The sequence below is a fragment of the Pauljensenia hongkongensis genome (assembly GCF_001746855.1).
GTDB lineage: Bacteria > Actinomycetota > Actinomycetes > Actinomycetales > Actinomycetaceae > Pauljensenia > Pauljensenia hongkongensis.
In genome coordinates, this window is record NZ_CP017298.1 from 1,069,142 (window position 1) to 1,119,703 (window position 50,562).

At 67.3% G+C, this 50,562-nt stretch carries 50 protein-coding genes, 2 tRNA genes and 2 pseudogenes; 4 read left to right on the forward strand and 50 right to left on the reverse strand.

Features of this window, described 5'->3' with window-relative positions:
• The 40 genes and pseudogenes from BH719_RS10045 to BH719_RS04605 form a co-directional block, all read right to left on the reverse strand.
• A pseudogene (locus tag BH719_RS10045) lies at window positions 1-282 on the reverse strand (hypothetical protein); the annotation flags it as partial.
• Window positions 279-1,028, reverse strand: coding sequence for an ROK family protein (locus BH719_RS04415; protein ID WP_009743563.1), 750 nt, complete (start codon window positions 1,026-1,028; stop codon window positions 279-281). The pseudogene BH719_RS10045 and the gene BH719_RS04415, both read right to left, overlap by 4 nt.
• Before the next feature lie 93 nt (window positions 1,029-1,121).
• Window positions 1,122-1,715: a 50S ribosomal protein L17 gene (gene rplQ / locus BH719_RS04420; RefSeq protein WP_009743564.1), complete on the reverse strand. Its 594-nt coding sequence runs from the start codon at window positions 1,713-1,715 to the stop codon at window positions 1,122-1,124.
• A gap of 38 nt (window positions 1,716-1,753) precedes the next feature.
• Window positions 1,754-2,749 carry a DNA-directed RNA polymerase subunit alpha gene (locus BH719_RS04425; protein WP_009743565.1) on the reverse strand — a complete coding sequence of 332 codons (996 nt, stop codon included), beginning with the start codon at window positions 2,747-2,749 and terminating at the stop codon, window positions 1,754-1,756.
• A 133-nt stretch (window positions 2,750-2,882) separates the two neighbouring features.
• Window positions 2,883-3,290, reverse strand: coding sequence for a 30S ribosomal protein S11 (gene rpsK / locus BH719_RS04430; RefSeq protein WP_009743566.1), 408 nt, complete (start codon window positions 3,288-3,290; stop codon window positions 2,883-2,885).
• 53 nt (window positions 3,291-3,343) lie between these two features.
• Window positions 3,344-3,718, reverse strand: a complete 375-nt coding sequence (gene rpsM, locus BH719_RS04435) for a 30S ribosomal protein S13 (RefSeq protein ID WP_005872704.1) — start codon at window positions 3,716-3,718, stop codon at window positions 3,344-3,346.
• 148 nt (window positions 3,719-3,866) lie between these two features.
• Window positions 3,867-3,980 carry a 50S ribosomal protein L36 gene (rpmJ, locus tag BH719_RS04440; protein WP_003790577.1) on the reverse strand — a complete coding sequence of 38 codons (114 nt, stop codon included), beginning with the start codon at window positions 3,978-3,980 and terminating at the stop codon, window positions 3,867-3,869.
• Between the two features lie 39 nt (window positions 3,981-4,019).
• The gene (gene infA, locus BH719_RS04445) at window positions 4,020-4,241 is read right to left on the reverse strand and encodes a translation initiation factor IF-1 (protein WP_003790580.1); all 222 of its coding nucleotides are present in this window, start codon (window positions 4,239-4,241) and stop codon (window positions 4,020-4,022) included.
• A 190-nt stretch (window positions 4,242-4,431) separates the two neighbouring features.
• Window positions 4,432-5,352: a type I methionyl aminopeptidase gene (locus tag BH719_RS04450; protein WP_009743567.1), complete on the reverse strand. Its 921-nt coding sequence runs from the start codon at window positions 5,350-5,352 to the stop codon at window positions 4,432-4,434.
• A complete protein-coding gene (locus BH719_RS04455; protein ID WP_009743568.1) occupies window positions 5,352-5,930 on the reverse strand; it encodes an adenylate kinase in 579 nt (192 codons plus the stop codon). Before BH719_RS04455 ends, BH719_RS04450 begins: the two co-directional genes overlap by 1 nt.
• Window positions 5,927-7,219 (reverse strand): preprotein translocase subunit SecY, encoded by a 1,293-nt coding sequence (gene secY, locus BH719_RS04460; RefSeq protein ID WP_009743569.1) that lies wholly within the window; start codon window positions 7,217-7,219, stop codon window positions 5,927-5,929. Before secY ends, BH719_RS04455 begins: the two co-directional genes overlap by 4 nt.
• A 187-nt stretch (window positions 7,220-7,406) precedes the next feature.
• On the reverse strand, window positions 7,407-7,874 hold the full coding sequence (gene rplO / locus BH719_RS04465) for a 50S ribosomal protein L15 (RefSeq protein WP_009743570.1): 468 nt from the start codon (window positions 7,872-7,874) through the stop codon (window positions 7,407-7,409).
• A gap of 2 nt (window positions 7,875-7,876) precedes the next feature.
• Window positions 7,877-8,062 carry a 50S ribosomal protein L30 gene (gene rpmD / locus BH719_RS04470; protein ID WP_009743571.1) on the reverse strand — a complete coding sequence of 62 codons (186 nt, stop codon included), beginning with the start codon at window positions 8,060-8,062 and terminating at the stop codon, window positions 7,877-7,879.
• On the reverse strand, window positions 8,062-8,742 hold the full coding sequence (gene rpsE, locus BH719_RS04475; protein WP_009743572.1) for a 30S ribosomal protein S5: 681 nt from the start codon (window positions 8,740-8,742) through the stop codon (window positions 8,062-8,064). Before rpsE ends, rpmD begins: the two co-directional genes overlap by 1 nt.
• A gap of 28 nt (window positions 8,743-8,770) precedes the next feature.
• On the reverse strand, window positions 8,771-9,142 hold the full coding sequence (gene rplR / locus BH719_RS04480) for a 50S ribosomal protein L18 (protein WP_034255247.1): 372 nt from the start codon (window positions 9,140-9,142) through the stop codon (window positions 8,771-8,773).
• The gene (gene rplF, locus BH719_RS04485; protein ID WP_009743574.1) at window positions 9,142-9,684 is read right to left on the reverse strand and encodes a 50S ribosomal protein L6; all 543 of its coding nucleotides are present in this window, start codon (window positions 9,682-9,684) and stop codon (window positions 9,142-9,144) included. Before rplF ends, rplR begins: the two co-directional genes overlap by 1 nt.
• Window positions 9,685-9,699: 15 nt before the next feature.
• A complete protein-coding gene (gene rpsH / locus BH719_RS04490; protein WP_009743575.1) occupies window positions 9,700-10,098 on the reverse strand; it encodes a 30S ribosomal protein S8 in 399 nt (132 codons plus the stop codon).
• Window positions 10,099-10,160: 62 nt separating this feature from the next.
• Complete coding sequence (locus BH719_RS04495) at window positions 10,161-10,346, reverse strand: type Z 30S ribosomal protein S14 (protein ID WP_005872735.1); 186 nt, start codon at window positions 10,344-10,346, stop codon at window positions 10,161-10,163.
• Between the two features lie 3 nt (window positions 10,347-10,349).
• On the reverse strand, window positions 10,350-10,895 hold the full coding sequence (gene rplE / locus BH719_RS04500) for a 50S ribosomal protein L5 (protein ID WP_009743576.1): 546 nt from the start codon (window positions 10,893-10,895) through the stop codon (window positions 10,350-10,352).
• A 2-nt stretch (window positions 10,896-10,897) separates the two neighbouring features.
• Window positions 10,898-11,332 (reverse strand): 50S ribosomal protein L24, encoded by a 435-nt coding sequence (gene rplX, locus BH719_RS04505; RefSeq protein WP_009743577.1) that lies wholly within the window; start codon window positions 11,330-11,332, stop codon window positions 10,898-10,900.
• Window positions 11,333-11,335: 3 nt separating this feature from the next.
• Complete coding sequence (rplN, locus tag BH719_RS04510) at window positions 11,336-11,704, reverse strand: 50S ribosomal protein L14 (protein ID WP_005872718.1); 369 nt, start codon at window positions 11,702-11,704, stop codon at window positions 11,336-11,338.
• 88 nt (window positions 11,705-11,792) lie between these two features.
• Window positions 11,793-12,059, reverse strand: coding sequence for a 30S ribosomal protein S17 (gene rpsQ, locus BH719_RS04515; protein ID WP_005872739.1), 267 nt, complete (start codon window positions 12,057-12,059; stop codon window positions 11,793-11,795).
• A gap of 5 nt (window positions 12,060-12,064) precedes the next feature.
• Window positions 12,065-12,298, reverse strand: coding sequence for a 50S ribosomal protein L29 (gene rpmC, locus BH719_RS04520; protein WP_009743578.1), 234 nt, complete (start codon window positions 12,296-12,298; stop codon window positions 12,065-12,067).
• Window positions 12,298-12,717, reverse strand: coding sequence for a 50S ribosomal protein L16 (gene rplP, locus BH719_RS04525; RefSeq protein WP_005872726.1), 420 nt, complete (start codon window positions 12,715-12,717; stop codon window positions 12,298-12,300). Before rplP ends, rpmC begins: the two co-directional genes overlap by 1 nt.
• A 5-nt stretch (window positions 12,718-12,722) precedes the next feature.
• Window positions 12,723-13,535, reverse strand: a complete 813-nt coding sequence (rpsC, locus tag BH719_RS04530; protein WP_005872746.1) for a 30S ribosomal protein S3 — start codon at window positions 13,533-13,535, stop codon at window positions 12,723-12,725.
• Between the two features lies 1 nt (window position 13,536).
• Window positions 13,537-13,908 carry a 50S ribosomal protein L22 gene (rplV, locus tag BH719_RS04535; protein WP_005872716.1) on the reverse strand — a complete coding sequence of 124 codons (372 nt, stop codon included), beginning with the start codon at window positions 13,906-13,908 and terminating at the stop codon, window positions 13,537-13,539.
• A 28-nt stretch (window positions 13,909-13,936) separates the two neighbouring features.
• The gene (gene rpsS, locus BH719_RS04540) at window positions 13,937-14,218 is read right to left on the reverse strand and encodes a 30S ribosomal protein S19 (protein WP_005872744.1); all 282 of its coding nucleotides are present in this window, start codon (window positions 14,216-14,218) and stop codon (window positions 13,937-13,939) included.
• Between the two features lie 16 nt (window positions 14,219-14,234).
• Window positions 14,235-15,071, reverse strand: a complete 837-nt coding sequence (rplB, locus tag BH719_RS04545; RefSeq protein WP_009743579.1) for a 50S ribosomal protein L2 — start codon at window positions 15,069-15,071, stop codon at window positions 14,235-14,237.
• A gap of 23 nt (window positions 15,072-15,094) precedes the next feature.
• Window positions 15,095-15,400: a 50S ribosomal protein L23 gene (gene rplW, locus BH719_RS04550; RefSeq protein ID WP_009743580.1), complete on the reverse strand. Its 306-nt coding sequence runs from the start codon at window positions 15,398-15,400 to the stop codon at window positions 15,095-15,097.
• Window positions 15,397-16,041 (reverse strand): 50S ribosomal protein L4, encoded by a 645-nt coding sequence (rplD, locus tag BH719_RS04555; RefSeq protein WP_034219241.1) that lies wholly within the window; start codon window positions 16,039-16,041, stop codon window positions 15,397-15,399. Before rplD ends, rplW begins: the two co-directional genes overlap by 4 nt.
• Before the next feature lie 2 nt (window positions 16,042-16,043).
• Complete coding sequence (gene rplC, locus BH719_RS04560) at window positions 16,044-16,709, reverse strand: 50S ribosomal protein L3 (protein ID WP_009743582.1); 666 nt, start codon at window positions 16,707-16,709, stop codon at window positions 16,044-16,046.
• An 11-nt stretch (window positions 16,710-16,720) separates the two neighbouring features.
• A complete protein-coding gene (gene rpsJ, locus BH719_RS04565; RefSeq protein WP_005872737.1) occupies window positions 16,721-17,029 on the reverse strand; it encodes a 30S ribosomal protein S10 in 309 nt (102 codons plus the stop codon).
• A 478-nt stretch (window positions 17,030-17,507) separates the two neighbouring features.
• Complete coding sequence (gene tuf, locus BH719_RS04570) at window positions 17,508-18,695, reverse strand: elongation factor Tu (RefSeq protein ID WP_009743583.1); 1,188 nt, start codon at window positions 18,693-18,695, stop codon at window positions 17,508-17,510.
• Window positions 18,696-18,855: 160 nt separating this feature from the next.
• Complete coding sequence (gene fusA / locus BH719_RS04575; protein ID WP_009743584.1) at window positions 18,856-20,979, reverse strand: elongation factor G; 2,124 nt, start codon at window positions 20,977-20,979, stop codon at window positions 18,856-18,858.
• Window positions 20,980-21,065: 86 nt separating this feature from the next.
• On the reverse strand, window positions 21,066-21,536 hold the full coding sequence (rpsG, locus tag BH719_RS04580) for a 30S ribosomal protein S7 (RefSeq protein ID WP_005869073.1): 471 nt from the start codon (window positions 21,534-21,536) through the stop codon (window positions 21,066-21,068).
• Window positions 21,536-21,910 carry a 30S ribosomal protein S12 gene (gene rpsL, locus BH719_RS04585; RefSeq protein WP_009743585.1) on the reverse strand — a complete coding sequence of 125 codons (375 nt, stop codon included), beginning with the start codon at window positions 21,908-21,910 and terminating at the stop codon, window positions 21,536-21,538. Before rpsL ends, rpsG begins: the two co-directional genes overlap by 1 nt.
• Window positions 21,911-22,577: 667 nt before the next feature.
• Entirely contained in the window at window positions 22,578-25,532 is a 2,955-nt protein-coding gene (locus BH719_RS04590; protein WP_009743586.1) for a glycoside hydrolase family 3 N-terminal domain-containing protein, read from the reverse strand.
• A 675-nt stretch (window positions 25,533-26,207) separates the two neighbouring features.
• Window positions 26,208-30,110, reverse strand: coding sequence for a DNA-directed RNA polymerase subunit beta' (locus tag BH719_RS04595; RefSeq protein ID WP_009743588.1), 3,903 nt, complete (start codon window positions 30,108-30,110; stop codon window positions 26,208-26,210).
• Between the two features lie 15 nt (window positions 30,111-30,125).
• Window positions 30,126-33,602, reverse strand: coding sequence for a DNA-directed RNA polymerase subunit beta (gene rpoB / locus BH719_RS04600; RefSeq protein ID WP_009743589.1), 3,477 nt, complete (start codon window positions 33,600-33,602; stop codon window positions 30,126-30,128).
• A 180-nt stretch (window positions 33,603-33,782) separates the two neighbouring features.
• A complete protein-coding gene (locus BH719_RS04605; protein WP_157098184.1) occupies window positions 33,783-34,220 on the reverse strand; it encodes a hypothetical protein in 438 nt (145 codons plus the stop codon).
• A gap of 148 nt (window positions 34,221-34,368) precedes the next feature.
• On the opposite strand from BH719_RS04605, the gene BH719_RS10290 reads away from it, so the two are divergent.
• On the forward strand, window positions 34,369-34,494 hold the full coding sequence (locus BH719_RS10290) for an excalibur calcium-binding domain-containing protein (RefSeq protein ID WP_009743590.1): 126 nt from the start codon (window positions 34,369-34,371) through the stop codon (window positions 34,492-34,494).
• 617 nt (window positions 34,495-35,111) lie between these two features.
• Here BH719_RS10290 and BH719_RS04615 read toward each other — a convergent pair.
• The 3 genes from BH719_RS04615 to BH719_RS04625 form a co-directional block, all read right to left on the reverse strand.
• Window positions 35,112-35,188 (reverse strand) — tRNA-Ile (locus BH719_RS04615).
• A 95-nt stretch (window positions 35,189-35,283) separates the two neighbouring features.
• Window positions 35,284-36,159 carry a fructosamine kinase family protein gene (locus BH719_RS04620; RefSeq protein ID WP_009743591.1) on the reverse strand — a complete coding sequence of 292 codons (876 nt, stop codon included), beginning with the start codon at window positions 36,157-36,159 and terminating at the stop codon, window positions 35,284-35,286.
• 94 nt (window positions 36,160-36,253) lie between these two features.
• On the reverse strand, window positions 36,254-38,272 hold the full coding sequence (locus tag BH719_RS04625; protein WP_009743592.1) for a GmrSD restriction endonuclease domain-containing protein: 2,019 nt from the start codon (window positions 38,270-38,272) through the stop codon (window positions 36,254-36,256).
• 353 nt (window positions 38,273-38,625) lie between these two features.
• On the opposite strand from BH719_RS04625, the gene BH719_RS09070 reads away from it, so the two are divergent.
• Window positions 38,626-39,723, forward strand: coding sequence for a DNA cytosine methyltransferase (locus BH719_RS09070; RefSeq protein WP_009743594.1), 1,098 nt, complete (start codon window positions 38,626-38,628; stop codon window positions 39,721-39,723).
• Here the strand turns inward: BH719_RS09070 and drmB are convergent.
• The 4 genes from drmB to BH719_RS09835 form a co-directional block, all read right to left on the reverse strand.
• Window positions 39,709-41,613, reverse strand: coding sequence for a DUF1998 domain-containing protein (drmB, locus tag BH719_RS04630; protein ID WP_034255254.1), 1,905 nt, complete (start codon window positions 41,611-41,613; stop codon window positions 39,709-39,711). The genes BH719_RS09070 and drmB overlap by 15 nt on opposite strands.
• Window positions 41,610-45,113, reverse strand: a complete 3,504-nt coding sequence (locus tag BH719_RS04635) for a helicase-related protein (RefSeq protein ID WP_009743596.1) — start codon at window positions 45,111-45,113, stop codon at window positions 41,610-41,612. The genes drmB and BH719_RS04635 overlap by 4 nt, the downstream gene beginning before the upstream one ends.
• A 223-nt stretch (window positions 45,114-45,336) precedes the next feature.
• Window positions 45,337-46,863 carry a hypothetical protein gene (locus BH719_RS09075; protein WP_157098185.1) on the reverse strand — a complete coding sequence of 509 codons (1,527 nt, stop codon included), beginning with the start codon at window positions 46,861-46,863 and terminating at the stop codon, window positions 45,337-45,339.
• Entirely contained in the window at window positions 46,860-47,804 is a 945-nt protein-coding gene (locus BH719_RS09835; protein WP_216818686.1) for a hypothetical protein, read from the reverse strand. The genes BH719_RS09075 and BH719_RS09835 overlap by 4 nt, the downstream gene beginning before the upstream one ends.
• Before the next feature lie 337 nt (window positions 47,805-48,141).
• Between BH719_RS09835 and BH719_RS04645 the strand changes: the two genes are divergently transcribed.
• Together BH719_RS04645 and BH719_RS04650 are read left to right on the forward strand one after the other, a co-directional pair.
• Window positions 48,142-48,606 carry a hypothetical protein gene (locus tag BH719_RS04645; RefSeq protein WP_009743599.1) on the forward strand — a complete coding sequence of 155 codons (465 nt, stop codon included), beginning with the start codon at window positions 48,142-48,144 and terminating at the stop codon, window positions 48,604-48,606.
• On the forward strand, window positions 48,599-48,904 hold the full coding sequence (locus tag BH719_RS04650; RefSeq protein ID WP_009743600.1) for a transcriptional regulator: 306 nt from the start codon (window positions 48,599-48,601) through the stop codon (window positions 48,902-48,904). The genes BH719_RS04645 and BH719_RS04650 overlap by 8 nt, the downstream gene beginning before the upstream one ends.
• A gap of 94 nt (window positions 48,905-48,998) precedes the next feature.
• Here the strand turns inward: BH719_RS04650 and BH719_RS04655 are convergent, their stop codons facing one another.
• The 3 genes and pseudogenes from BH719_RS04655 to BH719_RS04665 all read right to left on the reverse strand — a co-directional run.
• Window positions 48,999-49,589 (reverse strand): hypothetical protein, encoded by a 591-nt coding sequence (locus BH719_RS04655; protein ID WP_009743601.1) that lies wholly within the window; start codon window positions 49,587-49,589, stop codon window positions 48,999-49,001.
• Between the two features lie 140 nt (window positions 49,590-49,729).
• Window positions 49,730-49,805: transfer RNA gene (locus tag BH719_RS04660), tRNA-Ala, on the reverse strand.
• A 300-nt stretch (window positions 49,806-50,105) separates the two neighbouring features.
• Window positions 50,106-50,562, reverse strand: a pseudogene (locus tag BH719_RS04665) (hypothetical protein); the annotation flags it as partial.

The following is a 50,562-nucleotide window of genomic DNA, read 5'->3' on the forward strand; positions in this document are numbered from 1 at the left end:
GGGGGCCGACCGGGGGGCGAGGGCGCGCCACGCGGCCCCGGGCAGGTCCACATGGGCGACCTGGTGCCGGGCGTGCACTCCGGCGTCCGTGCGCCCCGCGACCGTGGTCGCCACCGGTTGGCGCACCAGGGTGGACAGCACGGCCTCGAGCTCGCCCTGGACGGTGCGCAGTCCCGGCTGGGCGGCCCAGCCGTGGAAGCGCGTGCCGTCGTAGGCGAGGTCGATGCGGACCCGCACCCGTTCCTCCCCCGCGGCGGCGGGCGCGGGGGGCGGCGGGCTCACAACTCCCACGCGCGGACCCCGCCGATGATGCCCGCGTCATTGGGGACGATGATGATGTCGTCGCCCATCTTCGCGCGGTTCGCGGCGGTGATCCGTTTCGAGTTGCCGCCCCCCATGTAGAGGCGGTCCCACATGTACATGGCGCGCAGGCCGTCCACGACGCGCCGCACCCGCCGTGACCAGTGCGTGTCGCCCAGGCGCAGCCGCTCGTGCTCGCCGATGTAGTCGTCGTAGGTGAGCCCCCAGCGCACGAAGCCCTGGGACACCTCGACGTGGGGCGCCAGCACCCCGCCGTCGAAGACCGCGTTGCCCAGGCCCGTGCCCAGGGTGATGATCATCTCGAGGCCGCGCCCGGTGACCGCCCCCGCCCCCGCGACCTCCGCGTCGTTGAGGACCTTCGTCGGCAGGGACAGGGCGGCCGCGATGGCGCGCCCCATGTCGAAGTGGTCCCACTGCTCGACGAGTTCGGGCAGCACCCTGGACCTGGGCCCGTCCTTGGTGATGTAGTGCGGCGTCGCGACGACGACGCCGTGGCGGATCATGCCGGGCATTCCCATGGTGACCCGGGTGGCGCGGGGCAGGCCCGCTGCCAGGTCGCACACCGTTCGGACGAGGAGTCCGGGGGGCAGCGGGTAGGGCGTGGGGACCCGCCGGGCGGGGGCCACCATGGTCCCCTTCTCATCGACGACGGATCCTTTGATGCCTCCGCCTCCGCAGTCGATCGCCAGAGTCATTTCATGGGACATGCTCCAAGGCTACCGGCCCGGCGCCGATATGCGAAGGCCCGGGCGCCGCGGCGCCCGGGCCCCACGCGGGTCAGCGGCCCGCGCCGGGGGTTCTCACTCCTCCTCGGCGACCTGCTCGGCGGCGTCGGCCGCCGTGCCGGCCTCGACGGCGATGCGCTCGGCCTCCTCGGCCTTCGCCGCGTCGCCCTCCTCGCGCGCTTCTTCGGCGCGCTCGGCGGCGGCACCAGCCGCTTCCCCGGCCTCCTTCGCGACCTCCGCGGCTGCGGCCTTCTCGGCGGCCTTGGCGGCAGTGCGCTCGGCGGAGGAGACGACGGCCTTCTTCTCGACCTTCTCCATGACGAGCTCGATGCGCATCAGGGGGGCGTTGTCGCCCTTGCGGTTGCCGACTCGGACGAGGCGGGTGTAGCCGCCCCGGCGCTCGGGGTCCATCGCGGGCACGATCTCGTCGAAGAGCGTGTAGACGGCGTCCTTGGAGGGGACCTTCTTGAGGACCGTGCGCCGGGCGTGCATGTCCCCGCGCTTGGCCTTGGTGATGAGCTTCTCCATGTAGGGGCGCAGGACCTTGGCCTTGGCCTCGGTGGTGGTCACAGCGCGGTGCTCGATGAGCTGCTTGGCCAGGTTGGACAGGATCAGCTTCTGGTGTGCCGGGCTTCCGCCCAGGCGGGCACCCTTCTTGGGGGTGGGCATGTTGTCTCCTACGGATTGAATGCGTCCAACGGACGCGGTCAGCTGGACTGGTCGTCCGAAAAGATCGACGGCGAATCGCCCTCGCCGAAGCTCGGCATGACCGAGTCCTTCAGCGTCATCCCGAGGGTGGCCAGGGATTCCTTGATCTCCTCGATCGACTTGGTGCCGAAGTTGCGGATGTCGAGCAGGTCGGCCTCGGAGTGGGCGACCAGTTCGCCGACGGTGAGGATGCCGCGACGGCGCAGGGCGTTGTAGGAACGCGACTGCAGGTTGAGGTTCTCAATGGGCAGGGCCAGGTCGGCGGCCAGGGTGGCGTCGGTGGTGGAGGGGCCCACCTCGATGCCCTCGGCCTCCTCGTTGAGCTCGCGCATGAGGCCGAAGAGCTCGACCAGCGTCTTGCCCGCCGAGGCGATGGCGTCGCGCGGGGTGATCGCGGGCTTGGTCTCCACGTCGATGACGAGGCGGTCGAAGTCGGTGCGCTGCTCGACGCGCGTCGCCTCGACCTTGTAGGTCACCTTGACGACCGGCGAGTAGATCGAGTCGATCGGGATGCGCGAGATCTCGGCCTGCGGATCCTTGTTCTGGGCGGCGGAGACGTAGCCGCGGCCGCGCTCGACGGTCAGTTCGATCTCCAGCTTGCCCTTCTCGTTGAGGGTGGCCAGGTGGAGGTCGGGGTTGTGGATCTCGACCCCGGCGGGCGGCGTGATGTCGCCCGCGACGACCGGGCCGGGGCCGGCCTTGCGCAGGTACATCACGACGGGCTCGTCGTTCTCCGAGGAGAGCACGATCTGCTTGATGTTGAGGATGATCTCGGCGACATCCTCCTTCACCCCTTCGATCGTGCGGAACTCGTGGGGAACCCCGTCGATGCGGATGGAGGTGACCGCGGCGCCCGGGATCGAGGACAGCAGGGTACGGCGCAGCGAGTTGCCGAGCGTGTACCCGAAGCCGGGCTCGAGGGGCTCCAGCGTGAAACGGGAGCGCAGGTCGCTGACCTTTTCTTCGGTCAGGATGGGTCGCTCTGCAATGAGCACGTCTTGTTCCTTTCTTACCGGTGCCCGCTATATGACACCGGAACTGGTTTCCCGCAGGCGCGGGACAGGGAGGGTGGATGCGCGCGCATCCAGACGTGGGGACCGCCCCTTGGGGCGTCCCGGCGGGTCGCGCTCAGCCGCGGCGGCGCTTGGGGGGACGGGTGCCGTTGAAGGCCTGGGGCGTGACGTCCTGGATCGAGCCGATCTCGAGGCCGGCCGCCTGCAGGGAGCGGATCGCGGTCTCGCGGCCGGAGCCGGGGCCCTTGACGAAGACGTCGACCTTCTTCATGCCGTGCTCCTGGGCGCGGCGCGCTGCCGCCTCGGCGGCGAGCTGGGCGGCGAAGGGCGTCGACTTGCGGGAGCCCTTGAAGCCGACCTGGCCGGAGGACGCCCAGGCGACGACGGCGCCCGTGGGGTCCGTGAGGGAGACGATGGTGTTGTTGAACGTCGACTTGATGTAGGCGTGGCCGTGGGTGACGTTCTTGGAGATCTTGCGGCGCGGCTTGCGCCCCGCGCCGGAGCGGGCGTTCTTGGTTGCCATTGTGGTTCAGTTCCTTCTAGTCGCGGAATCATCCACCCGGGGGTGGCGGCGCCTTACTTGGCCTTCTTCTTGCCTGCAACGGTGCGCTTGGGGCCCTTGCGGGTGCGCGCGTTGGTCTTGGTGCGCTGGCCGTGGACGGGCAGGCCCCGGCGGTGGCGCAGGCCCTGGTAGGAGCCGATCTCGATCTTGCGACGGATGTCGGCCTGAACCTCGCGGCGGAGGTCGCCCTCAACCTTGAAGTTGGCTTCGATGTAGTCACGGAGCTTGACGAGTTCCTCTTCCGTCGCGTCCTTGACGCGGGTGTCCGGGCTGACGCCGGTGGCGGCGAGGGTCTCGGCGGCGCGGGTGCGGCCGACTCCGTAGATGTAGGTGAGCGCGATCTCGAGCCGCTTCTCGCGGGGGAGGTCGACGCCGGCGATACGTGCCATTGCTGTGGTGCTCCAGTTGTTCCTCGGAGGTCGTCACCGCCCGGTCCGGGCGAGCGGCCCGGCCCCGGCCTCCGAACCGGGGGTCGCCCCGCGCGGGGCGCTTAGAGCGGTGCTGTGGGGCGTGGCGCCCCGCGGGTCGCAGCGGGCCTCAGCCCTGGCGCTGCTTGTGCCTGGGGTTGTCGCAGATGACCATGACGTTGCCGTGGCGACGAATCACCTTGCACTTGTCACAGATCTTCTTGACACTCGGCTTGACCTTCATGGTTGTTACCTCCACTGCCCTCGGGCAGTCAGTGTCGTGTCACTTGTAGCGGTAGACGATACGGCCCCGGGAGAGGTCGTAGGGGCTGAGCTCGACGACGACTCGGTCCTCGGGCAGGATGCGGATGTAGTGCTGGCGCATCTTCCCCGCGATGTGGCCGAGGACCACGTGGCCGTTCTTGAGCTCCACCCGGAACATGGCATTGGGCAGGGCCTCGACGACCGTGCCCTCCATCTCGATGACGCCGTCTTTCTTTGCCATATCCTCCGTCTGTCCTCTACATGTCTCGGATAGGGTGCGGCGGATGCCGCTGGGCGGGCGCGGCGGCACCCGTCGGATGCGACACGCCCAAGCGTCCACCTTACGGCATCGGCGCCGTGATCTGGTAGTCGACCGCCTGTCGACTACCTCACGTTAATTCGCTCACATTCTATCCGGAGCGGGCCCGGCGTCAGTCGAGGCTGATGGGCGCCACGCCGTAGGGGGCCAGCCCCGCCGCTCCGCCGTCGCGGGCGGTGAGCACGCACACGCCCCCTTCGGCGATCGCGATCGTGTGCTCCCAGTGGGCCGCGTCCCCGCCGTCCTCGGTGCGCACCGTCCACCCGTCGTCCTCGGTGCGCGTGGCGATGCCCCCGCTGACCAGCATCGGCTCGACGGCCAGCACCATGCCCTTCTTGAGGCGCGGGCTGCGGCCGCGGGCGTTGAAGTTGAGCACCTCGGGCTCCATGTGCATCTTCGTGCCGATGCCGTGGCCCGTGTACTCCTCGATGATCCCGGCCTCCCAGCCGAGTTCCCGGGCGCGCGCGGCGACGACGTCCTCCACTGCCGCGCCCACCGCGCTCACCCGCCTTCCGGTGGCGAGCGCCGCCAGCGCCGCCCACAGGCACTCCCGGGTCACGGTGTCCAGCTCACGGCGGCGCCGCAGCGCCGCGCTCTCCGGGTCCTGCCCGCCGCCCGCCGGTTCCGCGGCCGCGCGCTCCCCCGCCGCGAAGGCCGCGTCGTCGATCCACGGGTCGGACACGACCACCGAGAACGCCGCGTCCCCGTGCCACTGCCTGCCCCGCCGCGTCAACCAGGCGCCGCAGTCGAAGCTCACGAGGTCGCCCGCGCGCAGCCGGTAGCCGCCGGGGATCCCGTGCACGACGACGTCGTTGACCGAGACGCACACGGTCGCGGGGTAGTCGTAGTAGCCCAGGAAGTTCGAGGCCGCCCCGGCCGCGGCTATCGCGTCGGAGCTGACGGCGTCCAGCTCCGCGGTGGTCACGCCCGGGCGCACCGCCTCGCGCAGCTTCTCGTGGATGCCCGCCACGACGAGGCCGGCCTCGCGCATGAAGCGGAGCTCCTGGGCGGTCTTGAGCTCGATCCGCCCCATCAGCGCCGCGCCACGGAGTCCAGGACTGTGTTGATGCGGGCGGTGACCTCGTCGATGGTGCCCTTGCCGTCGACGGCCTCCAACAGGTCCTGGTCGACGTAGTAGGTGGCCACGGGCTCCGTCTGCTGGCGGTAGACCTCGAGGCGGCGGCGCATCACGGGCTCCGTGTCGTCCGAGCGGTGCTGCTCCTGGGCGCGCTTGAGCATGCGGGCCACGACCTCGTCCTCGTCGACCTGGATCTCGACGACCACGTCGATCTGCTTGCCCAGGTCGAGCAGCATGTCCCGCAGCGTGTGCGCCTGCTCGACGCTGCGCGGGTAGCCGTCCAGCAGGAAGCCGTCGGCGGTGTCGGGGGCGGCCAGGCGCGCCCGGACCATCGTGTTGGTCACCGAGTCCGGCACGAACTCGCCGCGGTCCATGTACGCCTTCGCCTGTTTGCCGATCTCGGTGCCCTCCGCCATGTTCGCGCGGAAGATGTCGCCCGTCGAGATGGCCGGGATGGAGAGGCGCTGCGCGATGCGCGCGGCCTGCGTCCCCTTCCCGGCTCCGGGGGGGCCGAGCAGAATGACAACGGTCATAGGAGGAACCCTTCGTAGTGGTGCTGCTGCAGTTGCGTGTTGATCTCCTTGACGGTCTGCAGGCCGACGCCGATGATGATCAGCAGGGTCGTTCCGCCGAACGGCATGTCGCCGCTGGCCAGGTTGAGCGGGATGATCAGCAACGACGGCAGCAGCGCGATGATCACCAGGTAGACCGCCCCTGCCGAGGTGATGCGGTTGATGACGTAGCGCAGGTACTCCGCGGTCGGGCGGCCCGCCCGGTAGCCCGGGATGAAGCCGCCGTAGCGCTTCATGTTGTCGGCGACCTCGTCGGGGTTGAAGGTGATGGCCGTGTAGAAGAACGCGAAGAACAGCGTCATGAGGGCGTACAGCGCCAGGTAGAAGCCTGAGGACTGCGTGAAGTGGCCGGAGATCCACTGCACCCAGCCGTCCGTCGGCTGGCCGAACTGGGCGACCATCGGCGGCAGCGCCAGGATCGAGGAGGCAAAGATGACGGGGATGACGCCCGACATGTTGATCTTGAGGGGGATGTAGGTGGTCGTGCCGCCGTACTGGCGCCGCCCGACCATCCGTTTGGCGTACTGGACGGGGATGCGGCGCTGGGCCTGCTCGACGTAGACGACCGCGAGTGCGACGACGAGCAGCAGCACGAGGATCACCAGGACCGAGCCCCACTTGCCCGCGCGCCCGATGCCGAGCATCTGCGAGGGGAGCCGGGCGGCGATGGAGGTGAAGATCAGCAGGGACATGCCGTTGCCGATGCCCCTCTCGGTGACGAGCTCGCCGAGCCACATGATGACGCCCGTGCCCGCCATCATGACGACGATCATCATGAGGAAGGTCAGCACCGAGCGGTCCTTGATGACCTCCTGGTTGCAGCCCGCGAAGAGCTGCCCGGAGCGGGCGAGGGAGATCGTGGTCGTGGACTGGAGGACGCCCAGGAAGATCGTGAGGTAGCGGGTGTACTGGGTGAGCTTGGCCTGCCCGGACTGGCCCTCCTTGTGGAGGTCGTCGAAGCGCGGGATCACGACCCGCAGCAACTGGATGATGATCGAAGCGGTGATGTACGGCATGATGCCGAGGGCGAAGACCGACAACTGGAGCAGGGCACCGCCGGAGAAGATGTTCACCAGGTCGAGCAGCGACGCCTCGTTCTGCTGGGCGATGCACGCCTGGATGGCCGTCGAGTTGACTCCGGGCGTCGGGATGAACGATCCCAGGCGGAACACGGCCATGATGAACAGCGTGAACAGCAGTTTCCGACGAAGGTCGGGGGTACGGAACGCCTGTGCGAATGCACTGAGCAAGGCTTCCTCCTACGGTGATGGGCGTGCGGGCGCGATGCCCGAGACTCGGACAGCTTACCCGACAGGGGTCGGGAAGCGCGAGATCCGAGCACGAGAGCTGGTAACAATGTGGTCCGCCCGTGCGCGTTCGCGCTGGTCGGGCAGACGGAACGGGGGCGATCCGGACTCCGGACCGCCCCCGTCGGCTTCAGCGCGCGGAAATGGTCCCGCCCGCTGCTGTGATCTTCGCCTCGGCCGATGACGACCAGGAGTCGGCCTCGACCTCGAGTTTCACGCTCAACTCGCCTCCGCCCAGGACCTTCACGGGCGCGGAGTCCCGGACCGCGTGCTTGGCGATCAGGTCCTCGACCGTCACCTTGCCGCCCTCGGGGAAGAGCTCCCCGAGCTTGCCGACGTTGACGACCTGGTACTCGACCCGGAACGGGTTCTTGAAGCCGCGGAGCTTGGGCAGGCGCATGTGGATCGGCATCTGCCCGCCCTCGAAACCGGCCGCGACCTGGTAGCGGGCCTTCGTGCCCTTGGTGCCGCGGCCTGCGGTCTTGCCCTTGGAGCCCTCGCCGCGGCCCACACGGGTCTTGGCGGTCTTGGCGCCGGGCGCGGGGCGCAGGTGGTGCAGCTTGACGATCTGCGCGTCCTTCTTCGTGGAGTCCGCCATTGTCAGTCGACCTCCTCAGCGGTCACCAGGTGGCGCACGGTGCGGATGGCGCCCAGAACGGCGTCCGACTCCTCGCGCACGACACTCTGGCCGATCTTGCGCAGCCCGAGGGTGCGCAGCGTGTCCTTCATGTTCTGCCTGGAGTGGGCAGACGACTTCACCTGTGTGATTTTGATCTTCTTCGCCATCACTTGGCCTCCCCTGCAACGGCGCTGGCGTTCTCCGCCGCCTCCTTGGCCGCCCGCTTGTCGGCCTCGCCCTCCGCGCGGGCGCGGAGCATCGAGGCGGGCGCGACGCGCTCGAGGGGCAGGCCGCGGCGGGCCGCGACGGCCTCGGGCTGCTCGAGCCGCTTGAGGGCATCAACGGTCGCGTGCACGATGTTGATGGCGTTGGAGGAGCCAAGGGACTTGGTGAGCACGTCGTGGACGCCGGCCGCCTCCAGGACGGCGCGCACCGGGCCGCCGGCGATGACGCCGGTGCCGGGGGCGGCGGGGCGCAGCAGGACGATGCCCGCGGTGTCGCGCCCCTCGACCAGGTGGGTGATGGTCCGCCGGATCATCGGGACGCGGAAGAAGTTCTTCTTCGCCTCCTCGACGCCCTTCGAGATGGCCTGGGGGACCTCCTTGGCCTTCCCGTAGCCGACGCCCACTGTGCCCTCGCCGTCGCCGACCACGACCAGGGCCGTGAAGGAGAAGCGGCGCCCGCCCTTGACGACCTTGGAGACGCGGTTGATCGTGACGACGCGCTCGATGTACTCGTTCTTGTTCTCGTTGTTGCGGCGCCCGTCGCGGTCCGAACGACCCGAGCGGCGCTCACGGCGGTCGCCGTCGCCGGCCTGACCGTTCCTGTCTCGCTGCTGTGCAGCCATCAGATGATCTCTCTTTCTTTCGGCCCGTTCACAGCTCGAGTCCGCCCTCGCGGGCGGCCTCGGCGACGGCCGCGACACGGCCGAAGTACTTGTTGCCACCGCGGTCGAAGACGACGGCGCTGATCCCCGCGGCCTTCGCGCGCTCGGCGACGGCCGCGCCGACCTTGCGGGCCCGCTCGGTCTTGGTGCCACCGGCAGCGGCGATATCGGCCTCGATGTCCGAGGCGGACACCAGGGTGTGGCCGATGGTGTCGTCGATCACCTGCACCACCATATGGCGGTTGGAGCGGGTGACGACCATGCGGGGGCGCTCGGGCGTGCCGTTGATCTTCTTGCGGAGGCGCAGGTGGCGGCGCTTGCGCGCGACGGCCTTGCCCTTGCCCTTGATCGAGTAAGCCATCACTTACCAGCCTTTCCGACCTTGCGACGGATGGTCTCGCCCACGTAGTGGATGCCCTTGCCCTTGTAGGGCTCCGGCTTCTTCAACTTGCGGATGCGGGCGGCGGTCTCGCCGACGAGCTGCTTGTCGATGCCGGACACCGTGAACAGCGTCTGGGACCTCGGCTCGATCGTGAACTCGATGCCGTCGGGCGGGGTGACGGTGATCGTGTGCGAGAAGCCGAGGGAGAACTCGAGGTCCTTGCCCTTGGCCACGACGCGGTAGCCGGTGCCGGTGATCTCCAGCTGCTTCTTGTAGCCCTCGGTGACGCCGATGATCATGTTGGCGATCAGGGTGCGGGACAGCCCGTGCAGCGAGCGCGCGGTGCGCTCGTCGTTGGGACGGGACACGACGACCTGGCCGCCGTCCACCTTCGCGGTGATCGGCTCGGCCACGACGTGGCTGAGGGTGCCCTTGGGCCCCTTGACCGTCACCTTCTGGCCGTCGATCGCGACGTCGACGCCCGCGGGGATTGCGATGGGGTTCTTACCAATTCGCGACATTGTTCAGCCTCCTCCTCACCAGACGTAGGCGAGGACTTCCCCGCCCACGCCCTTCTCGGCCGCCTGGCGGTCGGTGAGCAGGCCGGAGGACGTGGACAGGATCGCCACGCCCAGGCCGCCGCGGACCTTGGGCAGGTTGGTGGACTTGGCGTACACGCGCAGACCGGGCTTGGAAACGCGCTGCAGGCCCTGGATGGCGGCCTCGCGGTGCGAGCCGTACTTCAGGGAGATCGTCAGGGTCTTGCCCACCCGGGCGTCCTCGACGGCGGTCGAGGCGATGTAGCCCTCCTCGACCAGGATGTCCGCGATCGCGTTCTTGAGCTTCGAGTACGGCATGGAGACCGAGTCGTGGTGCGCGCGGTTCGCGTTGCGCAGACGCGTGAGCATGTCTGCGATCGGGTCTGTCATTGTCATGGGGTTGTACTCCCCTTCCTCGTCGCGGTTTCTCCGGCGCACCGGGACCTGCGACGTTCGTATTACCAGCTGCTCTTGGTGACGCCGGGCAGCTCGCCGCGCAGGGCGAGCTCGCGCAGGCACACGCGGCACAGTCCGAACTTGCGGTACACCGAGTGCGGACGACCGCAACGGTTGCACCTGGTGTAGGCGCGCACGCCGAACTTCGGCTTGCGCGCGGCCTTGACCTTGAGGGACGTCTTGGCCATGGGTCAGTCCTCCTTGAACGGGAAGCCGAGGTGGCGGAGCAGAGCGCGCCCCTCCTCGTCGGTGGTGGCCGAGGTGACAACCGTGATATCCATGCCGCGCACCCGGTCGATCGAGTCCTGGTCGATCTCGTGGAACATCGACTGCTCCGTGAGGCCGAAGGTGTAGTTGCCGTGCCCGTCGAACTGCTTGGGCGAGAGCCCGCGGAAGTCGCGGATACGGGGCAGTGCCGTCGCGAGGAGCCGGTCGAGGAACTCCCACATGCGGTCGCCGCGCAGGGTCACGTGCGCGCCGATAGCCTGGCCCTCGCGCAGCTTGAACTGGGCGATGGACTTCTTGGCGCGGGTCGTCACGGGCTTCTGCCCCGTGATCGCGGTGAGGTCGCGGATCGCGCCCTCCAGCGCCTTGGAATCGCGCGCGGCCTCGCCGACGCCCATGTTGACGACGATCTTCTTCAGCCCACCGACCTGCATGATGTTCTCGTGCTTGAACTCGGCGCGCAGAGCCTCACGGATCTCGGAGGCGTACTTCTCTTTCAGACGCGGGGCCATGCTCAGATCTCCTTGCCCTGCTCGATACCGCGCTTGGCGCCGCCGCGGGTCACGCGGACGCGGACCGTGCGGGTGCGGCCGTCGCGCTCGACGGTGTCCTCGCGGAAACCGACGCGCACGCGCTTCTTGGTGTCGGGGTCGACCAGGGCGACCTTCGACAGGGAGATCGGCGCCTCGACGGTCTCAATGCCGCCGGCCGAGCCCTGCGTCTGCCCCTGGCGGACGTGGCGCGTCTTGAGGTTGACGCCCTCGACCAGGACCTTCTGCTCGGCGGGGAACACCTTGATGACGCGCCCCTGCTTGCCCTTGTCGCCGGGCTTGAGGGGCTCGAGCCCCTCGGCGGCGCGGCGCTCGTTGCGCTTGGCCAGGGCCTTCTCGTCGGAGGTGCGTCCTCGGACGACCTCCACCAGGTCGCCCTTGCGGATCTTCGCGGCCATGGATCAGATCACCTCCTGTGCGAGGGAGACGATGCGCATGAACTTCTTATCGCGCAGCTCCCGGCCCACGGGGCCGAAGATGCGGGTTCCGCGCGGATCGCCGTTGTTGTTGATGATGACGGCCGCGTTCTCGTCGAAGCGGATGTAGGAACCGTCGGGGCGGCGGATCTCCTTGCGCGTGCGCACGACCACCGCCTTGACGACCTCGCCCTTCTTGACGTTGCCGCCGGGGATGGCGTCCTTCACGGTTGCGACGATCGTGTCGCCGATGCCCGCGTAGCGCCGACCCGAGCCGCCGAGAACACGGATGGTCAGGATCTCCTTGGCCCCTGTGTTGTCGGCGACCTTCAGTCGCGACTCCTGCTGGATCATTTTCTATTGACTCCTGTCGTCGTGCCGGTTCTCTCCCGGTTGTGGCCGGTCGAGCCTTGCCGAACGGATTTCGGTCTGTGAGCGAAGGTCACTTCGCCTTTTCGAGGATCTCCACGACGCGCCAGCGCTTGGTGGCCGACAGCGGACGGGTCTCCATGATGAGGACGAGATCGCCGACACCGCACTCGTTGTGCTCGTCGTGAACCTTGACCTTGGTGTTCTTGCGCATGACCTTGCCGTAGAGGGCGTGCTTGACGCGGTCCTCGATTCGCACGACAACGGTCTTGTCCATCTTGTCGCTGACGACGTAGCCGCGACGGACCTTTCGCTCATTGCGAGCGGTGGTTTCTGCCATCAGGCTCACTCCTCAGTGCTAGGGGCGGTGCGGTAGCCGAGCTCCCGCTCACGCGCGATGGTGTAGATGCGGGCGATGTCCCGGCGCACGGTCTTCATGCGCCCGTGGTCCTCCAGGTTGCCGACGGCCTGCGCGAAACGCAGGTTGAACAGCTCGGCCTTCGCCTTCTCGAGCTCCTTGGACAGCTGCGCGTCGTCCATCGCATCGAGGTCAGCGGTGGTCAAACCCTTTTCTGCCATCAGATGTCACCACCCTCACGAACCACGAAGCGGCTCTTGATCGGAAGCTTGTGCTGCGCGCGGCTGAGGGCCTCGCGGGCGAGTTCCTCGGGGACGCCGGACAGCTCGAACAGGATTCGTCCCGGCTTGACGGGGGCGACCCACCACTCGGGGGCGCCCTTGCCCGAGCCCATGCGGGTCTCGGCGGGCTTCTTGGTCAACGGGCGGTCCGGGAAGATGTTGATCCAGACCTTGCCGCCGCGCTTGATGTGGCGGGTCACGGCGATACGCGCCGCCTCGATCTGGCGGTTGGTGATGTACGCGCCCTCCAGTGCCTGGATGCCGTAGTCTCCGAACGCCAGTTCGGTGCCGCCCGTGGCGAAGCCGGTGCGGTGCGGGCGGTGCTGCTTGCGGTACTTAGTCCGACGGGGAATGAGCATCGGGCTCAGGCCTCCGATCCGGTCTTGGTCGCAGCGGCGCCGGGGGCCTCGGCCTCCCGGGGGGCCTGCTGCGAAGCGGTCTCCTGGTTGGGGCGGCCACCGCGGCGGGGGCCTCCGCGACGGCCGTCGCGGCGACCGCCGCGGCCGCCCTGCTCGGCCTGCTGGCGCGCGAACTCGCGCTCGGTGATGTCGCCCTTGTAGATCCACACCTTGACGCCGATGCGACCGAAGGTCGTGCGGGCCTCGTGGAATCCGTAGTCGATGTTGGCGCGCAGGGTGTGCAGGGGCACGCGGCCCTCGCGGTAGAACTCCGAGCGGCTCATCTCGGCGCCGCCCAGGCGGCCCGAGACCTGCACGCGGATGCCCTTGGCGCCGGCGCGCTGGGCGGACTGGATGCCCTTGCGCATGGCGCGGCGGAACGAGACGCGGGCAGCCAGCTGCTCGGCGATGCCCTGGGCGACCAGCTGCGCGTCGAGGTCGGGGTTCTTGACCTCGAGGATGTTGAGCTGGACCTGCTTGCCGGTCAGCTTCTCCAGCGACTGGCGCAGGCGGTCGGCCTCCGCGCCGCGGCGCCCGATGACGATGCCCGGGCGGGCGGTGTGCAGATCGACGCGCACGCGGTCGCGGGTGCGCTCGATGTCGACCTTGGCGATTCCGGCGCGCTCGAGGTTGTCGGTGAGCGCCTTGCGGATGGCGACGTCCTCGGCGACGTAGTCCGAGTAGCGCTGCCCCTTGGTGGTGGAGTCGGAGAACCAGCGGGACCGGTGGTCGGTGGTGATTCCCAGACGGAACCCGGTGGGGTTGACCTTCTGGCCCATCTCAGCGGTCTCCCTTCTTCTTGTCTTCCTTGGTCCCCACCACGATGGTGATGTGGGATGTGCGCTTGAGGATGCGTCCCGCGCGCCCCTGGGCGCGGGGGCGGATCCGCTTCATGGTCGGCCCCTCGTCCACGTACGCCTCCAGCACCAGCAGGTCCGCCTCGTTGAAGGTCTCGCCGGCGTTCTCGGCCTTGACCCGGGAGTTGGCGATGGCGCTCATGAGCACCTTGCGGACATCGGTGGCGACGGCCTGCGGGGCGAACCGCAGAATGTCGGCGGCCTCCAGCGCTCGCTTGCCGCGAACCTCGTTCACGACTCGGCGGGACTTCTGGGGCGTGACGCGGATGTAGCGCGCCTGCGCCTTGGCTTCCATGTATCTGCCTCTTCTTCCTCGGGCCGGCTCAGCGCCGACGTCCCTTGCGGTCGTCCTTGTCGTGGCTGCGGAAAGTGCGCGTGGGAGCGAACTCGCCCAGCTTGTGGCCCACCATCGACTCGGTGACGAAAACGGGCACGTGCTTGCGGCCGTCGTGGACGGCGATGGTCAGGCCCAGGAAGTCCGGGGTGATGACCGAGCGGCGCGACCAGGTCTTGATGACGGCCTTAGAACCGGACTCGTTCGCGGCGTCGACCTTCTTGAGCAGGTGGTCGTCGACGAACGGGCCCTTCTTCAAACTACGCGGCATTTCAATCGACTCCTACTCAGCGGTTCTTGCCGGTCTTGCGGCGGCGGACGATCAGGCGGTCCGACGCCTTCTTCGGACGGCGGGTGCGGCCCTCGGGCTTGCCCCACGGCGACACCGGGTGGCGTCCACCGGAGGTGCGGCCCTCGCCGCCGCCGTGCGGGTGGTCCACCGGGTTCATGACGACGCCGCGCACGTGCGGGCGCTTGCCCTTCCAGCGCATACGGCCGGCCTTGCCCCAGTTGATGTTCGACTGCTCGGCGTTGCCGACCTCGCCGATGGTGGCGCGGCAGGTGGCCTCGACGTTGCGGATCTCGCCCGAGGGCATGCGCAGCTGGGCGAAGCGCCCTTCCTTGGCGACCAGCTGGACGGAGGTTCCGGCGCTCCGGGCGATCTTGGCGCCGCCGCCGGGGTAGAGCTCGACGGCGTGCACGACGGTGCCCAGGGGGATGTTGCGCAGCTGCAGGCTGTTGCCGGGCTTGATGTCGGCCGACGGCCCGGCCTCGATGCGGTCGCCCTGCTTGAGGCCGGCGGGGGCCAGGATGTAGCGCTTGGTGCCGTCGGCGTAATGCAGCAGCGCGATGCGGGCGGTGCGGTTGGGGTCGTACTCGATGTGCGCGACCTTCGCCGGCACGCCGTCCTTGTCGGACCGGCGGAAGTCGATGACCCGGTACTGGCGCTTGTGGCCGCCGCCGCGGTGGCGCGAGGTCACACGGCCGCTGTTGTTACGGCCGCCGGTCTTGTGCAGGGGGCGCACCAGCGACTTCTCGGGGGTGTCCCGGGTGATCTCGACGAAGTCGGAGACGCTGGAGAAGCGCCGACCCGGAGTCGTGGGCTTGTAATTGCGGATTCCCATGTTTCTCAGTCCTTCTCCGGTTCTCAGGCCTGATCGCCGAAGATGTCGATGGTGCCCTCGCGCACGGTGACGATGGCACGCTTGACGTCCTTGCGCTTACCGATCCCGCCTCGGGTGCGGTAGGTCTTGCCCTTGCGGTTCTGGGTGGCGATGGAACCGATCTTCACGCCGAAGATGCGCTCGATGGCGATCTTGATCTCGGTCTTGTTCGCGCGGGGGTCGACCTCGAAGGTGTACTTGCCCTGGTCCATCAGGGCCAGCGACTTCTCCGTGGTGACGGGCTTGAAGATGATGTCGCGGGGGTTCTTACCCGGTTCGATCGTGCTCACTTGGTCTCCTCCTTGGTGCCGAGGAAGGACTCCAGGGCGGCCTGGGTGAACACGATGTCGTCGGCGTCCAGGACGTCGTAGGTGTTCAACTGGTCGACCCACAGGACGTGGACCTCGGGGACGTTGCGCAGGGACAGCGCGGTCAGCTGGTCGCCGCGCTCGAGGACGACGAGCGCCTGGCGGTCGTCGACGATGGCGCGCAGCGAGGCCAGCGCGGCCTTCGTGGAGGGCTTGTCACCCTCGAAGAGCGCGGTGACGACGTGGATGCGGTCGGCGCGGGCGCGGTCGGACAGGGCCGAGCGCAGGGCGCCGCGCTTCATCTTCTTGGGGGTGCGCTGCTCGTAGTCGCGGGGCTTGGGGCCGTGGACGACGCCGCCGCCGGTGAACTGGGGGGCGCGGATGGAGCCCTGGCGGGCGTTGCCGGTGCCCTTCTGGCGGAACGGCTTCCTACCGCCGCCGGAGACCTGCCCGCGGGTCTTCGTGGAGTGGGTGCCCTGGCGGGCGGCGGCCAGCTGGGCCACGACGACCTGGTGCATGAGCGGAATGTTGGTGGGGACGTCGAAGATCTCGGCGGGGAGGTCGACGGTGGCGGCCTTCTTGCCCTCGAGGTCGAGGACGTCGACGGAGCGAACCTCAGACATGATCACGCACCCTTCACAGCGGAGCGAACCAGGACGACGCCGTTCTTGGGGCCGGGGATGGCGCCACTGATGAGCAGCAGGCCCTTCTCGGTGTCGACGGCCTGGATACGCAGGTTCTGGACAGTACGGCGGTTGCCGCCCATGCGGCCGGCCATGCGCAGGCCCTTGAAGATGCGGCCGGGGGTGGCGCACGCGCCGATGGAACCCGGCTTGCGGTGGTTGCGGTGGGCACCGTGGGAGGCGGAGACGCCGGCGAAGCCGTGGCGCTTCATCACACCCGCGAAGCCCTTGCCCTTGGTGTTGCCGGAGACGTCCACGCTCTGGCCCGCCTCGAAGGTGGAGGCGTCGAGCTCCTGGCCGACCTCGTAGGAGTCGTGCTCGGAGGTGCGCACCTCGGCGAGGTGGCGGCGGGGGGCGACGCCAGCCTTGGCGAAGTGGCCCTGCAGGGGCTTGGTGACCTTGCGGGGGTCGATCTCGCCGAAACCAAGCTGGATGGCGGAGTAGCCGTCGACCTCCTCGGTGCGTACCTGGGTGACGACGTTGGTGCCGACCTGCACGACAGTCAGGGGCACGAGGCGGCCGTCGGCGTCCCAGACCTGGGTCATGCCGATCTTGCGGCCGAGCAGCGCCTGGATCGGCGCGGCAGCGTGCTGCTTTTTGTTAGTCATTGCAGAAGTCCTCAGAGCTTGATCTCGATGTTGACGTCCGCGGGCAGATCGATGCGCATGAGCGAGTCGACGGCCTTGGGAGTCGGGTCGATGATGTCGATGAGCCGCTTGTGCGTGCGCATTTCAAAGTGCTCGCGGCTGTCCTTGTACTTGTGGGGCGACCGGATAACGACGAAAACGTTCTTCTCGGTCGGCAGCGGCACCGGGCCCACGACTGTGGCGCCCGCACGCTGTACGGTCTCCACGATCTTGCGCGCGGAGCTGTCGATGACCTCGTGGTCATACGACTTGAGCCGGATGCGGATCTTCTGTCCCGCCATGCCGTCCTACCTCTTCTCGTACAGATTCGGCGCCGGTACACGCACCCGGGCGTGTCGCACGGGTCATTCCGCGGGGGGCCGCGGCTGTCCGGCGTCGTGTCCAAAGATCTTGGGCATAATGCCCGGTCCGGGCGCGATGGCGCGCGCGGACCACCCCAGAGTCGCTGGGGCAACCGTGCCATTCTGTCAGAGTTCCACCCACGAGGACAAACCGTGCTGGCGCTCTCGCATGTGAAACCACCGACAGAGTGGCGCGGCCCGCAAGGCGAACCCCTGCGAACCGCGAACCACTCTACCCCGCACTCGGGCGTGTCGTCAACTGTGATGATTACTGCACAATGTACCCGTCATCTGCGGAAGCACCACGCGCGACCCTAGCGGCCCCGGCTCCCGGGTACGGCACTGCCCCGCCACTGGGTGGCGGGGCAGCGCGAGCCGCTGGTTCAGCGAACAGGATCCGAGTAGACCCGCAGTGGGCTCACTTGAGGATCTCGGTGACCCGGCCGGAGCCGACCGTGCGGCCGCCCTCGCGGATCGCGAAGCCGAGGCCCGGCTCCATGGCGATCGGCTGGATCAGCTCGACGGTGATCTCGGTGGTGTCACCGGGCATGACCATGTCGGTGCCCTCGGGGAGGGTGATGACGCCGGTCACGTCCGTGGTGCGGAAGTAGAACTGCGGGCGGTAGTTCGAGAAGAACGGGTTGTGGCGGCCGCCCTCCTCCTTCTTGAGGATGTAGACCTGGCCCTTGAACTCGGTGTGGGGCGTGATGGAGCCGGGAACGGCCACGACCTGGCCGCGCTCGACCTCGTCGCGCTTGGTGCCGCGCAGCAGCAGGCCGCAGTTCTCGCCGGCCCACGCCTCGTCCATCGACTTGTGGAACATCTCGATGCCGGTGACCGTGGTCTTCTGCGGCTCGCGGATGCCGAGGATCTCGACCTCGGAGTTGATGGGCAGCTTGCCGCGCTCCACACGGCCGGTGACGACGGTGCCGCGACCGGTGATCGTGAAGACGTCCTCGATGGGCATGAGGAAGGGCTTGTCCATGTCGCGCTCGGGCGTGGGGATGTAGGTGTCCACAGCCTCCATGAGCTCTTCGATCTTCTTGGTCCACTCGGGGTCGCCCTCGAGGGCCTTGAGGGCGGAGACCTGGATGATCGGGGCGTCGCGGTCGAAGTCCTGGGACTCCAGCAGGTCGCGGCACTCCTCCTCGACCAGCTCGAGCATCTCCTCGTCGTCGACCATGTCGGCCTTGTTCAGGGCGATGAGGATCGTGGGGACGCCCACCTGGCGGGCGAGCAGGACGTGCTCGCGGGTCTGGGCCATGGGGCCGTCAGTGGCGGCGACGACCAGGATCGCGCCGTCCATCTGGGCGGCGCCCGTGATCATGTTCTTGACGTAATCGGCGTGGCCGGGGGCATCGACGTGCGCGTAGTGGCGCGCCTCGGTCTGGTACTCAACGTGGGAGACGTTGATGGTGATGCCGCGGTCGCGCTCCTCGGGGGCGTTGTCGACCTGGTCGAAGGGGGTGAACTCGTTGAGTTCGGGGTACTTGTCGTGCAGCACCTTCGTGATGGCTGCCGTCAGCGTCGTCTTGCCGTGGTCGACGTGACCGATCGTGCCGATGTTGACGTGCGGCTTGGTGCGCTCAAACTTGGCCTTCGCCACTTGTGTCCTCCTGGACTCGGGTAGATGTTCTCAGCCTACGGCTAGGTGTCACTCTAACACCAAGGGGGCATGAGACCTACTGGGTTTTACTTGTGTGTGAGGCGGCTCGCTTGGGCTGGGTCACTGTGCGCGCCCAGCCCGAAGCGGCCCCCGGTGGGACTCAGTTGCCCCGAGATTTGCCGATGACCTCTTCCGCGACCGCGCGCGGGACCTCGGCGTAGCTGTCGAACTCCATGGAGTAGACGGCACGGCCCTGCGTCTTGGAGCGCAGGTCGCCGACGTAGCCGAACATCTCGGACAGCGGCACCTGCGCCTTGACGACGCGGACGCCGTGCTGCTCGTCCATCGACGAGATCGCGCCGCGGCGGGAGTTGAGGTCGCCGATGACGTCGCCCATGTACTCCTCGGGCGTGCGGACCTCGACGGCCATGATCGGCTCGAGCAGCGTGGGGCTCGCCTTCTTGGCGGCCTCCTTCAGGGCCATGGAGCCGGCCACCTTGAACGCCATCTCAGAGGAGTCGACCTCGTGGTAGGCACCGTCGAGCAGCGTGGCCTTGATGTCCACCATCGGGTAGCCCGCGAGCACGCCCGACTGCATGGCGTCGCGGATGCCGTGGTCGACCGACGGGATGTACTCGCGGGGGACGCGGCCACCGGTGACCTTGTCCTCGAACTCGTACTCCTCCTCGGAACCCGCCGGAAGCGGCTCGAGCGCGATGATGACGCGCGCGAACTGACCGGAGCCGCCGGTCTGCTTCTTGTGCGTGTACTCGTACTTGTCGACCTTCTTGCGGATGGTCTCGCGGTAGGCGACCATCGGGTTGCCGACGTTCGCCTCGACCTTGAACTCGCGGCGCATGCGGTCCACGATGATGTCGAGGTGCAGCTCGCCCATGCCGCCGATGATGGTCTGGCCGGTCTCCGGGTCCAGCTCGACGGTGAAGGTCGGGTCCTCCTCGGCGAGCTTCTGGATGGCCACGCCCATCTTCTCCTGGTCGGCCTTCGACTTGGGCTCGACGGCGACCTGGATGACGGGGGCCGGGAAGGTCATGGACTCCAGGACGATCGGCTTGTCCATGGCGCACAGCGTGTCGCCGGTCGTCGTGTCCTTGAGGCCGATGACGGCGTAGATGTGGCCGGCGTGCGCCTGGTCGACGGGGTTCTCCTTGTTGGAGTGCATCTGGAAGATCTTCCCGATGCGCTCCTTCTTGCCCTTCGTCGAATTCATCACCTGGGCGCCGGCGTCGACCTTGCCCGAGTAGACGCGCACGAAGGTGAGCTTGCCGTAGAACGGGTGGGCCGCGATCTTGAAGGCCAGGGCCGCGAAGGGCTCGGACTCGGAGGGCTTGCGGGACTCCGTCTCCTCCTCGGTGTCGCTTCCGGGCTTGAAGCCGCGGACCTCGCCGATGTCGAGGGGGGACGGCAGGAAGTCGATGACCGCGTCGAGCACGGGCTGGACGCCCATGTTGCGCAGCGCCGTGCCGCAGTAGACGGGGAAGGCCCGGCCGGCGACCGTCAGGGCGCGGATGCCCTCCTTGATCTGCTCGACGGTCAGCTCGCCGTTCTCCAGGTAGAGCTCGGTGAGCTCGTCAGTGCCCTCGGCGGCGGCCTCGACGAGCGCCTCGCGGTACTCCTCCGCCTTCTCCTGGTACTCCTCGGGGATCGGGCCGCGCACGACCAGGGCGCCGAGGGTGTCATTGCCCTTGTCGTCCTTGGCCGGGTAGGTCAGGGCCTCCATGGTGACGAGGTCGATGTTCCCGACGAAATCGGACTCGGCGCCCATGGGCAGCTGCATGACGATGGGGGTCGCGTGGAGGCGGTCCTTGATGGTGGAGACCGAGAAGTAGAAGTCGGCGCCCATCTTGTCCATCTTGTTGATGAAGCAGATGCGGGGGACCTCGTACTTGTCGGCCTGGCGCCACACGGTCTCGGACTGGGGCTCAACGCCCTCCTTGCCGTCGAAGACCGCGACGGCGCCGTCCAGGACGCGCAGGGAGCGCTCCACCTCGACCGTGAAGTCGACGTGGCCGGGGGTGTCGATGATGTTGATCTGGTTGCCGTTCCAGAAGGAGGTGACGGCGGCAGAGGTGATCGTGATGCCGCGCTCCTTCTCCTGTTCCATCCAGTCGGTCGTCGAGGCGCCGTCGTGCGTCTCGCCGATCTTGTAGTTGATGCCCGTGTAGAACAGGATTCGCTCCGTCACGGTCGTCTTGCCGGCATCGATGTGAGCCATGATGCCAATGTTGCGGACCTTCTTGAGATCCGTCAGCACCTCTAGTGCCACGAGTGCAGTTCCTTCGTTCGAAGTTATGGGTGACGATGGCGCTGGCGCCAGCGACGGGGCCGGTCAGCTCCGGCCCCGTCGGTGGTTCACCAGCGGTAGTGCGCGAACGCGCGGTTGGACTCGGCCATCTTGTGCATGTCCTCGCGGCGCTTGACAGCGGCCCCCAGGCCGTTGGAGGCGTCGAGGATCTCGTTGGCGAGGCGCTCGGTCATGGTCTTCTCGCGGCGCTGCCGGGAGAAGTCGACCAGCCAGCGCAGGGCGAGCGTCGTGGCGCGGGCGGGGCGGACCTCGACGGGGACCTGGTAGGTGGCGCCGCCGACGCGGCGGGAGCGGACCTCCAGGGCGGGGCGGATGTTGTCGAGGGCGCGCTTGAGCACGGAGACGGGCTCCTGCTCGGTGCGCTCGCGCACGGACTCGAGCGCGCCGTAGACGATGCGCTCGGCGACGGTCTTCTTCCCGTCGAGCAGGACGCGGTTCACCAGCTGGGTGACCACCTTGGAGCCGTAAACCGGGTCGTCGACCAGGGGGCGCTTGGGAGCGGGGCCTTTACGGGGCATTACTTCTTCTCCTTCTTCGCGCCGTAGCGGGAGCGGGCCTGCTGGCGGCCGCGCACGCCCTGGGTGTCCAGCGAACCGCGGACGATGCGGTAGCGCACGCCCGGGAGGTCCCTGACGCGGCCACCGCGCACGAGCACGATCGAGTGCTCCTGCAGGTTGTGGCCCTCGCCGGGGATGTAGGCGGTGACCTCGACGCCCGACGACAGGCGCACGCGGGCGACCTTTCGCAGGGCCGAGTTCGGCTTCTTGGGGGTGGTCGTGTACACGCGGGTGCACACGCCGCGGCGCTGGGGCGACCCCTTGAGCGCGCGGGTCTTCACCTTCGCGCGCTTCGACACACGCCCCTTGCGGACGAGCTGCTGAATGGTAGGCACTGGGACTCCAGTTTCTTTCCGTCGGAGGCCCCTTGGCGGGGCACTGGTGGTGAGTCTGCCGCGACTACGATCCCCCCTTCGGGCGCACGGAAGTCCGTCAGGGGCCGGTGCGCCATGATGACGGGGCCGTGGCCGGGTCAGAGGATGACGCCCGGAGCTCCGACGGACGGAGCCCGCTGCCAGCGCGGGGCCGGCACAGGGAACCCGCAGGCGCGGGAACCGCCCTCTAGGATACGGCGCTGGCCGCTTACCCGTCAAAGGTTCTCCGTGTGCTCTCGCCCTCAGCGCACGAGGCGGGGGCCGGGCTGCGGGGTCCGGGTTCGTGCCGCGGGTAATACCAGTTCCCGCCGTCGCTGAGGCGGGCTCAGTGACGAGTTGGTCCGAAATGCGTCTGGGTTCGACGGTTTTGGCCAGATCCGGGCGGAATCGGGCAGACTCAGACGCGTTTTGGACCACCAAACGGACCACAACGCCCAGAACGGAACGCAATACCCATAACAGGGATCAGGGCGGAATGCGCGGGGCCCGCGGGCTTGCGCCCGCGGGCCCCGGGTTCTCGCATTGGGGCAGGCAACGGGGCATTGGGGCAGGCAATCCGCCTGCCCCAATGCGTGGTTCCCTACCCCAACAGGCGGTTACCTACCCCAATGCGGCCGCTGCGGGTCGCCTACTCGGCGCCACCGCCTCGCGTCCCGTCCCCGTCGTCCGTGTCGCGGGTGGGCGGCGCGGACTCCGGTCCTACTGCAGCGCGCGCCCGGTAGCGGCGGAGGGCCACCACCTCCAGGCCCAGCAGCGCCAGGATCAGCGCTCCGGCGACCACCCACGTGATGTACTCCCACGTGTTGCGCTCCACCTCGGGCTGCCCGTTCTCGTACATCCACGAGTTCGCCACCGTGTAGAGGATGTTGTGCGAGGCGCGGCGCATCTGGGCCAGCCCCGCATCGGACTGGGTGTTGACCTTCGCGATGTCGATGTCGAGCGTGGCGAGCATGAAGTCGCCGCCGTTGCGCACGATCTGGTCGGCGTTCTGGTAGCCGTACCCGGCGAAGTAGTCGGTGAGGACCATGCCCTGGAACCCCCATTCCTCGCGCAGCACCGTGTTGAGCAACTCCGGGTGGGCGCCGGCGTAGGTGGTGCCGATGTAGTTGAAGGCGCTCATCACGGCGTGCGCCCCGCCCTGCTTGACGCCGATCTCGAAGGGCCTCAGGTACACCTCGCGCAGGGCCTGCTCGTTCGTCCAGGTCGACAGCATGTGCGTGCGGTTGGTCTCCTGGTCGTTGAGGGCGAAGTGCTTGATGAAGGCGTACACGCCCTTGGCCTGGGCGCCCTGGATCTCCTCGGCGACCTGCGCTCCGGCCAGCAGCGGGTCCTCCGAGAAGTACTCGAAGTTGCGGCCCGCGTAGGCGTAGCGGTGGGTGTTCGTCGCGGGCGCGTACCAGCCCGAGACCTGCATGTCGTGCGCCATGGTGCCGATGGCGTCGCCGAAGGAGCGCGCCAGCTCCTTGTTGAAGGTCGCCGCGACCGACACGGCCGACGGCAGGCCGATGGACCCCACGCCCGTGAAGTTGTTGTTCAACGAGGCGGGGCCGTCCACGTCGGAAACGCGCAGTTTGCCCACCGACGACACCGCCGGGGAGCCGTAGCCGCCCTTGGAGATCAGGGAGTTCATGTCATCGACCGAGAGCTGGTCGAGCAACTGGTCCCACTTCGGGTCGTCGTAGGCGAGCCCGTGCAGGTCCCCCAGCACCAGGCCGTTGCGGGCGTCCGTCGTCGGACGGCGCACCGACAGGCCCGCCTCGTCGGAGTCAGGGTCGTAGTTCGACGTGGCCAGGAACGCGGCCTTGTGCTCGGCGGACATCTCGAAGCCGGTGGGGGCGGCCGTCGCCTCGGCGAGGTTGGCGAAGTGCCCGGCGCGCGACAGGTACGCGACATCGCCGGCGGCGTCATCGAAGTGGTTCGTCGCGACGACGAGGTCGCCGTCGTGGGTGTCCTCCGCGGAGTCGTAGACGGTGGTCTCCGCCACAGGGAACGACTGCTCGGACAGGATCTCATGGGAGTTCGAGCGGATCGAGATCCGGTAGTCGCCCGCCTCGAGGACGTAGGCCTTGGCGTCCTTGGCGTCGTAGGAGGCCAGGGAGTCCCGCGACCACGTCACCGGGACGGTCTGCGACTCGCCGGGCTGGAGCAGCTTCGTCTTCTCGTAGGCGATCAGGTTCGCCGCCGGCTTCTCAATGCCGCCGTCGGTGTAGGGCGGGTTCGAGTAGACCTGGACGACGTCCTTGCCCGCGACCTGGCCGGTGTTCGTCACCGTCACCTCTGCGCTCAGCACCCCGTCGGCGCTCTCCCGCAGCTCCGACATCTCCTGGGTGAAACTCGTGTAGGACAGGCCGTGGCCGAAGGGGTAGACGACTTCGCTCGCGTACTCGATGACGCCCTCAGCGGCGGCGGTCTCGTACCAGCGGTAGCCCACGTAGATGGAGTCCGTGTAGTTGACGAACGAAGGCTGGGTGAACGTGCCCTTGTTGAAGGGGTCCTCCTGGGCGAACTCAGTCATGTTCGTGTACTGGAAGTCGCCGAAGTTGTTGGCGGCGGGGCCCGCCTTGATGATCCGGGGGAAGGTGTCGGGGGTCTTGGCCGACGGGTTGACCTCGCCGTCCAGGATGCGGCCCAGGGCGTTGAAGCCCACCTGCCCGCCCGGGATCGCCCAGACGATCGCGTCGATATCCGGGTCGTCCTGCAGCTCGCCGAGCTGGAAGGCGTTCGCGGCGTTGACGACGACGATGGTCTTCTCAGAGTTCTGCTTGGCCAGCGCGATCATGTCCCGCTCGGGGCGGGTGAGCTCCAAGTAGCCCTGCCCGTCCTGGAAGTCCGTGTACTCGGTGGAGTTGTCCGTGTACGAGAAATAGGGGTTCTCGCGGGCCTCCTTGTTGACGTCGCGGGGCAGGTCGAAGCCCTCGCCGCCGCTGCGGGCGATGGCGACGACCGAGGTGTCGGAGAAGGTCCTCACGCCGCTGAGCAGGTCGTCGGAGTACATGTCCTGGGTCGGCTCGGGCAGCGACCAGTCGGCCTTGAACATGCCGACCTCGGGGCGCTCGGCGCGGTAGCCGGTGTACAGCGCCGACAGGTCGGAGTTCGTCGAGAAGCCCGCGTTCGCCAGGCCGTCCAGCAGGGAGGTCGTCGGGTTGTCGGCGGACAGGGATCCCGAGCCCGTCCCGCCGTAGATGGGGTTCGTCGAGCCCCACCCCCACACGTTGACCGCGGACCCCTTCTGCAGGGGCAGCGCGCCGTCCGTGTTCTTCAGCAGGACCATCCCCTCGTCGGAGATGTCGTTGCCCAGCCCCTCCACCTGGGCCTTCGAGGCGTCGGTGAGGGCCCCCTTCCCGGAGGCGAGGTCGAGGACGGTGCGGAAGCCGCCGTACATCATCGACACGACGGCGACGACGACGGCCACGAAGGCGGCGACCCACACGGTCGACCGCGTGAGTTTGCGCGCGGGACGGTTCATTCTGATGACGGCGATGGAGACGACGACGGCGAGCGCCAGCGCGACGCCGATGACGATCAAGGGGATCTTGATCGTCTCAACCATCTTCCACACGTCATCCCAGTTGATGGAAAGCATGTCAGGTGTTCCTCTTTCAGGCTCCACGGCACTATGGCAGGAAATGGGAAGCGCCTCGTCATCGCGGCCCCGCCCGGGCGGTGTCACCGTCGACGTGGATCAACGACCGGGCGACCGGGTGCCGAAACCCTCCACCACCCATTGAAGCGCCCGCGCGCCACGGATCCAACGATCAGCCACAATCTGTAACCAGAGGCGCACAATCTGCCTCCGGCGCAGCCGCCGGAGGGACTGCGCACAGCCGGCCCTGCACGAAGCCCCGAACACCCGCGAACCGGCGCAGCCGCCGGACGGGCAACGCACAGCCGGCCCTGCACGAAGCCCAGGACGGACCAGCCAACACGCTATGGCCCGCAGCCCCTCCCGAGCGCGGCGAGCCGCATTGGGGTAGGAAAACACTCATTGGGGCAGGCAATTCGCCTACCCCAATGCTCCGTTGCCTACCCCAATGCACTAAACATGCCGCAATACGGGCGCCGCGCGGCGCGAGACGGCGCCCCCGGCGGACCGCGCGAGCGCATACAGTCAGCGCGCCCGGCGGACCGCGCGAGCGCATACAGTCAGCGCGCCCGGCGGACCGCGCGAGCGCATACAGTCAGCGCCCCCAGTCGACGGCCTGGGCCCGGCCCCCGCGCGGGGGCCGGGCCCAGGTTCCCTGATCAGGCGTTCAGGCGCTCACTCGTGGAAGCTCATGCCGAAATCGATCGAGCCGAGCGTGTCGAGGAAGTCCTCGGACACCTGCCCGTCCTGGAAGTCCACCTCCGAGTAGTTGGAGTTGGCCAGGGCCTCCGGCGTGGGCTCGACGATGACGTCGTTGTAACGGGCCAGGCCCGTGCCCGCGGGGATGAGCTTGCCGAGGATCACGTTCTCCTTCAAGCCGACCAGCGAGTCCGACTTGCCGTTCATGGCGGCCTCGGTGAGGACCTTCGTCGTCTCCTGGAAGGAGGCGGCGGACAGCCACGAGTCCGTGGCCAGTGACGCCTTCGTGATGCCCATGAGCATCTGGCGGCCCGAGGCCGGCTGCCCGCCCTCGGCCGCGACGCGGCGGTTCTGCGTCAGGTAGGCCATGCGGTCGACGAGTTCGCCGGGCATGAACGAGGTGTCCCCCGGCTCCAGGATGGTCACGCGGCGCAGCATCTGGCGGACGATGACCTCGATGTGCTTCGCGTGGATGCCCACGCCCTGGTCGCGGTACACCTTCTGGACCTCGTCCACCAGCATCTTCTGGGCCACGTTGCGGCCCATGATGCGCAGGATCTCCTTGGGGTCCAGCTGCCCCTCGGTCAGGGGCGTCCCCGCGTCGATGTGCTGGCCCTCGGCCACCAGCAGCTTCTGGCGGCGCGACACCTCGACGACCAAGTCCTCCTTGGCGTCGTCGCGGGTGATCACCACGCGGCGCACCGAGGGGTCCTCGTCGTCGATGTGGACGCGGCCGGCGGCCTCGTTCATCTTCGCCTCGACCTTGGGCGCGCGCGCCTCGAAGAGCTCCTGCACGCGGGGCAGGCCCTGCGTGATGTCCGCCGCGGAGGCGGCGCCACCGGTGTGGAAGGTGCGCATCGTCAGCTGCGTGCCGGGCTCGCCGATGGACTGGGCGGCGATGATGCCGACGGCCTCGCCGATGTCCACTTGCTTGCCGGTCGCCAGGGAGCGCCCGTAGCAGGCCGCGCACGTGCCGACCTGCGACTCGCAGGTGAGCACGGAACGGCACGTGATCTCGCCGACGCCGGCGGCCACCAGCTCGGCGAGCTGGTCGTCGCCCAGGTCGGTGCCGGCCGGCATGACGACCTCCCCGGCCTCGTTCACCGCGTCGCGGGCGAGGTTGCGGGCGTAGGCGGTCGTCTCGATGAGCTCCGAGGGCTCCCACTGGCCGGCGTCGTTCTTCTGGGCGATGCGGATCTTCAGGCCCGCGCGCGTGCCGCAGTCGGCCTCGCGGACGATGACGTCCTGGGAGACGTCGACGAGGCGCCGCGTGAGGTAGCCGGACTCGGCGGTGCGCAGGGCCGTGTCGACCAGGCCCTTACGGGCGCCGTGCGTGGCGATGAAGTACTCGAGGACGGTGAGGCCCTCGCGGTAGTTCGCCTTGATGGGCTGCTCGATGAGCTTCTGCTTCGGGTCGGACACGAGGCCGCGCATGCCGGCGATCTGCTGCACCTGGGACCAGTTGCCGCGGGCCCCCGAGTTCACCATACGGTACACGGTGTTGCGCTCGGAGAAGTTGTCGCGCATGTCCTGGGCGACCTCCTCGGTGCACTGCAGCCACAGCTTCACGAGTTCCTCGTAGCGGGTCTCCTCCAGGATGATGCCCGTCTCGAACTGCTCGACGATCTCGGCGGCCTTCGCCTCGTATCCCGCCAGGATCTCGCGCTTGCGCGGGGACGCCTGGATGTCGGAGAAGGCGATCGTGATGCCCGACCACGTCGACCAGTGGAACCCGGCGGACTTGAGGGCGTCGAGGCAGTCGGCGACCAGCACGTTCGGGTAGCGCTGGGTGAGCGTGTTGACGATGTCGCCGAGCTGCTTCTTGCCGACGACCTCGTTGACGAACGGGTAGTCGGTGGGCAGCTGCTCGTTGAAGACCGCGCGCCCCAGGGAGGTCTCGAGGATGATGTCGTCCCCGGGCTGCCATCCCTCGGGGGCCTCCCAGCCCTCGGGCGGCACGGTTCCGTCGGAGAAGCGGATGCGCGCGGTCGCGTTCAGGTCCAGGTTGCCCGCGTCGAACGCCATCTGGGCCTCCGCCTGGCTGGAGAAGTACGGCACCACGGGGTTGCCGGCTTCGTCCACCTCAACCGGGACCGACGGGTCCGGGGTTGACGTCAGGTGGAACAGGCCGATGATCATGTCCTGCGACGGCATGGCCACAGGACGGCCGTCGGAGGGCTTGAGGATGTTGTTCGTCGACAGCATCAGGATGCGGGCCTCGGCCTGCGCCTCCGCTCCCAGCGGCAGGTGGACCGCCATCTGGTCGCCGTCGAAGTCGGCGTTGAAGGCGCCGCAGGCCAGGGGGTGCAGCTGGATGGCCTTGCCCTCGATCAGCTGGGGCTCGAACGCCTGGATGCCGAGGCGGTGCAGCGTGGGCGCGCGGTTGAGCAGCACCGGGTGCTCGCGGATGACGTCGTCGAGGACGTCCCACACCTCGGGGCGCTGGCGCTCGACCTTGCGCTTGGCGGCCTTGACGTTCTGCGCGTAGTTCTTCTCGACCAGGCGCTTCATGACGAAGGGCTTGAAGAGCTCCAGGGCCATCTGCTTGGGCAGGCCGCACTGGTGCAGCTGCAGCTGCGGGCCCACGACGATGACGCTCCGGCCCGAGTAGTCGACGCGCTTGCCCAGCAGGTTCTGGCGGAAACGGCCCTGCTTGCCCTTGAGCATGTCCGAGATGGACTTCAGGGGGCGGTTGCCCGGGCCAGCGACGGGGCGCCCGCGGCGGCCGTTGTCGAAGAGGGCGTCAACGGACTCCTGGAGCATGCGCTTCTCGTTGTTGACGATGATCTCCGGGGCGCCCAGCTCCAGCAGGCGCTTGAGGCGCGTGTTGCGGTTGATGACGCGGCGGTACAGGTCGTTGAGGTCCGAGGTCGCGAAGCGCCCGCCGTCGAGCTGCACCATGGGGCGCAGGTCCGGGGGGATCACCGGGATCTTCGTGAGCACCATGGACGCCGGGGAGTTCCCGGTGACCACGAAGGCGTTGATGACCTTGAGGCGCTTGATGGCGCGGGCCTTGCGGGGACCGGAGTCCGAGGCGATGGTCTGGCGCAGCGCCTCCACCTCGGCGGCCAGGTCGAAGGTCTCCAGTCGCTTCTGGATGGCCGAGGCGCCCATGTCGCCCTTGAAGTAGGTCCCGTAGCGGGCGACCATGGAGCGGTAGAGGCGCTCGTTGCCCTCCAGGTCGCCGACCTTGAGGTTCTTGAAGCGCTCCCACGTATCCTCGAGGCCGTCGATGTCGGCGTCGAAGCGGCGGCGGACCTTCGCCATGTCGCGCTCGCCCTGCTTGCGGGCGCGGTCGCGCTCGGCGGCGGAGGCCCCCGAGGCCTCCATCTGGGCGATGTCGGCCTCGAGCTTCTCGGCGAAATCGTTGATGGCCGCGTCGCGGTTGTTCTCCATCTGCTTCTTCTGCACCTCGAGCTCGGCGCGCAGTTCGGCCAGATCCTCGTGGCGGCCCTTCTCGTCGACCTCGGTGATCATGTAGGCCGCGAAGTAGATGACCTTCTCCAGGTCCTTCGGCGCCAGGTTGAGCACGTAGCCCAGGCGCGAGGGAACTCCCTTGAAGTACCAGATGTGGGTGACGGGGGCCGCCAGGTCGATGTGGCCCATCCGCTCGCGGCGCACCTTGGAGCGGGTGACCTCCACGCCGCACTTCTCGCAGATGATCCCCTTGTAGCGCACGCGCTTGTACTTCCCGCACGCGCACTCCCAGTCGCGCGTGGGCCCGAAGATCTGCTCACCGAACAGGCCGTCGCGCTCGGGCTTGAGCGTGCGGTAGTTGATGGTCTCCGGCTTCTTGACCTCACCGTGGCTCCACGTGGCGATGTCGTCGCCCGTTGCCAGGGTGATCTTCAGGCTGTCGAACGTTTTGGCGTCCAGCAAAGTTATCTCTCCCTATCAGATCGCATCGATGGTCGCCGCGGCGTTGGGACGGGCATCGAGGGTGATGCCCAGGTCCTCGCGCGCATTGAAGTCCTCGTCCTGGTCGCGCAGGTCGATGACGTTGCCGGCCGCGTCGAGGGCCTCGACGTTCAGGCACAGCGAGCGCATCTCCTGGATGAGGACCCGGAAGGACTCGGGGATGCCGGGCTCGGGGATGTCCTCGCCCTTGACGATGGCCTCGTAGACCTTGACGCGGCCCGTGGTGTCGTCGGACTTGATGGTCAGCAGCTCCTGGAGGGCGTAGGCGGCGCCGTAGGCCTCCAGCGCCCACACCTCCATCTCGCCGAAGCGCTGGCCGCCGAACTGGGCCTTGCCGCCCAGCGGCTGCTGCGTGATCATCGAGTACGGACCCGTGGAGCGGGCGTGGATCTTGTCGTCGACCAGGTGGTGGAGCTTGAGCATGTACGTGTAGCCCACCGAGATCGGGTACGGGAAGGGCTCGCCGGAGCGCCCGTCGAAGAGGCGCGCCTTGCCGTCGGGGTTGGTGAGCACGTCGCCGTCGCGGTTGGGGTTGACGTTGCGCAGCAGGCCCGCCAGCTCGTCCGCCTCCAGGCCGTCGAAGACGGGGGTGGCGACGCGGGTGCCGGGGGCGGTGGCGATGCCGTCGGAGGGCAGTTGGCGGGTCCACTCCTCGCCGGCCTCGACGGCGCCCGAGGCGTCCCACCCCTGGTGGGCGAGCCAGCCCAGGTGGTACTCGAGCACCTGCCCGACGTTCATGCGCCCGGGCACGCCCAACGGGTTGAGGATGATGTCGACGGGGGTGCCGTCCTCCAGGAAGGGCATGTCCTCGACGGGGAGGATCTTGGAGACGACGCCCTTGTTCCCGTGGCGGCCGGCCATCTTGTCGCCGATGGTGATCTTGCGCCGCTGGGCGACGTAGACGCGCACTGTCTGGCGCACGCCGGGGTTGAGGTCGTCCTCGTCGTCGTTGAACTCGCGCACGCCGATGACGATGCCCTCCTCGCCGTGGGGCACGCGCAGGGACGTGTCGCGCACCTCGCGGGCCTTCTCGCCGAAGATGGCGCGCAGCAGACGCTCCTCGCTGGTCAGCTCGGTCTCGCCCTTGGGCGTGACCTTCCCGACCAGGACGTCGCCGGCGGTGACCTCGGCGCCGATGCGGATGATGCCGCGCTCGTCCAGGTCGGCCAGGGACTCCTCGGAGACGTTGGGGATATCCCGGGTGATCTCCTCCTCGCCGAGCTTCGTCTCGCGGGCGTCGACCTCGTACTCCTCGATGTGGATGGAGGTCAGGACGTCCTCCTCGACGACGCGGCGGGACAGGATGATGGCGTCCTCGTAGTTGAGGCCCTCCCACGACATGTAGGCGACCAGCAGGTTCTTGCCGAGCGCCACCTCGCCGTTGGAGGTCGCCGGGCCGTCGGCCAGGACGTCCCCGGCCTCGACGCGGTCGCCCTCGTCGACGATGACGCGCTGGTTCGTGCAGTTGCCGGGGTTGGAGCGCTCGAACTTCTCGAGGCGGTAGCTGTCGCGCCCCCCGGCGTCCGTGGACACCACGATGAGGTCGGCGCTCACCTCGGAGACGACGCCCGAGTGGGCGGCGAGGACCATCTCGCCGGAGTCGTGGGCGGCGCGCTCCTCCATGCCGGTGCCGACCAGCGGCGCCTCGGTGGTGAGCAGCGGCACCGCCTGGCGCTGCATGTTCGCGCCCATGAGGGCGCGGTTCGCGTCGTCGTGCTCCAGGAAGGGGATGAAGGCGGCCGCCACGGACACCATCTGGCGCGCGGAGACGTCCATGTAGTCGACGCGCTCGCGCGCGATCAGCGTCGGCTCCTCGCCCGCGACGCGGCACAGGACATCGCGCTCGGCGAAGGTCCCGTCCTCGGTGAGTGGGGAGGAGGCCTGGGCGATGAAGTGGGCCTTCTCGTCGTCGGCGGTCATGTAGCGGATCTCATCGGTGACCTTGCCGTCGCGCACGATGCGGTAGGGCGTTTCGATGAACCCGAAGGGGTTGATGCGGGCGAAGGTCGCCAGCGACCCGATGAGGCCGATGTTCGGACCCTCAGGGGACTCGATGGGGCACATGCGCCCGTAGTGCGAGGGGTGGACGTCGCGCACCTCCATGGAGGCGCGGTCGCGCGACAGGCCCCCGGGGCCCAGGGCCGACAGGCGGCGCTTGTGGGTCAGGCCGGCCAGCGGGTTGTTCTGGTCCATGAACTGGGAGAGCTGGGAGGTCCCGAAGAATTCCTTGATGGCGGCCACGACGGGGCGGATGTTGATCAGCGACTGGGGCGTGATCGAGTCGGTCTCCTGCGTGGTCATGCGCTCGCGCACGGTCCGCTCCATGCGCGCCAGGCCGGTGCGGACCTGGCCCTGGATGAGCTCGCCGACGGCGCGGATGCGGCGGTTCGCGAAGTTGTCGATGTCGTCGGTCTCGACGCGCACCTGGACGGCCTCGCCGCCGCGGGTCCCCGCGAAGGACGCCTCGCCCTGGTGGAGGGCCAGCAGGTACTTGACGGTGGCGACGATGTCCTCCAGGGACAGGGTCGACGCCCTGGGATCGGCTTCGATGGCCAGCTTCTTGTTGATCTTGTAGCGGCCGACCTTCGCCAGGTCGTAGCGGCGCGAGTCGAAGTAGAAGTTGTTGAGCAGGGTCTGGGCGGCGTCGACGTTGGCGGGCTCGCCGGGGCGCAGCTTGCGGTAGATGTCGAGCAGCGCCTCCTCCTGGGTGTTGACGGTGTCCTTCTCCAGGGTCTCCAGCAGCACGGGGTAGTCGGCGAAGGAGTCGCGGATCTCGGACTCCGTCATGCCGATGGCCTTGAGGAAGTGCGTGACCGACTGCTTGCGCTTGCGGTCGATGCGCACGCCGACCGCGTCGCGCTTGTCGATCTCGAACTCCAGCCACGCGCCGCGGCTGGGGATGACCTTCGCGCCGAAGGTGTCCTTGTCGGTGGAGCGGTCCGAGAGCTTCTCGAAGTAGACGCCCGGGGAGCGCACCAGCTGGGAGACGACGACGCGCTCGGTGCCGTTGATGATGAAGGTGCCGCGGGGCGTCATCAGGGGGAAATCGCCCATGAAGACGGTCTGGGACTTGATCTCGCCGGTCTCGTAGTTCATGAACTCGGCGGTCACGTACATCGGGGCGGAGTACGTGTAGTCCTTCGTCTTGGCCTCCTCCATCGAGTACTTGGGGGACTCGAGGCGGTGGTCGCGGAAGGACAGGCTCATGGTGCCTGCCACGTCCTCGATGGGCGAGATCTCGTGGAAGATCTCCTCAAGGCCCGAAACGTCGGGCACGTCGGTGCGGCCGTTCTCCTTCGCGGCCTCGACGCGGGCTTTCCACGCGTCGTTGCCCAGCAGCCAGTCGAAGCTCTCGACCTGCAATCCCAGGAGGTTGGGGGCCTGGAGGGGCTCGCGGAGCTTGGCGAATGAGACGCGGGGCGTATGCTGTTTGGCGGTGCTGTTGGCAGCCAAAGGGGGTCCTTCCCTGCTTTTCCGTTGCGCGCATGCGCCTTCGGCCCATTACCTGACACCGCCGCCGCCCGCCAAGCGCCTGTTACGGCGGGTGGGTACGGGTCACCTCGGACACAATAAGGCGCAACCACTCATAATAGGCACAACCAGGGGCCCTCTCAACAAGGAGGGCTGTCTGTGTTAGAATTCACCCTCCGCGAGCGCGCTCCGCACGCGCCACGCCCGGAAGGCCTCGCGCAGCAGCCACGCGGCCACCGCAGCGCACAGCTGGGCGACGACCACCGCCGCCAGCACCGCCGTGCCCCCGAGGAACGGGGACGCCCCAGCGCCGCCCCTGCCCGCGACGAGGCCGACCACGATGGCGATGGGCACGAACACCAGCACCGGTGAGACCACCACGAGCGCTTTGACCCGGGCCGGACGCGCGAGCAGGGCCGCCGGGATCGACACGAGGACCTGCACGAAGGTGAAGAAGCCGAAGGCGCCGTAGGCGTACACCGCGAACAGGTCCGCGTCCGCCCAGTACAGCACCAGCCCGACGGCGCAGGCCGCGACGAAGGCCACCAGGGCGCGGACCAGGAACACCAGGACCGGTCGGGGGGCTGCTTCGTCGTCCATCTTCTGATGATACAGACGCGAACGGGCGACGGCTAGGGGGCGTCGTGAAACCAGGGCGGGGGCGCCCGCGCGAGCCTGTTCCACGGACGGCGCCCGCCCTTCGCCCTGCCGCGCCCTGACGGCCACAGGAGGCGTCCACCCCACCCCTGTGTCCGCGTGCTTCAAGAACTGCGCCAAGGCCCGCGCCGCGGGTGCCGCTCCCATGTACGAAGGCTCCCCCGGCTACAGGCACACCCTCAACCGTGACGAGGATGGTATCACCTGCGAGAAATGAGGGTTTTCGTATTTTTGGACGTGGGGTGCCGCACATTGCGGGACTTCCATCGATCCGGGGGTGGCGCGCTTCTCGTGGTCCAGCCGTCTGGCGGTCTTGCGGCCGGGCGCTCCAGCGGTTCGGTGGTCCAAAATGCGTCTGAGTTTCGGGTGGGAACAGGGGCTTGGCGGGCATGTGGTCCAAAATGCGTCTGAGTCTCACCGAATCCGCCCGAATCCGGCCAAAACCGTCAAACCCAGACGCTTTTTGGACCACCCACGCGCGGAGCCCTTCGAAAACAGCGAAACCCAGACGCATTTTGGACCACTCCCGCCCACCGCCACCCGAAGTCGCAGTGCGGCCCGCAGAAGCCTGGGTGCCGAAAGCGCAGCGGGCAGGCCGTGCCCCCCGCGCGACGACCTGGAAACCGCCACCTGGCCGAGCGTCTGGCTCTCCGCGCCACACACCCGCCTCCAGAACCCAAACCCCACCCCAGTGCGCAACTCCGGGAAAACCCAACCCGCCCACGCCGCGCGCCGCACCCCGAAAAAAGCCCAACGGTGCGGGCGGGTGGGTGCCCGCGCCGTACACGCCCGCCTCGCGGCGGGCCCCGGCGCGCGACGGCGGCGGGGAGGCGGTGGTGCCCCAAGCCGGGCTTGAACCGGCGACCGGCGGATTATGAGTCCGCTGCTCTAACCGACTGAGCTATTGGGGCACTGACAGTCTAGCGGCTCGCCCGGCCCCGCTCATAGTGGCGGCCGTCGGCACGACGGCGCGACCGGCCCTTCCTGCGCGCGACCGGCCCCGGCCTCAGGCGTAGCGGCGGGCGATGGCCGTGGCCTCGGGCACGTAGGAGCGCCCGAAGAGGAAGCAGTGGACCATGATGATGTGCATCTGGTGGAGGCCCGTGCGCCCGCGCCACCCGTCGGCCAAGGGGGACGCCTCGTGGTACGCGGCGGTGATGCGCTCCAGGTGCGGGCACCCGAAGACGGCGAGGGCGGCCAGGTCCTCCTCGGCGTGGCCCCCCTGGGCGGCGGGGTCGATGAGCACCGCGCCGTCGGGCGTCCACATGACGTTCCCGCTCCACAGGTCCCCGTGGGTGCGCGCCGCGCCGATCTGCCCGGACGCGGCGGCCTCGGCGACCAGGCGCGGCTGGTCGTGGTCGAGCGCCCCCGACTCCAGGCGCTCGCACAAGCGCTCGACGAGGGCGCGCTCCGCCGCCGTGAAGGCGGGCGCCCCCAGGTAGGGCGCGATGCGCTCGCGCGCGTAGAAGCTCCCCCACGACTCGGCGGGCGCCGACCAGGCCGCGGTTCCGTACGCGCTCCCCCGCGCCGCCGCCGTGTCCTTCCCCGCGGCCGGTGTGCCCCGCGGCGCGGGTTCTGAGCGCGCGGGCAGGGACAGGGGGGCCTGGCCCATCCACCCGTCGCCGCTGTGCCCGGGCGGGGCTGCGCCGAGGTGCGCGGCGCCCGCGGCGTGGGTGCGGGCGAGCGCCCTGCCGAACTCCTCCGCGGCCCCCGCGGTGGGCGCGGCGGCACGCAATCGCGGCTCCTCCAGCCAAGTGGGGCCGTGGGCGAGGACGGGCACGACCGCCGCCCCCGACGGCCCGGCCCCGGCCAGCCAGGCGAGCCCCGCGACCTCGTAGGCGATCCTGCCGGGGCGGCCGTCCGTTTTCCTGAAGGCGCTCACCCGGGCGCCCCCGCCGCGCAGGCGGCCCCCGGTCCGGAGCGGACGGGCGCTACACAGTCCCCCGCCGCCGTGGCGGGCGTTTCCGCGCCGCCCCTCATTTGCTGAAACGGCGGCGGTAGGTGTCCCACAGCTCCCGCATCTTCTTGCCGTCCGATTCGCGGACGAACACGTCGAAGGCGGCCGCCGAGGTGCCGGTCAGCGCGCGGACGGCGGCCGACGGCGAGGCCACCGAAGTGCCGTCGGAGAGCTCGAGCCCGCCCGAGTCGGTCACGGTGACGGAGTACTCGTCGCCGATATTGGGACGGCGCCACACGAACACGTCCCCGGGGGCGACGATCCCCGAGTCCACCACGTCAGCCAGGCGCACCAGCTTGGTGCGGCCTCCGGACTTCCCCTCCAGGTTGCGGCCCAGCTCCTCCTCGGTCATCCGCGTCAAGTCGACGTGGTCGGAGTCGCGGCGGATGTCCCAGTAGTCGGCGACGAGCTCCACGAGCCTGCCGTGGCGCTCCTGGAGCGCCCGGTCGTCCAGGGTGTCGGCCCCGGGGAACGAGGCGACGACCGTCTTCCCGATGCCCCGCGTGCTGCGCAACTTGTCGTTGATGGCGGACCAGTTGCCCGCCGCCCTCACGTCGCGGGGCTTCATGGCGCTCAGCGCGAGGCCGCCCAGGCGCATCGACCACGCCTCGAGCGGCGTCTTCGGGTCGATGCCGTCGATGGGGGCGGGCGGCAGCGCCTGGATGGCCGTGGTCGCACGGGGGAGGGCGGGGATCCTCCCGTCGAGCGCCATGAGGGCGCGGTAGAGCAGGATCTTCCCGTCGGCCTTCTTCGCCAGGGAGGACTTGAGGCGGGCGACCACGCGCAGGCGCACGTCGTCGTCGACGGAGAAGATGCGGTCGGCGTGCTCCACGGGGCGCACGTCGTCGTCGAGGGCCCTCATCGCTCGCACGAGCCGCTTCTCGCGTTTGCCGGGCGAGACCTTGGCCATGTAGTTGGCGCCGTACATGCGCTCCAGGCGTTTGAGCAGGTCCGCTTTGCCCTCCTGCGGAACGTCCAGGCGCAGGACGCTCATCGCCGCGGGCTTCCAGTCGGAGGCCGGGTACTGGCGGAGCAGCTCGAGCCACACGCCCCCGGGCATGGTGGCATCGGTGGCCGAGGCGATCTCCCGGTACGCCCTGGCCGTGGGGACCAGCAAGTCGTCGATGAACTCCTTGCCGGTGTGCTCGCGCAGGTAGGGGGACAGCACTTTCGCCTCGAACTCGTCGATGAGGGCCCTGCTGGCGAAGTCGTGGGTGTAGAGGACCAGCAGGTGCGAGAAGAACTGGTCCGCGCTGTCGGGGCTGGCCTCGTCGAGGGTGCGGTCCCACAGGTCGCCGTAGGAGTCGCGGCTGGAGGGGCTCACGGCGGCCAGGACCCTCGCTTTGAAGATGTCGGCGGCCGTCAGCGAGACACCGCGGGTGTTGAGGACCCCGAAGATCCTGTGGGCGCTCTGGTAGGTGTCGGTCTTGACCTTGACGATGGACACGCGCTCACTGAGGAACTGGAGGAAGGACCAGAGGTTGTCCTCGTTGATCACGTCCTCGAGCGCGTCGAGGATGACGAGGGTGTTGGCGTGCATGTTGCGCTGGCCCTTGGTGGCCAGGGCGGCGGGGTCGCAGTCCCGCAGGGAGTCGATGTCCCCGTCGATGATGTAGCCCTCGAAGAAGTCGACGTCGCGGTTGCGCATCTTCAGGCGGGGGCGCTCCTCCAGGCCCCTGATGAGCCTTCGCGGGATCTTGAGGAGCTCCGTGATCTCCCCGCGCTGGGTCTCGTCGAGGATGAGGTAGCGGATGACGGCGAGCAGGAGGCAAATGGTGGTGAGCCGCTGCTGGCCGTCGATGATGTCCTCGTCGATGGAGCCCGGGGAGGAGACGACGACGATGGATCCCAGGAAGTAGTCCTCCTCACCTTCGCGGCGCCACGCCTCCAGGAGGTCCGCCATGAGGGTCTCGACCTGCTCCGACTCCCACACGTAGGGCCGCTGGAAGTCCGGGATGCGGTACTGGCGGTCCCCGCTGAGCAGGCCGCGCTCCCCCAGCTTGCCGCCAATCGTCGTCTGCTCAACCTCGATCGACACTGCTGCGTCCTCCTGTGTTCCGCGCCCCCGCCGCGCCAACGGGAGCTGTGCTCTCATGGGGGGCGCCGCGGCCCCGCTTCCATACTAGGGCGAATCGCAGTGGCGGCGCAGCCCCTCTTCGACGGGCGGGATCCGGCGCCGCGCGGGAGGGCCGCTGGTCGGCGGGCGGATCGGGGGCCGCGCCGTCGACCGGCCAGGGACTGCGCCTCCCGACCGGGGCAGCGCCCTGCCCTGTTCACGAGGCGCGGGCCGGGTTAGTGCTGGGCGTAAAGGCTCTGGGCACGATGGTGATAGTCCATCGGCAGCCTGCAGCGCCGCAGGGACCGCGACCGCTGCCATACTATAGTTGAACCATGAAAGGCAGCCTGGTCGTCCCCGCAGGGGAAAAAACACTGGAACCACCCGTTCGGACGGCGACTGCGGACGCTACGAGCGCTGAGGCCGCAAGCGCGCTGCCCAGAATCGTTAGTCTTTTCTCAGGTGCTGGCGGGCTGGATCTCGGGTTCCAACAAGCGGGCTTCCCACTGAGTTTCGCGGTGGATCTCTCGCCTGCGGCTATCGAGACCCACCGCCGCAACTTCCAAGACACCGTCGCGGTGGAGGCAGACCTTACAGAACTCGGTTCCGATGGAGTTCTCGAGCATTTGGCCCCCATCCTGGAACCGGGCGAATCGATCGGTGTGATCGGCGGGCCGCCCTGCCAGGGATTTTCGCGAGCAAACACCCGGTCTGCGGCGAATGACCCCCGCAATAGGCTCCCTCTGTTGTATTTGCAGATTGTTGAGGCGCTCCAAACGAAATACAGAGTCGAGTTCGTGCTGTTTGAGAACGTGCTCGGCATCCGCGACGCTAAGCACCTGACCACATTCAACGGCATCCTTGATAAGTTCAACAGCATCGGGCTGGTCGCAACCGCCGAAGTCTACTCAGCACTCGACTACGGAGTCGCCCAGAGACGTTATCGCGTCATCGTCTCCGGATTTAGGGACCGCGAAGTTTCCCGAGCTTTCAAACCCAAGAAAGCCGAAACAGGCAATCTCACGGTTCGTTCGGTTATCGAGGGCCTTCCAGATCCCGTGTTTTTCACACACGGACTCCAGAGGACGGCCATTCCCCACCACGAGAACCATTGGACGATGCGCCCTATGTCCAAACGATTCCTCCAACCGGAAGAATCAGGCCAAACGGGGCGCAGCTTCCGGCGACTGAAGTGGGATCAACCCAGCCCCACGGTCGCCTACGGCCACCGTGAAATCCACGTGCATCCCTCTGGACGGCGGCGCCTCAGCATTTACGAGGCGATGCTTCTCCAGGGCTTCCCGGACGAGTTCGTTCTGGAAGGAAACCTGTCCGCACAAGTCGAACAGGTCTCCAACGCGGTCCCGCCTCCCCTAGCCCGCTCTCTAGCCACAGCTATCAAGGAGGCACTGCAGGAACTAGGAGAACGTTGAGAAGTATCCCAACGTAGGATCCTTGAAGGTTCCGATGACCAGTCCGCGATCCAGGAAGCGGTTGAACTCCTCGCAGCTGGTCTCCGGCAGTAACGCGCAGCCGTGGCAGGCGGCCAGGTTGCAGGAGTCCGGTCCTTGCCCCTTCTCGCCCGCTTCCATGCAGACGGGGTCGGTGGAGCACCAGCGGGCACCGGAGACGGCGGAGACGAACACCGCTCGTAGATTGTCGGGCCGTGCCATGCGCACGAGGCCACCCATGGTGCCCTCGGAGTCGCCAGCCGCGGTGTAGATGAGGAGTCCCGCCATCTCCCGCTCGGCATTAGTCGAAACGTAGAGGCGTTCACGGAGCGACGCGGAACTGTACCCGCAGGTGAAAACAAGCTCATCGATAAGCAGGTGCCCCAGTGTGTGCAGAAGCACGAAACGGGGGGTGGGCGCACGGCCCTGGCCACCACGCCGAGCGGTGAACTTCCCGTACTGGTCAGTGATCCTCTGGGCCCGCGCTTGAACCTCGGGCCGGCCCTCCCAAGCAGCCAGCTGCGCCGGATCGAGCTCGAGGTAAATCCCCTCGCCCTTCACGACGTAGGCGGGCAGCCAGTCTTGGCTGGACGGCAGCGGTTCCCGGCGCAGGAGGGCCTTGCCCGCACTGAGTTTCAGAACATCGTCGTAGACCCGGGTGAAACCCCTCAGCGCTCTGGTCTCACGGAGCACATCGACCGAGCGCACCCGCTCCAAGTGGGAGCTGAGATCGGTGTGGAGACCGGGATCGGTTGCGGTCAAGTAGTCATCGATCGGGGTCTCTCGAATGAGTTGAAACTCCGGATAGCGCCATTCGTCGTTTCCGGTGAGGAATTCGGCATCGGATTCCTCATCTGATTCGCTCCCTTCGTCCCCACTGCCAACGAGGTCGCGATAACCCGCGATGAGTTCTTCGTCTGTAATTGGGCCGAAGAGCTCCGGAGGCACATTCTCGCGAAGCTGGCTACGCAGAATCCCAGCCTCAAGGTCTACGCCGAATATGTTGTGCAGGGTGCGCATCGTGGCACTGACCGCCGGGTGGCGCATCAGGTCGTGCATTTCGGCGCTGACAGAGCCTTCCTTCCAGGGAAGATAGATAGACGACTCGACCTTTGGGAAGTAGATATTGCCGGCACCGCGTAGAGCACCGCGCATTGGCAGACCGCAGGCTCCTTCGTCTTCGGCAAGCCAGGGGCGGGCACCAGAGCAGAGGTAGGGGTCGTCGGGTGACGACAGATTGTCACTGAAGAACGTATGCTGCTCCTTATTCTTGTCATGTGCTTCAGTGATACGACCGAGGCTCCGCTTCTTACCACACCGATCGCACACGACTTGCTGGCCTTCGAGGCCATCACCACCAATAGACCTAAGGCGCAATGGCCCCTTGCAGGAAGGGTTGGCGGTTCGGTGCACCCACGCATCGAAAGGAAAGTCGTCAAGGTGGCCTGCGGCGCAGATGGTGACGAACGGGACCTGGGACATACGCGGTTTGGAGTTGCCGTGCTTCTTGTTCTCACACCGCACGGCTTCCCGCATAGTGAGCGTTGATCGTTCAAGGCGCTTGCAGTACATACAGAAGTGCCAGCGCGGGAAGCGCAGCGCTGGGACGGTCAGCTTGACATTTCGCTGGTCGTCCCCATGCCCCTGATACCGGTAGTCGGGCGGCAATCTCAACTCATTGACCCGCAAGCGCGCTTCAAGCCGCCAATCATGCTCCTGGTATTCCTCCATAGCGGGGTCGTCACGGCCTTCAGGCTCATACCAGTGGTCTAACCCGGCAGTGATGACCGACGTCCCGTCGACGAGAACACTCATCGCACCTACCCCAAACGGGGTAACGAGTTGGGCACGCCTCATTGCTCCGGTGTTCATAGCTCCTCCTCCACTTCAGCATCGGCATGGGCATAGGCAAGCGAGATCTCCAGGCGGCACTCGGCATCGACGTTCCGCATGCTCGTTGGCACGTCCCAGATCGCGGCTTTGCTGTCGAGGTCGGGCAGCGTCCCCGCGAAGCGCATCAACCCCTGCTTGGGGTCTCCCCAAGGAGCGGGGTTCGCTTCCCAGATCGTGCGCTCCCAGCCATCCCACTGCCGGGCACGTTTGTAAGCCATCCGTTCCATTGCCGGCATTTCGTCAGGATCAGTGATGCGCGCTCGTTCACGGAGCAGTGCGAACGCCTTGTGGTACTCGACTGAGGGGAACGGGTACGGTAACAGGTCTTCTGGCGTGGTCTGCCGGATGTAAGCCACGATGGCCGCATGCAGCGCGCGTCGGAGCACAGGGGTGGCGAATGGCGTCACCGAAGTGGGCTCAACCTGGGCGTAGAGCTGTTGGTGGTAGGTCAGAAACCTCTCGTAGTGGCTCCGATCACGGGGCTTCGCCGCACCGTAGATCGTGATCACCAAACCCGGGCTGATATCAACGCGACGCCCAACACGGCCGGACACCTGGATGTACTGCGCCGTGGATTTAGGCTGTCCGACGATGGTCATCAGACCGAGGCGGTCGATGTCGATGCCGACTTCAATGATGTTCGAGGCGAGGCAGATGTCGATGGCGTCTTGGTGGTCCTTCCCAGGGCTGTAGCGGGTTTGAAGTTGTTCGATCGCCTTCGGGATCTCATCAGAGCGACGGCGCGAGGTGAGTTCCATCGGGCGGCTCGGCCACCGGGGGATGACGCCATCGCGCCGCTTCAGCCGGGTCAGGTAGTCAGGCACGTCGGACTGCAAAAGCGACACGGTGTTACCGAGTTCTCGCAGTGAATTGAAGAAATTCAGATTCGTCCAATAACCATCGCGGTTCGCTTCGGGCACTTTGGCGGCTGCCTGCAAGGTTGCTGCCGCGACACGGGTCTGCACTGTCTGCGTGGAGCCGAAGGAGGCGCTCATGACTCCGATGTACCGTCGACCGGGCCCACGCGATCCGTCCTCCAACAGCACGGGTTGAGCGAAGAAGGACTGCCCCTCCTCCAGTCCGTGCGGTGGGAACAGCGCGACATCAGTACGGCCGAATAGCCCTTTGATCTGGTCCTCGTACCGCCGAATGGTGGCAGTGGACGCGATGATCTTCGGCGGGACCGCTTCCCCGTTCCGGCGGTCGGTGCACAGCTCGTCGATGACGGCCTCGTACAGGCCGGCCATCGAGCCGAGTGGCCCGGAGATGAGGTGCAGTTCGTCTTGGATGATCAGATTGGGCGGTGAGGAAACACGCTCACCCTGATCGTTGAAACCGAATAGGCTCCGGGCCTCAGGGCGCCAAGCCATCATGGCGAACTTATCGACGGTGCCGATCACGATCGAGGGACGCACCTCGTAGATATCCTCATCCACCACGTGCACTGGCAGGCCCGAACGCCGAGAGTAGCGGCACTCACGATCGGCGCAACGCAGCACGACCCGTTTGCGGCCGTGAGCCATGGCGTAGCCGACGACGTCTTGCCCTCTTCCACGATGTTTGCCCCTGGGTTTGGGCCCCATCTCAGCCCCGCACCAGGGACAACGCAGTAACAGGAAGAGGTTCTCTTGTTGAACGTTGCTTTGGAGTCTCTCGAGCCCCTTGACGGCCTGCTTCCATGTGTTCGGAGTTGATGAGCCACCAAGCCAGATCCCTATGCTGAAAGGCTCGCTTCCCAGCGCATTAGAATGACGGTCGCGGATATCTTCCAGCACGCAGACGAGCGAGGCGGCCCGTAGGAACTGCTGGGCGGTGAGGAGTCTCAGCGTATAGCGCATCAGGGTATCAGTACCCGTGTCGTCGGGATCGCGCAGGCGGCGGGCGAGCAGGCTGATCGCGCAAGCCCCGAGGTACGCCTCGGTCTTACCGCCACCAGTTGGGAAGAAGATGAGGTCCACCAGGGAGCGGTTTGGGTGGGAGGGGGCGACCAATTCGGGCAGACTGGCGAGGATGAACGCGATCTGGAATGGCCGCCACATTCCCTTGCCCTGCTGAATGCGCGGCTCCGGATGGGCGCCTTTGGGGCGAGGCCCGCCGCCCTTGCGAGGTTCGGCTTCGCGCAGTGGGAAGGTGGAGCGGACCTGTTGGTACAGCATGGCCTTGTTGGCCCATCGGAACGCCCGCTCGGCCGTCTGATCCGAGCAGACCAGGTCCCATCCCGTCTCCATTCGTTCGAGAGCGGTTTCCGCCGCCCTCATATGTCGATTAGCAGCTTGGCGGAAGCGCTCAGGCAGATCACTGATTTCCGCTTTGCGCGCGGCGATCCACTCCGAGTACAGGCGCAGCACGGTCTCGACCTGTTCACGCCCTTGAGGAGTCCCGTCGGCAAGTTCTTCCATGCTGACCGTGACCGCTTGGCGCCGTCCTTCGTGATCGAGGAGGTATTTCCCCTTGTCGTCGGTCAAGTAGACGTTCGGGGTCAAACTGACGACCTCGTAAGCCGGCAAGGCGACGGCACGCACCTGGCATACTGCTTCCCCTGGGCCCTCGTCCCATTCGGCGGCGCAGCCGTGCCCGATGGCGTAGGTGCGTTTGTTGCGGTAGAGCAGGTCGATCGACTGCTCCTCTTCGTCGCGTCCGGAACGCGCGACCTCCGGGTAGGGTTCGATAGTCAGACCGTCCACGGCGGTGACGGTGAACCCCATCTGGAACAGGGCACTGTCCGCCCCCTTACGCGTTGTTTGATTCACGGCCACTACCGTCACCAGTCGAAGTTCTGAGTCTTCGACTCCGGGTACTGGGCGGGTGAACACCTGAGTCGTCGGCGAGATCACTGGCTGCGCGCCTTCGGGTGCAGTATTGACGGTCGTCAACTGGTTGGTCTGCGAGAGGAGGACGTCTCCGGGGACCGATCCGTTGAGCGTGAAGGGGCGGCGGCACCACCAGTCAACTGGCCCCGATCGCCCCGGGACGTGGACCGCGATCTTCTCGTAGTGGGCACCGGTAACCCTGATGGCGAGGGAACCACTGGTTGGAGTGCGGCATTGAAAGGAAACCGCCATCGCGGACGGTTTGAAGCTGTTGGCGTCGGTCAGGTCGAAATCGTCTGCGTCAGCCGCGTCATGTCGCAGCGCCCCCTGGATCTCGATGGGCGGCCCATCAGGGGAATCCTCATGATGGGCGAGACCAGGAACTCCCGTAAGATCGATGTCCTTGATTCCTGCCCCTCGCCCACTGGCCACAACACCGCCGTGAAGCACACCGATGCCATAACGGGAAAGCGGCGATCCCGTGTTCAGGATCTCCTGCATTGTCGCACTGTCGTAGAACTGTCCGCGGCTCTCCTCAACTGTCTTGAATCGGATAGAGCCGCTCGAGCAGTCAACTGGTTTCCCTGCTGGATGATCCGAATCAATGGGGCCGAATAGTTCGCGCCGGAGTTCGGCTTCTACAATGTCTCGGGCTTCGAGTCCACTCATATTCTACCTCCTACTGTGCGGCAGCCCGTGCTACCGGATTCGGTGAGTGTAAGAAACTGCTCGCGGAACGGACGAGTCCGTGGCGAGTCAACGAAACGAAGGCGCTTGACGTTACGGTCTCGACAAGGCCGGTAACCCCGCGCTACGGCGCCTCGAGCCCCATCTACGGCGGCGTGGACTATAACTTCGCCCAGCGGATCGCTGGTCGACCAGTTGGAAGGAGTCATTCGAGCCACCGACCTCCCGAGTCGACGAACGGCACTCGCGCATCATGTCGGGAGATGATTTGCTTGAAAGGCGAAACAGCCAAGACCTTGGTCGCGAGAATGCCCCGGAACCCTTCAGTGCGGGCATCTAAGACGATGTGCCCGACACGCTCCAGCTCAGCGAGGTCGGCAGATGACACTATTTCCTCGAGTTGCTTCCGATATTGTGCAATCTTATGGTAGAGCTTACTACGGAGTTCAGAAGCGTGGTCCAAGGTCGGATGGACCGCGATGTCCAGCCATCTGAGAAGTATTTCGAAATCTTGTTTACGCTTCGGTCGGACCAAGATTGGATCGATCCACGCCCGCACCTGGTCGACAGCCTGAACACCCGCATTGCGCAGATCCCTTTCGACACAATGGTGGCCATGGTGTCGTAGCCGCAGGGCTAAGAGACGCTTCCATTGCTCTTGCGTGGCCGTAATTTCTGCTTCCTTCGGCCCCAGGCCATCGAGCGCCGCTCGGTACAACGCGCTCCGCTCAGTGGCGCCCTCCCGGAGGAGGAGGTAGGTTCCCACCCGGACTGCTGGCACTTCTGTGTACGTGACACGTTCACCGCAGGGCTGGCTTGGGTCGAGGGAGCGAATGCGACTGCCGTCGTCGAGCCACATCGCATAGCCACCACTCAGGTACAGCTTACGCGCCGTCACTTCGTCATTCTTCGGTTCACGACCACCACTTGGACGCTCACCCCAGATGGGTTGTGGCAGATATTCAGTCTCGCCAGCACTTTCGTTCGAGGACTCGCCTTCGACACCTTCGATGGCTTCCCCACCGAACACACGCGCCTTCACTAGGATAGCCCCTTCTGCGTATGCGGCAATCCTCGAACGCGGAATGTCGCGATTCCTGAACCACTCCGGTATTAAGAAACTCACATCGTCCGTTATGGGAGCCGTCACCAGCGATGCGGGGAAGAAGACCGGGGGGCCGATAACGTACATCCACTCACGCCCGGGTCGTGCGCGCACCGCCTCGCTAGCAGTGACGACAAGGAGACCGTCAATGTCAAGCCACGATATCAGTCCGTCTGCCGCTATTCTACTCGCGGCAACGATAATGCAATTGCCGACGCCAACCTCGTTGAACAGAGTCATAAGTTCAGAGCCGATCCCTGAGTCAGTTCGAGCGATTCCGCTCGCGCAATCGACTAGTTCGTCGAGCAAATCTTGGTTCCGAATCGCCCCCTTCAGCCTCCGGGCTTGCTCGGAGATCGCTTCAACGAGTTCGTGAAGGCCTGGGTTGAGGCTGACCGGTTGAGCTTGAGTGATCCGTCGCCACCGCAACGCCTTCGCTGGGCAGACAATGTCGTCGAGGAAGGAACCGTCCTCGCTCTTCGCCAGTGCGATGAGTCGGCGGACGGCCGCGTCGAAACGCGCACCGGCGGGATCTTCAACGGCATTAATCTCAATGCCGCCTTTCTGATACCGAGCAATCCTATCGGCGGCCTCATAGAAGCGATTCAGTGCGTCAATGCGGTTCATAGCGCCACCGTGAATCCCAATGCTTCGACTCCCCCTGGCGGTGTCCATCCCAGATCCTTCGAGAGCGACAAGGGCTCGCCACAGGTGTTCCTCAGTTGGAGTACGACTTCTTCGGTCGCTTCGTCCGCCCGGGAGCGGTCCAGGACGCAGATCACAACCGGGGCTTCAATGTCCGGCAGCCACTTGATCGCTCCGTTGCCGTCCAGGATGACAGCCTTCAGGGCCGCTAGGAGCGGAAGACGGTCGGGGAGACTCATCGCGGACAGGATGCGCGTGCACCAGGTTGCCACCTTCGGTGTCCTGGGCAGCAGCACCGACCCGATAGAGCTGCGCTCCAGATCTTCGTCATCCTCTTTTGTCAAACATGCGCTGGAGTCTTCCTTCAACCACTCCGCGGTGCCGACGATCGCCAGGTCAGCCGCAGGACGCGCTAACCACGCATCCCATACTGAGTCCAGACCAGCCATACGCGCCATACTTCCGGGCTCTGGACGGTCCTGACTGCATGTACCGCGGTTCGGCTCCCAGTCCTCGATTTCACTCAGCGCTTGGACCTTATCAACAGTCCATTCCCTTCCGGCAAACCTCGCCCTGGGCGGCTCCACACTTTCGTCAAGGGAAAGAAAGGCCCCAGCTAACACCTTGCGCTTGTTGACGGCTCGCACCCATTTGCCTCGTTCAAGCTTCCGCAGAGTATCCAAAGGGGTGGGCAGTTCTGGCTTCTCACTTGCGAGCACCCAGCCACAGCCAATCAGAACGGCCGCAAAATCCCGTCTCGGAACAGAAACCGCGATGACCAGCTGACGACCACCGTTCTTCCTGTGGTGCCGCGCCGCCCGGCACCCCAACGCAACCATCGGCCCGATCCAATCTGCGGGCCCGCCAGGTTCGTCATCGCTCTGCGAGAGTACGAGACGGAACTTTGCACTTGCAGAAGACATAACTGCGGGCACTTTCACTCAATCCCAGCTCTGCCCGTCAGCACCGAACCGGCACAGAGCATGGGCATCCGCCAAGCGTTGGCAACTTGCCGCAGCACGCCAGTTGATGTCCGCTCGCAGGGCAACCACCATTTCTCACTCCTCAGTGCCTCACCTACGGCCACGACCGCGATGTCGTCTATAGGTGTTGAGTATATCACTCACCCATCTTCCAGGCCACGAGCGCCGTACCCAAGCTCCAGCTCCCATTGGGCAGACGAACTAGTGACCGAGGCCATACTGACACCCCGCCCCCAAAGACTTTCCAAAGCGGAAAGTTTCATATACGCTTTCCATCATGGAAACACACTTCGAGGGCGGCCGGGACGAGGCCGCAGGAATGCTCACCGCACTGTCCGCGGACCGCCAGAGGCTCGCCCAACAGGTCACCGTGCCATGGGCGCTGATGGCGGCGTTCGGCGCACTGGGCGCCTGGTGGGTCGGCTCGGCCGCTTCCGCCGCGCCCGGAGCGCACTACGAACCGCCGACGTCGGGCTGGATGGCGCTCCTCGGCGCACTGGTCGTCAGCCACCTGGTGCAGCGCGAGACGGGGATCCGGTTCCGCTCACTCGGCGCGCGCGCGAATTGGATGGTCGCGGCGATCGTCGTGGCCTGCCTCGCGCTGTTCAGCGTCTCACTGGGCCTCGTGTCGCTCCAACTCCCGTGGGCCGTCGTCGCGACCAGCCTCGCAGCGTTCGCCCTCACGACCTGCCTGTCCGGCCTCGCCCTGCGCAGCGCCGTGGAGAGCGCCCGCCGTGGCTGAGGCGCGCTTCGACGAGCTCGTCCACGCCCCGCTGCGCCTGCGCATCTGCGGATTGCTGCGCCACGTCGCGGGCCTGAGCTTCGCGCGCCTGCGCGATTCCCTCGGGGTCTCGGACGCCACCTTGTCCAAGCACGTCAAAGCACTCGTCGGCGCGGGCTACCTCGAATCGCGCAAGAGCGCGTCCCCGATGCGCGACGACTCGCGGCGCGTCGTGTGGCTCTCGCTGACCGGGGAGGGGCGGAGGGCCTTCGACGGCCACGTGCGCGCCCTCGAGGAGATCGTCGGTGCCGCACCGTGACCCAGCCCCCTGCCGGGGCGGGGCCGACGGACAAGCCGTTATCCGCACGCCGTCACGAACGCGCCGCAAGGGCCGGCGCCCCCAGCACGGATGGTCAACGCGGGCGCTTGTCCGCGGTCCGTGAGCGCGAGAACCTGGTCCCGAGCCACAGGCACCCGCCGCACAGGACGAGCCCGACCGCTGCGGGGAGGAGGACCTTGGCCCCGGCCTCGCCCGCGAAGACCACGCTCCACAGGGACTTCGCAACGGCGATCAACGCCAGCACCGCCACGCCGAGCCAGACGTTCCTGCGCCACAGGGCTGCGGCCAACGCGGCCAGCGAAAGGGGGACGAGCAGCGTGAGGAGGACTTTTCCCGGCGTCCAGTCCCCCTGCAGGTACTGCTGCTCGAACTGCAGGAACTGCTGCACTTGTGGGCTAGCCTCCGTTGGCGGGGCGAACCACCCCATACTCGTGAGGAGCAATAAGACCGTCGCCATCACCCCCGCCCAGCTGCGTTTGTAGGAGAACCAGCAGAAGGGCACCAGGAACAGCGGTCGGATGTACCAGCTGAGTTGATTATGGTGCCGCTGCCACAACCAGTCCCAGAACTCCGGCACGGTGAACGCCGCGACGATGAACACGATGATCAACGCGGCGAACACAACGGCGAGGGCCTTATCGCACTTCCTCAGCACTGCAAGCATTCCCACAGGCTAGCACCCCCACCGGGTGGCGGCGCCCCCCTACGATCCGGCCCCCCTGCCCCGGACATGCGGAAACTCCCCCGGCGCGCCGGGGGAGTCCTATCAGTATTCACCTCGAGACCGGTCCTGGAAGGCCCTGGTGGTGGAGCTAGGGGGATTCGAACCCCCGACCTTCTCATTGCGAACGAGACGCGCTACCAACTGCGCCATAGCCCCAAGGACGGGGACCAGCATAGCACCTCCGCCCACTGAGCGCGAACCGGGATGGCCGCGCCCCGTCCTGCCGAGCCCTGTGCCAGCGATGGAGCTGATCCGGTCACCGCCAGGACCGGCAGGCGCCCCCATCACCGCCAGGATCGGCAGGCGCCGCACCGCCCGCGGGATGGGCCGGGCCCTCCCTGACGCGTCTTGCGCGGGGCGGTCCGCCAACCCACGACGACGGTGACAGGCACCGCCGCCCCGGGCGCGCAACCCGCGCGACCCCGGGGCGGCTTCGTCACTCAGCAGTCCGCCGCGTCACTGGGCGCGCTTGGAGTCCAGGACGGCCTCCAGGTTGAGGGCGACCGCCTGGTCGGCGACGACCTCCTCGGTGGAGCGCTTGCCGCCCTCGTAGGTGGCGGCGACGGGGCGCGCGGGCACGGAGGCCGCGACCTTGGGGATGCCGCGCAGGTCGGTGTCGGCGTGGACCATGCGGCCCGAGATGCGCCCGCGCATCACGTAGGTGGGGGCGGGGACGGGGACGACCGTCCACGTGCGCGACTGGGCGAGGGAGCGCGCGGCGCGCGCGGTCTCCTCCTCGGAGACGGGCACGACCTCCGCGTCGTCGACGTCCGTGTTGAAGACGAGGCCGGGGGCGCCCCCACCGGCGACGGCCCCGGCCCTTGCTGCGGGAACCACAGCGTCGGATCCGCCGGGAACTGCGGCACCCGAACCGGCGCCGACTGCTGCGCCGGCCCCGGCGGCCGCCGCGTCG

Excerpts from the sequence above, each read along its gene's own strand:
- BH719_RS04415 (WP_009743563.1), bottom strand. The coding sequence starts at position 1,028 with ATGTCCCATGAAATGACTCTGGCGATCGACTGCGGAGGCGGAGGCATC.
- rplQ (WP_009743564.1), bottom strand. The coding sequence starts at position 1,715 with ATGCCCACCCCCAAGAAGGGTGCCCGCCTGGGCGGAAGCCCGGCACAC.
- rpsK (WP_009743566.1), bottom strand. The coding sequence starts at position 3,290 with ATGGCAACCAAGAACGCCCGCTCCGGCGCGGGGCGCAAGCCGCGCCGC.
- rpsM (WP_005872704.1), bottom strand. The coding sequence starts at position 3,718 with ATGGCACGTATCGCCGGCGTCGACCTCCCCCGCGAGAAGCGGCTCGAG.
- rpmJ (WP_003790577.1), bottom strand. The coding sequence starts at position 3,980 with ATGAAGGTCAAGCCGAGTGTCAAGAAGATCTGTGACAAGTGCAAGGTG.
- infA (WP_003790580.1), bottom strand. The coding sequence starts at position 4,241 with ATGGCAAAGAAAGACGGCGTCATCGAGATGGAGGGCACGGTCGTCGAG.
- BH719_RS04450 (WP_009743567.1), bottom strand. The coding sequence starts at position 5,352 with ATGGGGCGGATCGAGCTCAAGACCGCCCAGGAGCTCCGCTTCATGCGC.
- BH719_RS04455 (WP_009743568.1), bottom strand. The coding sequence starts at position 5,930 with ATGACCGTTGTCATTCTGCTCGGCCCCCCCGGAGCCGGGAAGGGGACG.
- rplO (WP_009743570.1), bottom strand. The coding sequence starts at position 7,874 with ATGGCGGACTCCACGAAGAAGGACGCGCAGATCGTCAAGCTGCACCAC.
- rpmD (WP_009743571.1), bottom strand. The coding sequence starts at position 8,062 with ATGGCGAAGAAGATCAAAATCACACAGGTGAAGTCGTCTGCCCACTCC.
- rpsE (WP_009743572.1), bottom strand. The coding sequence starts at position 8,742 with ATGGCTGCACAGCAGCGAGACAGGAACGGTCAGGCCGGCGACGGCGAC.
- rplR (WP_034255247.1), bottom strand. The coding sequence starts at position 9,142 with ATGGCTTACTCGATCAAGGGCAAGGGCAAGGCCGTCGCGCGCAAGCGC.
- rplF (WP_009743574.1), bottom strand. The coding sequence starts at position 9,684 with ATGTCGCGAATTGGTAAGAACCCCATCGCAATCCCCGCGGGCGTCGAC.
- rpsH (WP_009743575.1), bottom strand. The coding sequence starts at position 10,098 with ATGACAATGACAGACCCGATCGCAGACATGCTCACGCGTCTGCGCAAC.
- BH719_RS04495 (WP_005872735.1), bottom strand. The coding sequence starts at position 10,346 with ATGGCCAAGACGTCCCTCAAGGTCAAGGCCGCGCGCAAGCCGAAGTTC.
- rplE (WP_009743576.1), bottom strand. The coding sequence starts at position 10,895 with ATGGCCCCGCGTCTGAAAGAGAAGTACGCCTCCGAGATCCGTGAGGCT.
- rplX (WP_009743577.1), bottom strand. The coding sequence starts at position 11,332 with ATGGCCGCGAAGATCCGCAAGGGCGACCTGGTGGAGGTCGTCCGAGGA.
- rplN (WP_005872718.1), bottom strand. The coding sequence starts at position 11,704 with ATGATCCAGCAGGAGTCGCGACTGAAGGTCGCCGACAACACAGGGGCC.
- rpsQ (WP_005872739.1), bottom strand. The coding sequence starts at position 12,059 with ATGGCAGAAACCACCGCTCGCAATGAGCGAAAGGTCCGTCGCGGCTAC.
- rpmC (WP_009743578.1), bottom strand. The coding sequence starts at position 12,298 with ATGGCAGAAAAGGGTTTGACCACCGCTGACCTCGATGCGATGGACGAC.
- rplP (WP_005872726.1), bottom strand. The coding sequence starts at position 12,717 with ATGCTCATTCCCCGTCGGACTAAGTACCGCAAGCAGCACCGCCCGCAC.
- rpsC (WP_005872746.1), bottom strand. The coding sequence starts at position 13,535 with ATGGGCCAGAAGGTCAACCCCACCGGGTTCCGTCTGGGAATCACCACC.
- rplV (WP_005872716.1), bottom strand. The coding sequence starts at position 13,908 with ATGGAAGCCAAGGCGCAGGCGCGCTACATCCGCGTCACGCCCCAGAAG.
- rpsS (WP_005872744.1), bottom strand. The coding sequence starts at position 14,218 with ATGCCGCGTAGTTTGAAGAAGGGCCCGTTCGTCGACGACCACCTGCTC.
- rplB (WP_009743579.1), bottom strand. The coding sequence starts at position 15,071 with ATGGGAATCCGCAATTACAAGCCCACGACTCCGGGTCGGCGCTTCTCC.
- rplD (WP_034219241.1), bottom strand. The coding sequence starts at position 16,041 with ATGTCTGAGGTTCGCTCCGTCGACGTCCTCGACCTCGAGGGCAAGAAG.
- rplC (WP_009743582.1), bottom strand. The coding sequence starts at position 16,709 with ATGACTAACAAAAAGCAGCACGCTGCCGCGCCGATCCAGGCGCTGCTC.
- rpsJ (WP_005872737.1), bottom strand. The coding sequence starts at position 17,029 with ATGGCGGGACAGAAGATCCGCATCCGGCTCAAGTCGTATGACCACGAG.
- rpsG (WP_005869073.1), bottom strand. The coding sequence starts at position 21,536 with ATGCCCCGTAAAGGCCCCGCTCCCAAGCGCCCCCTGGTCGACGACCCG.
- BH719_RS04590 (WP_009743586.1), bottom strand. The coding sequence starts at position 25,532 with ATGCTTTCCATCAACTGGGATGACGTGTGGAAGATGGTTGAGACGATC.
- BH719_RS04605 (WP_157098184.1), bottom strand. The coding sequence starts at position 34,220 with ATGGACGACGAAGCAGCCCCCCGACCGGTCCTGGTGTTCCTGGTCCGC.
- BH719_RS09070 (WP_009743594.1), top strand. The coding sequence starts at position 38,626 with ATGAAAGGCAGCCTGGTCGTCCCCGCAGGGGAAAAAACACTGGAACCA.
- drmB (WP_034255254.1), bottom strand. The coding sequence starts at position 41,613 with ATGAACACCGGAGCAATGAGGCGTGCCCAACTCGTTACCCCGTTTGGG.
- BH719_RS04635 (WP_009743596.1), bottom strand. The coding sequence starts at position 45,113 with ATGAGTGGACTCGAAGCCCGAGACATTGTAGAAGCCGAACTCCGGCGC.
- BH719_RS09075 (WP_157098185.1), bottom strand. The coding sequence starts at position 46,863 with ATGAACCGCATTGACGCACTGAATCGCTTCTATGAGGCCGCCGATAGG.
- BH719_RS09835 (WP_216818686.1), bottom strand. The coding sequence starts at position 47,804 with ATGTCTTCTGCAAGTGCAAAGTTCCGTCTCGTACTCTCGCAGAGCGAT.
- BH719_RS04645 (WP_009743599.1), top strand. The coding sequence starts at position 48,142 with ATGGAAACACACTTCGAGGGCGGCCGGGACGAGGCCGCAGGAATGCTC.
- BH719_RS04655 (WP_009743601.1), bottom strand. The coding sequence starts at position 49,589 with ATGCTTGCAGTGCTGAGGAAGTGCGATAAGGCCCTCGCCGTTGTGTTC.